Genomic DNA, 57,671 nt, shown 5'->3' on the forward strand with positions numbered 1-57,671 from the left:
CGCGCCCCGTCTGCGATCTGCACGTGCGCCTCTAACGCTAGCCGCGAAGATCGGTGGCGGAAGATTCGGGACGAGCTACGAAGCTGCATGGATCAGGATGAGCCTCCGTGCTGTGAGCGGGCAAATGCAGTCGCACGTCAGGCTCGTTCGCTGCTGACTGAGATTGCAGGAGTTGATCTGACTGTCTCGATGATACTTAAGGTGCTGACGCGATTGACCGAACCACACAACCTCGCCGGCTGGGATGCGAGCCTCATGCGATACCTCGATCTCGCCCTCGCCGCGCTGGAGGACCAGCTAGGAAAGAGTTGAGCGCACCCGTTGCCGCGCCCTGCTACTGGAATGTCTCTAAACCGAATGAGGTGTTGTTGATCCTGTCTGACCGAGGATGGTTGGTCCGTAGCAGTCGCCTCGGACGCTGCGTTCTCAGTACTTCTTTGGGTCTTTCGACTCTGTGGATCTTGGCAATCAACCTCAACGAACTCGCTTCGAAGCACTTGATCTGTACGTAGCGTCAAATTGTACCTTCTAAACGCATCGACGCAGCGGCGGAGCGACAGACAGAGCGCCGGTTAAACCGAGGGAGCCTCCAATGATCGGCATCAGTTTCGGAAGTTATCGGTGAGAGTTCTCCGCCAGAACACGTCGGTGGGTGATCGTCGGGCGCTATCCAAGCACCTCGTCGGCACACGTCTGTCGAGCACCGGAGATTGGCGAGTGTACCGGGCACCGGCAAATTGTTCCATATTGGTGGTGTCAGGCCTTAGACGACGGATTCTCCTGACCAGTCCGGCAACGTCCATTCGTCCATGCTCGCCCGAAAATGCTGGCTGAACCTGGCACAACCTGAGCCTATTCGTATCCGGCCTGAGTTCATTCAAACATCACCGCACCGGACTGCTGGTCGCCGCGTCATTCCAGGATGGCGAACCAGACCAAGTCATAGTGCGAGACAACGGGAGTTCTACATGTCGATCTTTCGCGTTCACAGGCTTGCAGCTGCTGCGCTCCTTTCGCTCGCCCTGAGCTCGAGCGCCAGGGCAAGAGATGTTTACATTGCCATAGCGGGTCCAATGACGGGAAGCACTGCGGCGCTGGGCGCGCAGATACGCGATGGAGCGGCCGCAGCTGTAGATCCGATAAATGCATCGGGTCTGCTGCCTGACACAAGGCTCATATTGAGGATCGCCGACGACGCATGCGATCCCAAGCAGGCCGTCGCTGTTGCCAATCGCCTGACAAGTGACGGGATCAAGCTCGTCGTTGGTCACTTCTGTTCATCTTCGTCGATTCCGGCTTCAGACATATACGCTGAAGCGGGGGTTGTTCAGATTTCACCTGGCTCGACCAATCCCCGTCTGACAGAGCGTGGTCTAACCACCGTGTTTCGGATTTGCGGCCGCGATGACCAACAAGGTAGGGTTGCAGCCGAATACATCGCGCGGCATCACCGAGGCGCAAAGCTCGCAGTCCTCGACGACAAGAGTACAGCAGGCAAAGGGATCGCCGATATCGTTGAATCCCAGCTTCGTGCAGCCGGCGAGCACACTTTTCGACAAAGCTATGTTGCCGGCGAGAAGGACTACACCGCTCTGGTTTCAAGACTGAAGAGAGAGGGCATCCAGCTCGTCTATGTCGGCGGCTATTACAACGAGATCGGGCTGATCGTGCGTCAAGCAGCGGAAGCGGGCGCGCGCCTGACGATGATGGCCAACGATCCGCTAATGACAAGCGACTTTTTGGCCATTGCCGGCGACGCCGCAAACGTCACGCTCTTTACCTTTATGCCGGACCCGACGACGAATGCTGCAGGGGCAGCCGCTGTCGCCAAGCTCCAGGCCGCAGGTTACACGCTCTACGCTTATGCCGCGGTTCAAGCATGGGCAGACTCGGTCAAACGGGCCGGCAGCTTCGATGCCACGCGGGTCGCTGCGGCCCTACGCTCGGACTCGATCGAAACGGCCATTGGCACGCTTCGATTCGACTCCAAGGGAGACAATGCGGCTCCTGGCTTCATTGTTTACCGCTGGCGCGACAATACCGTGGAAGCGGTCGAGCAGAACTGACCGCCCGCCCCAACACCGCACGGAGCCTTCGAATGATGAACCACCCCCGACATGCCGAATACGCGATGGTCACGTGCCTCGTAGTAGCCGCAGTCGCAGCATTTCTCGTCCTCGCAGCAGCGCTATCACAGCTATCGTGCGCGGCCGAGGAGCCGCCCGAAGAGTACGTTCCCATTCGCCTGGTGCCACTGCAGTGAGCATCAATTCCACATTCGTAAGGCCAACGAATATCGGTGCCTTCCTCCAGCTACCGAAATTGATGCGTGCCTCGCTCTCGGGAGCGAGCTGTCACGGCCCCTTTAGAAGGAACGTGCCTCGTGGAACGATGTCAGTCACGCGTGGTCTGCCTGCGGATTGCGCGAGTGCAAAACGATTGTTAGCTGCGCTGTTCGGCCCAGTGGACGTGGCGTTCCATCCCCTCCTGGAAGCAGGCATTCGCTCGGAAAATGCCGTGCGACGCCTGATCGGTGCTGATCGGTGTAGCGGACCTTGAGACGGAGTCCGATCCGGTACGGTCCTTAGATCTGAGTCTGCCCCCCAACACTCACATTCATGCACGCCTCGCGCTTCGCGGGATCCGAAGATAGCGCACGCACCACGTAGGCTCGACGAACGCCCTCAACTACTCTCGTCGACAAAAAGGGAGAACACGACTTTGGATGCAAAGCTGCAGACTATGCTTTCCTCGCTCTCGCCGGTGGCTCGCGAATTGGATGCTCTACCGTCTGGGCGGCCCGCCCCGGACAATGATTGCGTGAAACTGAACACGAATGAGAACCCGTTTCCTTTGCCGGACATCGTGATGCGAAGCGCAATTGCAGCTCTTGAGCTGCAATACCGCTACCCGGAAGACGACAATGTCAGCTTGAGGCGAGCGGCCGCTTCTGCCTATGGCATTGCAACTGATCGCGTGATCGCTGGCAACGGATCGTCTGAACTGCTCAGTCTGATTTACAGAGCCTTTCTTGCCCCGGGTGACGACGTCGCAATGATGTCGCCCGGCTTCTCATTCAATCGCAAGCTTGCCATGTTGCAAGGGGCCTGCTTCATTGAAATTCCTTGGTTTGAACCGGACTGCTTGCCGATGGACGAGCTGCTTTTCGGTCCGGCTAAACATGCCAAGTTCATTCTACTGGCCAATCCGAACAATCCGACCGGAAGCTTTGTTCCGCTCGCTGAGATCGAACGCCTCGTGACGCGATCTGACCGATTGATCGTGCTGGACGAAGCTTACGTCGATTTCGCACCTGAGGACGGCCTACGCCTCGTTGAGCGCCATTCGAATCTTTTGGTCCTGCGCACATTTTCCAAGAGTTATTCCGCCGCTGGCATTCGCATCGGCTTCGGTTTCGGCCATCCCGAGCTGATTGGGCGGCTTCGCAACATCCAGAATGTTTTCAACATGAATGTGGTCGCTCAAGCGGTGGGCATAAGCGTCCTGGCGCATCGCGACGCCTTCGAGGAGAACCATCGCCACGTCAGGCTTGAGCGGCAGCGCGTAGCGGCCGCCCTCTCAGAATTTGGATTCTCTGTAACGTCTTCCCAGGCGAATTTCCTCCTCGCCCGTGTGCCGGTAGGCCAGGGTGGCAGATGGTGGCAGGCGGCCTTGGAAGACCAGAAAGTCCTTGTTGCGTTCTTTCCGGATGGCGGCCTGGAAGAGTGCATTCGGGTTAGCATCGGCACAAAGCGCCAGATGGATGCTTTTCTGGCGGCTGTCGGCATCATTCTTAGGAAAGTGGGACGCCGTGGCTAGTGGCCCCTTCAACGCATGTCACAGATCCCGCACGTAATCGATCCTGACGAACACCTGATGCACCTTCGCGACGCGGCTGGAGTCAGTTTTGTCGAGCCGGCGCATTGCGAGCGAGCACTTTTTGCACCCCGGAACCCGGCGGGGCTACGGTCCTGTCTATATAGGAGATAACTGAGTGAGAAACGTTCTTCCCTCAAACCTGACCTGCGGGATCTTTGATCACCTTGACGAGGACGGGCGCGATATCGCACGGCAATACGCGGACCGCCTCACCCTCGCAGAGGCCTACGATCGGCTCGGTTTCTATGCCTATCATCTGGCGGAGCATCATTGCACTCCCCATGGACGGGGTCCATCGCCGAACTTGTTTCTGTCGAGCGTCATTCAACGCACACGGCGACTTCGCGTTGGTCCCTTGGTCATGCTGCTCAACCTCTACCACCCGCTGCGCGCATTCGAGGAGATCTGCATGTTGGATCACCTGAGCAGCGGCAGAGTTGAGGTCGGTCTTGGTCGCGGATCCCTACCGATCGAACTGAGCTACTTTGGGGTTGGAGCCGATGTTGCTTCGAGCCGTTACGAGGAAGCTTCCCAAATCTTCGTTGGCGCGATGAATGGCGGTCCGCTCTCATACGAAGGGCAACATTTTGCGCTGAGCGACGTTCCCTTGACATTTGCACCTCACCAGCATCCTTGTCCTCCGACATGGATTGCTACAAATCGGCCAGACTCAGCCCGTTGGGCGGCGGCAAATGGCGCCAATCTCGCGTGCATGGGCGCCTCTTCTGCCGTTCGCAAGATAACCGACGTCTATCGCGCCAATCGAAACATGAAGGGTGATGCCAATGGTGCAGCACCATTTCTGGCATTGCTCCGCATGGTTGTAATTGCCAGCTCTGATGCAGCGGCCCGCTCCCTCGCGGCGCCAGCCTACGAAACATGGCTCAAGAGCTTTAAGTTCCTGTACGAGCTCAATGACATCCCGCCTCCATCCAACCTGCCCCTGACCTTGGATGCCGCAATTGAGAGTGAACTGTGCGTTGTCGGAACCCGCGCTTCGGTGCGTCAAACTCTTCTCGATCACCTGGAAGAGGCAGGGGCCAACTATCTCCTTTGCCAGCTCGCCTTCGGATCCCTGTCACTGGATGCCTGCCTCAACACCGCAACTGCGATTCACTCCGAACTCATAGCGGCAGAGCGATGACGGTGACCCAACAGCGATTCCAAACAGTTCGCGCTTGACCCGACAAACAAATGGCAACACCGAGACCAATGAGTACCGCAGCCGAATGCATCGATCATCGATAAGGCCGCCCTCATGATTCAAATGGCTTTTACGCCTATGCGACCTTTTCGACTACATCACCAAACAGGAGGATTGACGGCAATAATTGGCCTGGCCCTCACTTTGCGTGCGTTGAGATTGCCGGAGCAGTGGTATGCTTGGACAGGTGAGTTGGCTCACGCTGATCCCGCTTTGGCGCGCCAGTTCCTCGATCTCCTTGCCCACGAATCCAACGTGTGGCTTATCGCCCGAGCGGCCCTGTCGTGACGCGGTCGCGGCAGCGCTCCGCCCAGACGGAGGAGATCGCTCGCAAGCTCGAGATCGTGCTGGCGGAGTTGGCTTCGCTGCGCATTCTGCTGGCCGCGCACGGCATTAGCAGCCCGCGACCTCTCGATGAGGACTACCTCACTGTTCAGCGATTCGCAGTGATGAACCACATAAGCCCCGAAGCCGTGCTCTCTCGGATCCGCCGCGGCAAGTTGCGCGCGGAGAAACGCGGCGGCCGCTGGTGGGTAAAATGCGCGGTTTGCACAGCATAGCCGTGCAGTGACGAGAACAGTAAGAGAGACGGGATGAATCAATCCGAGATACGGAATCCGGCACATGGAAATGATCTGTGCGTGTTAAGTTGGTATCTCTTCTGGGCTCGACCGGACGGCCGATGAAGACTCAATAGATCGATCGAGGTCAACGTAGCGCACCACCAACACACCGTCGACAGATCGGGAGGCTCGATCTCGATGCACCCATGCAATCACAAAACGCGCCGGGCCCGAGCACCGGGATATCGAATGACCACCTTTGCGTGACCGGGATTACTCAGTGGATACCGACTGGTCAACAGAGCGATGCGAGTGAACAACCGGAAGAGCGCGGTCGCGTGGCAGTAGACGTCCAGGTCCGATTTGCTGGCAATATTGTGGCAACAGAAAACGGCGCACACCCTCGGTTTTGAAGGTGAGCACGCGCCTGGCTTACGGCCTCGAGCAGAGGAGAGATAGATGCTTTGCTCGCAATCGCACTCTTTGCGAGTTCCCCTGAGGCATATCTTGAAGGTCCGGCTCACGCCCCTGTGGCGTCAGAGGAAATTGGCCCAGTCATTCGCCTGTACGCGGTCGCCTGGCGCGCCGGTGTCAAACAGGGACAGATCTGATTTCGCCGGGATGGTCGCTAGAATCTGGCTGGAGAAGGAGATGGCCAATGATGTCACCAAGACTGATGTCAGTCCTCGGGTCGATGGTAGCAGTCGAGCGTATGTTTTGGAAATTTCGAGAATTGATCGATGGCGACAGCTCGATCTCACCTGACATGCGAGATACGCTTCATGTAATACTGGACGCAAAGCTTCTTTCCGCAAAAGATAAGATTGTGACCGACGCGCGCGCTGCGATAGACGCAACTCCCGATTTGTCGCAGGCAGTCCGCGACCGAGCATTCAGGTCGCTCGATTTTGCGATGAGAATGTTTATGGCGAGCGAACGGCGCCGCACGCAGGACCCGCTTAGCCGAGTCGATACCTGCAGCGCTAATCCCAAGATGCATTGATCCATGCCGCTCACCCATCGCTCGCCGCAACACTTGGCTGTGCATGGTTGATGTTAGCCGAGGCGCTTCGATTGAGCTCCTGAGGAGCTTTGAAGCTGGTGGAATCGAACGACAGCGACCTCGCTAGTTGATGAATCTAATGTCTCCAGGGGCCGGCAGGCTTGCTTCGAACCTGCCGAAAATGCTGCAGGCTCCGGTTTGTCTCAAGCATCCGGAAGCAGGCTCTCTCTGGCCATCTTTAACGTCCTCTTCGTCGAAGCCAATATGCGATTCCCCTCAGCTCTGGCGCTTATTCATCAAAAGGGCCGGCCGCTCGTTTCATCGGGCAGCGGCGTGGGCTCAACTCTGTTCGTGGGAAGCAGGGCTTGAGTTGATTTAGCTCAAGCACCAGGATTTGCGCTTTCGTGCGATGGCTTGATGCTTGGAGATGACCTTCACCGACCGAAGGTCGCATGTTGAGCCATTCTTCGGTATGCGCCTGACCAATTGGATCACGACCACGCTTCAGAGGATGAGTGCGGCAGCCCACTGCACTGCAGTGCGACGGCCTGCGGCTGCCCGAGCTATCGCCAATTTTTGGTGACGACCGGGCCCGGTCAGGCGGCGGCGGTTATGGGCTGACGGTCAGTCGGTTTAGCGACGACCTCGATCCCGTCGTTGAATGTCACACCAAGAACGAGTTTTGGCAACTGGTTGTGGCCATCGAGACGGCGCCAGCTTTTGTGTGCGGCCTCAAGCAGTTTGAAGACCATCGCGAGCGCCGTCCTGTTGGATAGGCAGCCTTTCGATCGGATGGTGCGGTGGCGCACGGTGGCGAAGGTGCTTTCGATGGGGTTGGTAACCGGTATGAGAGTTTCTCGGTGCCGATGTTCCGCTGCGATATTCAAGATCGTAGCGTATGGTGCGACCATCGGGACAGACGCACCGGGAGCACGAAGGTGCGGGCAGGCCGATGCATTCGATGAGCCGCGAGCTCGAGTTAGTAGCTGGCCGCCTCTGCGACTCGCCCGGTTGCGCTGAGAGCGCGAATCCGTAGTTGTCGTGTCGCCCGTAGCTCCCGTCATATGGTCTGATTGGCAGGAGGTGCGAATGCGACGGGTGATTGGCATCGACGTCCACCGAACTTTCGGGGAGGTGGTGATTTGGGAGGATGGCAGGCTCCGACATGCGGGCCGCATTGATATGACGCGGACTGCGTTGGAGGGTTGGCAAGACCCTGCTGGCCAGTGATGAGGTGGTGGTCGAAGCGACCGGCAACAGCATGGCGGTATCGCGGGTTCTGGCACCGTTCGTGGCACGGGTGATTATCGCCAATCCGCTGCAGGTGAAGGCGATCGCCCAGGCTCACGTCAAGACCGACAAGATCGATGCCGGCACGCTCGCCAGTCTGCAGGCGGCTGGGTACCTGCCGCAGATCTGGACGCCTGACGCGGAGACGGAACGCAAGCGTCGGCTGGTGGCGCGGCGCTACCAGGTCGTGCGGCATCGCACGCGGCTCAAGAACGAGGTGCATTCGATCCTGCACGCGCACCTGATCCCGAAGTGCCCGCATGCCGATCTTTTCAACGGCCGCGGCCGGGCGTGGTTGGTCGCCCAACCGTTGCCGGACGATGAGCGCGCGGCGATCGATCGGCACGTCCGCGAGCTTGACCGGCTGGCGGAAGATTTGGCCCTGCTCGACCGCGAGATAGCGCAGGACGCCATCGACGATTCCGCGGTCAACAGATTGATGACGATCACCGGCGTCAACTTGGCGGTCGCTGCCGGCATCATGGCGGCGATCGGCGACATCAGCCGGTTCAACAGCCCGCAGAAGCTGGTGAGCTATTTTGGGCTGAACCCGCGGGTGCGGCAGTCCGGACTGGGCGCCGCCCATCACGGCCACATCAGCAAGATCGGCCGCAGTCACGCGCGCGCCATGCTGGTCGAGGCGGCCTGGGCAGCGGCCAAGGCGCCCGGTCCGCTGCATGCGTTTTTCGTGCGCATCCGCGCCCGGCGCGGCCATCAGATCGCCGCGGCGGCCGTGGCGCGGAAGCTCACCGTGCTTTGCTGGCATTTGTTGACGAAAGGCGAGGATTACCTGTGGGCGCGCCCGGCACTGGTCGCCATCAAGACCCCGCGATGCAGCTTCAAGCCGGACATCCGCAACAGAAAGGCAGCCGGCGTGGGCCAGCGTATGCCTACAACATCAAGGCATTGCGCGACCGCGAGATGTTGATTGCCGCACAGGCGGAGCAAAGCTACGAGCGTTTGGTGACGCAATGGAAACCACGGCGGCCAAAAACCGGCGCGCGGGCGCCTCAGCTCAGCAAGACAAAATAGGGCAGCCTGGTGGCGCTTGCAGCCGATGCGCCACGCTTCGCCACGAGGTCGCCCGCGCCCGCCAAGGATTAATCCGCCTGACGGCAAGTGCCAGCCAGGAATGCAGTCCCGTTCCACGCCAGCACGCCGCCGTGCTCGGGCCGGTCAAGGCCAAGCCTTGCGGTGGCCGCAAACGCGGCCAGCCTTGACCGCCCCTGCGCGCGGCGGCTGCGAGATCGATGGCCGGGACGGAAGAATGGCCCGCGGCGCAGCCGAACAAAAGAATAAGAATGGACGTACGCGATTTCTGCAATCGTCATCTCGGTCATGAAAAAAATCGCTTGTCCATCTCATCCGTCGTCCGCAAGTGTTTCCAGTGCTCCGCCGGGAAGTCGTAGAAAGCCAGCAGCGTGTCCCGATCCTTGTTCAGGCAGTATGCCGCCTTTTCGTATTTCAGCGCGTAGCTCTCGATGAAGGCGTCGAACGCCAGCTCGGCGGCGACCTTCGTTTCAGCCATCCAGATCTCCTGCAACGCGCGTTTGGCTTTCGGCTGCTGGCTCTTCGGCAGTTTGCCGAGCACGTTGGCGGTCTTGTGCACCCAACAGCGCTGCTCTCGCGTTTTCGGCCAGACCTCACCGGCGGCCTTCCAGAACCCGAGTGCGCCGTCGGCGATGGCGAGCCGCGGCGGCACGTCGAGCCCGCGCCGCTTCAGATCGAGCAGCAGATCGCGCCAGTCGTGCGCGCTCTCGCGGGAACCATCGGTGAAGCCGACCAGTTCCTTGCAGCCTTCCGGCGTCGCGCCGATCAGCACCAGGATGCACTGCTTTTCGTCCTCGAGGCGGGCTTCGAGATCGATGCCGTCTGCCCAGATGTAAACGTAGCGCTTCGCCGACAGATCGCGCCGCTGCCACGCGGTGTGTTCATCGAGCCAACCGTCCTTCAGGCGACCGATGGCGGAGGCCGACAACCCGGCAGCATCCTTGCCGAGCAGCGCCGCCAGCGCCTCCGAGAAGTCGCCGGTGGAGATACCCTTCAGGTAAAGGATCGGCAGCAGCGTCTCGATCGATTTCGAGCGGCGCATGTAGGGCGGTAGGATCGACGGAGAGAACCGGATGCGACCAGGATCGGTAGCGGCCGCCTCGCGATCGCGTACACGTGGCTGGCGGACGGCGACCGGACCGATGCCGGTCATCACCTCGCGTTCCGGCAGGTGACCGTGGCGCACGACGCGTTGGTGGCCGTCCGCGGTCTTCAAATCGGCATGCTGGCCGAGAAAGTCTGCGACTTCGGCCTCGACCGCCTTGGCGAGAAGGGCACGTGCCCCGTTGCGCAAGACTTCTGTGAGTTGATCGTCGAAGATTCCTGGCTGAATCAGCTGGATGACGTTATCGTTGAACACGGCATATCGCTCCTTCGGTGGAGAAGTGGAGGCGTCAAGCACCCCCACGATATGCCGCCTTTCCGATTCCCGCCGTCACCAACTTTCAGCGATAGCTCCGGCTGCCCCGACGCAAATAGTCCAGGCGTCATAATAGCACGCCGACTGCGCAATGAGATGGCTAGTCTCGTCCACGTTTCAGTTCCGAACGAAAGTCTTCTCCGTTGCCCCCGGCCGGCCCTGCAACGATCACGGCGTGGGCTGTTCCGCGCGGCAGACTCTGCCTGACCCGCGCACACTGCTGTTGCAGGCCAACTCTAGTTGAAATGCATTTTGGCTGGAGTAGCCAAAGGGACTTGAATCGGACGTAGCGTCACGTTGTAGGAACGAGGCATCCGCCGCCTCGGGCCGACCAACTAGTCAACCACCGATGGCGGGAGGTGACGTAACACATCAAAGCAATCCTCCGGATTAGACATCGAGATGGCAACAGCACTCCTTTTTCTAACTATGATCTTCTTCGGCGGCTTTGGATTAGGATATGCTGTGCGCAGCTGGCGTTCTCGCAAACGACGTGAGCACGCCCGGCTCTATGGTGCTCTCTTTCATTCCGGCACTTCCGCTCCGCCGCCGCTCCGCGTTCCCCCGCGCCCTGGTTCCTAACGCCGCATTCGGCCTTGCTCAAACAAGGAGATGGCCGATCCGCCGCGCCAGTGCGAACGCCCTCCGTCGCCAGTTCGTCGGTGCAGATTCGCAAGGCAGAGCGGAGGCGACCGCGCGCTCGCGTGGAAACAGTCTCAACGACACGATGTAACGTGAGACTGATCGCCAGTTTGACCCGCGACACTGCGCGGTGAAGACTGCGAGTCAACCGGTCTCGGATCATTGGCTCGGCGCCGGTGGATTCGCAACCGGCCCCAGCCTGACAACATACAACTGTGTGATCTTAGGATGTGCGGAAGCCAATGCCGGACCGAATTGCAATCAGCGCTGGTGCGACCCGCGGCGAAGATATGTTTGGCACGCGCGCTAGCGCTTGAACTGAATGCGACCGCGAGCAAATGCTCGGTCGCGTGGGCCCAAAGATAGCTTAGGGTGGATGAAACGCGGGCTGCTGATTTCAGCGGACTAAGCGCACCGCAAGCCAAATGATGCCCAGCCACACGGCAACTGAAAAGAGCAACGCGCTTTGCAACGTCCTTGCTCTTATCCTGTGACGCCATCGAAGGAGCTGCGATGAGCAACCGGTGAAGCGCCGACCCCGTACTACAGCTATGACTTCATCGTAATCTGTGAATCGGAAGTGAGAGCGATGGTTACGAATATATGCCAGTCGCTCGGTGGGTGAGAGGCACTGTGCCCACACCTCCCATGCCTCATCATCAAAACACGCGCTATTTTCAAGGACTTCGGCGAGGCGCTCGTCAGGCTTCATGATGCATCCGCTGTACTGACCATTGCGGACCGAGTTCTACGAAGGAAGCCTCGCGTTCGAAACTCTCAGTTTAGGTAGGCTAGCTCAGCGAATCGAACTCGGCCGGGAAGCATTGGTCACGGTCAACGCGGCGTTGATCCGTTGATCCTGACGCGAGATCGAATTCGAAGTCATGCAAGGGCTCTGGATTTCTCTTCTCGTCCAGTGCGGACCGGGACGGGCATCGAAGTGCTGTAGAAGCTGAAGGAGAGCGAAAGGGGTTCCATGTCGACGCCGTCGCAACGATCGGCGTTCAAATTTGGCTCTGACTCACTTTTGATGAAGTTTAAGCGTCGGCTCGCGTTGGTTTCACAAAGGAATCAATATGATGCAGCGAGCCCTACGTCCGTCGGCCTTGGTCCCTCGCGGATTTGACGTGGAAAGCGCCTCTACGACCGTGATCACCGTATGCGCCACGAGCGGAACGAGTCTCTGTCCCAGCTGCGGGACCAGTTCTGGGCGGATCCATTGCCGATATCAGAGGCGCCTAAATGATCTGCCGCTGGCGGGGCGGCAGGTTCGCCTGGTGGTCGTGGCGCGCCGCTTCCGCTGCGTTACTGTTCTATGCGGTCGGCGTATTTTCACCGAGCGCTTCGACGAGGGCGCTCTGGCACCGCGGGCGCGGCGAACGACCCGGCTCGATCTGATCGTCCATCACCTTGGGCTTGCCTTGAGTGGTCGCCCGGCGCCGAGTTTTGCCCGTCGATGCTGCCCGTGAGCAACGACACATTGCTTCGGGTGGTTAGAAAGCGCGGGTGTCCGCCCTTTGCTCCGCCGAGCGTGATCGGAATCGACGATTGGGCCTAGCGGCGCAATCAGAGGTACGGAACGATCATCTGCGGCCTCGAGCCGCGACGACCGATCACTCTCTTACCCGACAGAGAGCCAGCCACTGCGCAGGCCTGGCTCGCGGGCCAGCCACAGATCGCTGTGGTCGCGCGCGACCGCGGCGGTGGTTATGCCCTTGCTGTGGCCAAGGCACTCCCGCATGCCACCCAGGCCGCCGACCGTTGGCACCTCATGGAGAACGCCAGTCACGCCTTCGTGGATGTGGTTCGCAAATCCATGCGCCAGGTCCGCATCGCGGTCGGCTCCGCCACCATAAAGCCCACTTTATTGACCGCCGCCGAGCGCATTCAATATGAGGGCTATCTTCGGCGAGAAGACACGAACGCGGCAATTCTCAAACAGGCTGAGACGGGCGTCTCCATAAAGGAGATCGTACCGCTCACCGGCCATAGCCGGGGCCTCATCCGCAGGGTATTGCGAGGTCAGCGATCCGACGTGTTCAGGGTGCGCGAGAGCTCGCTCGAGCACTACCTGCCATGGCTGGATGTTCAGTGGGCCGCTGGCCATTGTAATGGCGCCGACCTTTGGCGTCGCCTCAAGGCGCAGGGATTTAGAGGCTCGGTGCGGGTCGTTGCCGAATGGGCGACATGCCGTCGGCGTGCCGAAACGCCCGATGCTCAGAACCTGCAGCGCGTACCATCCGCGAGAACGATCGCGCGCCTGATGACCAATGGCCGCGATACGTTATCAAAGTCAGAGACCGTCACCATTGCGGCGATTGAGCAAGGCGTTCCTCTCCTGGTGGAAGCTCGAGAGATCATAGCCGCTTTCCATGCGATGATCCGCAAGAAGGCCCACGGAGAGCTTGAACCATGGTTGGAACGAGCATGCGCAAGCCTCGTCATGTCTTTCGCCAACGGCGTCATCAAGGACAAGGCCGCCGTCAGCGCAGCGATCACGACGTCCTGGTCCAACGGACAGACCGAAGGCCAAATCACCAAGCTCAGACTGGTCAAGCGCCAAATGTACGGACGCGCCAAGCTCGACTTGCTGCAGGCTCGGCTAATCGGCTCCACATGACCCGTGCTGCACCAAAACGCGTCAGAGCCAATATTGCAGGCCGAATGACAAGCATTGCGGCGGTGGGAGATGATCTCGCAATGCCGGAACCTGATGTCAATCGCGTTGGACTGGGGGTCTGACTCACTTCCGATCGAAATTGCGTCAGACCCGGACTGGGACCCCGATCGGCGTCCAAAGGGCTTATTCCATGCCGAAATACAAGCCCCGGCCCATGGGCCGGTTTTTTTTGAGTGTTGGTCTGCTGTACAGGAGCCATACGCGGTTTTATGACATTCCGGCAGGCTTGGGCAGGTATGTCGTCGCGGATCCGAGCCCGAAAAGCTCACATCGCGAGAATGTCACAAATCGAGCCGAACCCGGCAGATGAGTACTGTATTCTGTGATGCTGCTGTTCGAGTTGGCACCCTGGCGCTGACGAGCCTGTTTTTGCTCTGGGGGCCTACTCAGCCTCACATTCACAGCGACTACCCCCTAGAGAGCCCGTCCGTAGAACAAGGGAATCGTGCGCTTAGGTTTCCGGCTCGATTGGCAGCCAGATTCACCGGCAAGAGGAACATCCAACTGTGCGCCCATCCTTGAGCGGGCAGCAGCACAGCCTTGAGGGGCAGGCTACGCGCCGATGACTACGCTTGCGCTGAAGATCACTCTGACCGCACGCAATCAACGATGCGGCGAATGGTCCGCCCTCATGTCCAGCCCGCGTCGGACTAACGGAGTTCGTGTGAACCTCTCCCACTTTCGACCCACGACCAACCACCATCGGCAGAATACGTTTTTCTACCGATGACGATCGGGACGACACACTTGCCAGCCTATTTATGGGAACAGCGGCTGCATCTAAGGCGATATCGGAGTGAGCGCGCCGCTCGCAGCTATTGTCAAGAAATGACATCGCTCGCTTCCCTCGGTTGCATATATGAATTCAAATAAGACCAAGGCGAATCGCCTTGACGACGCAGTGGGTACGGCTATTCGTCCCTAGCTTTCGCATTGCGTTCTTGAGGTGAAAGTTGACGGTATTCTCGCTGACCTTCAGAATCACGCCGATTTCCCAAGATGATTTTCCTTGTTCGACCCACCGGAGGCAATCCTTCTCTCGTTCGGATAGAGCCACTTGCATTTGGCATCTGCCCTCCGATGAAGGCGCGATCTCTGCAAACGCATGATGAAACTGCCAAGCCAATGCGTTGAGATGACTGAGACGATGCTCAGGGTCGGCATCGTCGAAGCTGGACGCGAACGATACGACGGATAGCCGTCCAAATGGTCCAAACAGTGGCACGGTCACGCCATGCTTCAGGCCGGCCTCTCTGGCCTCATTCAACACACGCGTTTCGCCCGGTTGCAATTGATGTTTGTCGGCGAGTTGATCCCACAGAAACGGCGCCGATAGCATCGTCGTCCGCCGAACCACGGGGTCAATGGCATTGTACCTACGTTCAGAATACCGCTCGCACCAATCGGAAGGAAAGTTCACCGTCACTGCCGCTCGGAGATACTCTGGCAGGCGAGTCGGCCCCGTGTTGGTCAGTGACCCGTAAGCCACTTGACTGAAGCCCTGATCGCTCGAACAGCTCACAAGCAAATCGAACAGCGCCTTGAGAGATCGCGTTTGTTTTGCACATTCAACGAAGCTAAATAAGTCCATTTGGCGCCTCGCGCCGCCGACTTAGGCAGGCCGGTACTGCGTGGTTTGACTGAACTTGTCTGAAGGGATTTCGGCGCCACCTCGGGCTCCTCTTGCTTGCGAAGTTCTCGACCGAACGCGACAAGCATACTTCTCGTCGCACGCTGCAGAGCGCTCTTTCTCCCGGTCGGTTACTCGCTTGATGGAGCGTCTGTGCATGTGCTTCTTTCCCGACGGACGGACGGACCTGAAGCGATCCAGCAAGTGTCGTACCAGCTCATGCGCTCGCGAAATCTCGCACAATGACAGGCAATTTGAGACACCGGCTCTAACGCCATCGCAACGATCACTGTCGCAACTGCGACATTCGTCGCGAGTGCGACGGCGTTGCTGGCGATATTGGCAGCACATTATATTCTGTACTAGCACGCTGCCGACCTAAGATGTTTAACTTTGACCAGCCTCCCGCCTTTCCTGCGACATTGCTGCTCGACGAAGGTTGCAGGGCACGGTCAAAGAGCAAAACTGCTGCGGTGTCGATCATTCCCGGGACACCAAGTCTCGAGACTGCCGCACGGGCTCGCGCGAAGGCGCCATCCGCTGCGGCTAGACAGCAATACGCAGCCGCGCCTGCGATCCAAAGTAAGCGTAGCTCTGCGGCCCTTTTGATCGGTGCTTGACGTGTTTATTTTGACCGCGTGACGCGTCGCCGCGGCTTCCATTTTTCGGATAGTGCGTTGACGGCGGGCTCAAGCACCTTCCACTCGACGAGGTCGGGATCGAACTGTTCGCCCCCCAAAGGCGCATTCGTGCTCCGGATGGGCGTGGTCGCCGATGGCATCGCGATATTCGGCATCGCGTGACGCACCGCCGACATCTTCCGGAGGAAAACGACCGGCGGCCTCGAGCAAGAATGGAAGGCCGTCCGTCGACCTGTTGTCGAACTATTTTTCAACCTCGATCACATGATCCCGGCTGTCGCCGAAGTCATGGAGATAACGGATCGTCTTGGCGCCGGTCTCATGAAGAACGATGTCGCTGAGCTGCGCCTTGCGGGCATCGATGGGCTGTGACCAAAATCCCCATGGGATCGGGGATACCCCAACGTCCTTCGCCAGCCAGGAACTCAAACAGGTGGCTACCGTCCAGCCAAACGCCGCCTGAAGCGTCAGATGCAGCCGATCAAGGCGCAGGGTAACGGGTACGACAAGGCGACGCATCACCTCCGGTTTCACGTCCTTGAAAGTCACCATGATCCGCACGGAGGTCGTGTTGAGGCTCATGCCGCCAGCCTCGGATGGTGTGCATGCATCGTGTAGGTCGACGACCACGGAAGCAGTTCGTCCAGTCGCACCGCGGGCCAGCCATTGACGAGCTTCGCGAGGACGTCGGAGAGCCAGTGCTCGGCGCTGACTCCATTGAGCTTGCACGTTTTCAATGAGCGAAGCCAGCAATGCCCAATTCTCGGCACCCTCGTCGGAAGCAGCGCCATAATGCCGGGAATCTGGCGTTCGATGTTGTTGTAGCCTATCCATTCCATCCGCTCGTTGGTCAAACCGTTCTTGTGGTCGGTGAGCAGGAACAGAACGGCATTCGCCACTTTTTAATCCGGCAGCCGCATGACGGAACGCTCCACGTTCCAGACTGGATGGTCACCCCACAAGCCGGTTCGACTGCGATTGTTGCCACACCCCCGATTCCGCTTAAGGCCCTCCTTGAGCTTCGCGCCATGCTCGATCATCTCGTAGCCTCTACCGTGGGGGATTCCACCCCCGAAGGAGGAGATGCCAATGAAGATCCCGCTGCGGACGCAATCGGATCTGTTCGCCATCGCCGTACCACCGCCCGAACTGTCGGACGAGGAGAGGCTGAAGGCAATAGTGCTGTTGCGGTGTCTGCTCGTCGAAGCGGTAATCACGCCAACGGCCGGGCAGCCGGTCCAAAGCCTCGCGGAGGTGCGCGATGAGCAAGATCAGCGCTGAGGACCTTTGCCGCGACGCCATCGTCTACATCCGCCAGTCGACATCCTACCAAGTCGCGAACAACCTGGAGAGCCAGCGGCGCCAATATGCCCTCGTCGACCGGGCTCGCCAATTGGGCTGGAGCGATGTGCAAATCGTCGATGATGATCTCGGCCGATCTGGCGCCGGCACGGCTCGACCCGGCTTCGAGAAGCTTTTGGCAGCAATTTGCGAGGGTCGGGTGGGCGCCGTTGTTTCGCTGGAGGCGTCGCGGCTCGCGCGCAATGGCCGCGACTGGCATACTTTGCTTGAGTTCTGCGGGTTAGTCGGAACACTGATTGTCGATGAAGACGGCATTTATGATCCTCGCTCGATCAACGATCGCCTCCTGCTTGGCATGAAGGGCACGATGAGCGAGATGGAGCTTTCGCTATTCCGGCAGCGCTCCCTCGAGGCGCTTAAGCAGAAGGCACGCCGTGGAGAGCTCCTAGTGACCGTGGCAGTCGGCTACGTCAAGGCCGAGGATGGCCGGATCGAGAAGGACCCGGATCGGCGCGTCCAGGACAGCATCGCCCTGGTGTTTCGCAAATTCGCCGAACTGCAGTCGATTCGGCAGGTGTTGCTTTGGTTCCGGGAGGAGCAAGTCGTCGTTCCGGCGGTCGTTCAAGGCCATGGCAAGCAAACAGCCGAGTGGAAAGCGCCAGTCTATTACACACTGCACCACGTGCTGACCAATCCGGTTTATGCCGGCGCATACGTGTTCGGCCGGCGCGGCACGCGCATTGTGATCGAAGGTGGCAGAAAGCGAGTCGTGCGCGACAGTATCCGTCGGAACTGGAAAGACTGGGAAGTTTTGATCCGCGACCATCACGAGGCATATATTTCCTGGGAGGAGTTCGGAAGGAATCAGCGTCTGATCGCCGACAATGCCAACGGAAAGAGCTATTTGGGCCGCGGGGCTATCCTGCGCGGCGAAGCTCTGCTGCCTGGTCTGTTCCGTTGCGCTCGCTGCGGCCGCCGTTTGCATGTCGCTTATACCGGCAAAGGCGGCAACACCCAACGTTATGTTTGTCGCGGGTCATTCGGTGCCAAAGCCGTCAACAACTGCATAGGCTTCGGTGGTATGCGGGTTGACCGCGCCGTTGCCCAAGACGTTCTTGACCGCCTGCAGCCGCTTGGAATCGAAGCGGCGCTGGCCGTCCTTGAGGCACAAGGCCAGGAGCACGGCGATAAACGACGGCAGGTCGAGAACGCTTGTCGGCAGGCTCGATACGAGTGGATCGGGCGCGCCGGCAGTATGATGCGGTCGATCCGGATAATCAGCTCGTCGCCGGAGAGCTCGAGCGACGCTGGAACGAGAAGCTAAGCCGCCTGCGCGAGCTCGAAGATGAGCTCGATCGCTTCGCAGCCGAGCAGATGCCGATGGTGTCTACTGAGGATCGCGCAAGACTGATGGCACTCGGGAAAGACCTCACTCGGGCATGGGATAGCCCAGGAGCCTCGGTCGAGACGCGTAAGAAGATCATTCGCTTATTGGTCAAGGAGATCGTCGTCGATATTGTGGACGACACGCTCTCTCTTGTCATCCATTGGCAAGGCGGCGATCACACCCGACGGATCGTAAAGAAGAACAAGATCGGGTTAACTCGCTGGGCGGTAGCGGCTGATACGCTCGATCTCGTCCATGTGTTGGCACGCCAGATGCCGGACCAATCGATCGCGGCCGTCTTAAATCGAGCCGGGAAATCGACCGGAAGAGGCAATAGCTGGACGCGTACCAGAGTCTGTGGCCTGCGCAAGACCCGCGGCATCGCGCCATACCGCGATGGCGAGCGCCTGGAGCGCGGCGAAGCGACGCTCGACGAAGCGGCGACGATCCTTAAGATCAGCCCGTCAACAACCCGCCGTATGATCAACCACGCAGGTTAGCAGCACATCAACTTTGCAAAGGCGCCCCTTGGATCATTCGGATCTCAGATATCGAGAACGGCCGGTCCGCATCGCACGCTCGACCGCATTCGTGTCCATCTCGATACGCCCGTCATCAAGGTAGAGCGTCAAGCCGTCCCAATGACGCGGCGCATAACGCAAAGCCTTCGCCGTGTCCCTTTTCTGCGCAAGGTGATCAAGCGTTGCCTCAAACCAAGGCCGCAGCCAAAGGCGGGGCATGCGCTTGTCGGCCCGCGCGGCGCTCGGCATCAGATCGACCGCGGAGGGCCTTCTCGACCGCATAGAGCTGGGCGATGCGCTCAAGGGCCTCGCGGGCAACCGGAGCCGGTGCGGACGAAGCCTCGCGTTCGATGTTCACAAACTGGCGCCGTAGATGCGACCAGCAGAAGGGCAGCGTGCCCCACAGCGCGTCCGCACGCGTCTCTCGGTCATGGCCCTGTAACCCTCATAGCCACCGCAGTGGATGATTGTCGGCGCGTGAGACACTGATCCTGCTGTGCGAACGTGAGATCGCGCGCAAGGATCATCGCCGCATTGATATGGCGCTGAAGCTTGCACACTTCCGGCCGTGAAGGAACTCGCAGGCTTGGACTTGGAGGCGCAGCCCTCGATCGATCCCAAGCAGATCCGCGACCTTGCCGCATCACGTTGGATCGCTGACGGAGAAAACGCGCTGTTGCTCGGGAGACGCACTTGTCGATCGCGTTGGGGCGAGAGGCGATCCTGGCCGGGTACACGGTGCAGTTCACCACGGCGACCACACTAGTCGCAGGCCTTGCCAAGGCTCAATTCCGCAGCCGATAGGTCGCTCATTCATTTAGCTATCGCATCCAAGATATCTTGATGACTGTCCAGAAAGCCCTCGAATACGTCCACAATGAACTCGGCGTCCGCGCGTGTCATTGGTGTCGAAACACACGCTGTAGCACTGTGCGGTAAGATAATGCCGTTCTCCACAAAGAAGCGCGTCAGCTGCATCATTACATTTGCTCCAGCACGCGTGGGATAGATCCCGCGATAGTCATTCGGGGTTTGCGCCTGCGGATGTATACGGAACAGTGAGGCGGCCCCAGTCACACAGACTGGCGCATGCCGGATCGAGATGGCACGGCCAATCCCCTCCCGGACAACTTTTCCAAGCGTCTCCAAATGTGCAAAAGTTCGATCATCCAAATGCCGCATCGCCGCCAGCCCCGCGGTCATGGAGAGGGGATTTGCGGAGAACGTACCGCCTTGCGGAAGCAGTGGCCGACCCGCTGAAGCATCGAAGACCTTCATCAACTCCTCGCGGCCGCCGATTGCCCCAATGGGCAAACCGCCGCCGATGATCTTACCCATGGTAATGAGATCTGGAACAAGGCCGTAACGGGCGGAGGCACCTTGGAAACCCTGCCTTAGATTGAGGACCTCATCAGCAATCACTGGAATGCTGTTCTTACGCGCCGTTTCCTGCACCGCAGCAAGGAATTCAGGCGTCGGCGCAATCAGGCCAGCTCTGCTTGGCATTGGATCCAGAATGATAGCGGCGAGATCGTGCGCATGCAGTGACATCAACCGGCGCACGTTTTCAACATCGTTGAAGCGAAGCACGACTACTTCATCGAGTACGCTCGCGGGCATCCCGCGATAGAAGGCCGTAGAGTTGGGTGCGATTGGGTCACCCCAATTGTCCGGCGTCGCGGCCTGACTAACCTCGACCCAGTCGTAAGCGCCATGATAGGCGCCCTCGAATTTGGCGATTTTCGAACGCCCGGTGAAGGCCCGCGCAGCCTTGATCGCAAACAGCACAGCCTCAGTGCCGGTGTTGACGAAGCGCACACAATCAATTCGCGGAATGCGGCCGCAAAGTAGTTCTGCGAGTTCGATCTCGCTCTGTGTCGGATTTGCGAAACAGCTTCCAAGCTGCAGTTGACGCGTAAGTGCTTCCACCACGGGCGCGAACGCATGACCATGGATCAACGTCGTGAAGTTGCAATTCAGGTCGAGAAACCGGCGACCATCGACGTCACACAGATGGCTACCAATCCCACGCTCAATGTAGAGCGGAGTCGGATCTTGCTCAATGGTTGCTCTTGAAGTTCCGCCAGGGAAAACCAGCTGAGCGCGGGCAAAGCTTTCCTCAGACCGCTGCCCAACCCGCAGAAATCCGGCCGTCGAGTTGAAAGCTTCACGCTGCCGGTTCACAGTATCCTCATCAATTTTCGTTCCTGAGTGGGCCGACACCCTATTCGTTGGGTAACCCATGTTCGCGCCTGTTCTTCAATGGTCGGTAGGACGCGCGTGCCGAGCCAGGCTACTGCCCTGAAATGAACCTGTATTGTGGCCCGTCTAATTGACGGTACACGTGAGCTTGGAGTCGGGATACTATCTACTCTAGTACTCGGAATCATAGCTGAGTGATACGGCGGCCTTTGAATCTGCGCTGCCGAACTTTTTTCTTGGTCTAGACGAAGGGCTCAGCTTTTTCGTTGTATGCGTCGACGTGCTCCTGGAGCTGCTTAAGGCTTGTGAAGGAAGCGCCGCTGAGGGACTGCCCCTGCAGGACCGAGAACCATCGCCTTTGATGTTGAGAGTTCTATCGGCCGGTATTGCGCTTCAAGTACCGCCAGACAAACGCTCAGTGGATCTTCGGGAGCCACGGTCGGCGAATTGGGGCGACCTACAACATCGTGTTCCTGAGCCTTGGCGCCGAGCCGGTTGCTCAGTTGACGCTCTTAACCTGATCCGAATGGACACACGAGATCGCAACAGGACTCTGCGCTACCCGGCAAAAAAGGTGGTACTCGTTGGCCGGCTTGATGACCGCGAACCGGTCGTTGTCAGCCGGCGGAACACCTTCGACCTTAGGAAAGCATCGCGGTACCGATGATACGCTCCTTCGTTAACCGTGCAATCTCGAGGTCGGAAAGCCCGAGAAGCCCCGATAGGATCTCCATGTTGTGTTGTCCCAGCGTCGGTGCCGCCGTGCGGATTGTATAAGGCCCTTCGCCTTCTCGAATTGGCATCGAGGGCTGCGGATGCAAGCCAACAAAGGCTCGTTCGACTTCCTGTAGATATCCTCGCGACCTGAGATGTCGATCATTGAGTAGATCAATTGGCAGGCGCGCCGCGCCGGCTGCTATTCCGGCTGCCTGCAAGTCGGACATCGCCTGATCCGCATCCCGGGTGAGCGTCCACGCTTCGATGCCTCTCTCAATCGCATCCTCGATTCCACGGCGACTCTCAGCGGAATTCAGCGACACGTCCAGAGCCCACTCTGGTCGGCCAACAAGGACGGCAAGCCTCTGCCACATACCTTCGTTCGTGGCGGCTACCACGATCCAATTATCCTCGCCGGCGCACCGAAAACAGCCATGCGGCACGAATTGTGGATGTCGATTACCATATCTTACAGGCGGCGCATTGTCGATCGAGTACACAGTGATCCAGGGCGCTGCAAAGGGCATCATGCATTCGATCTGCGCTAGATCGATGAACTGACCTTGCCCGATGGTGCGAGCGTGAACAAGCGCAACCAGGACTGCGGCGCAGCCGTTCAACCCGCCAACGGCATCCCCGAACGCGATGTGGCTCATCGCGGGTGGCCCATTAGCGTTTCCGACCACGTTCGGCAGGCCCGAGCCCTGTTCAAGGGTCGAGCCATAGGCTCGGCAATTGCGATGCACGCTGTTCGTGCCAAAGGCCGACATCGACATCATGATAAGCCGAGGGTTGAGGGTTCTGAGCACGTCGTAACCAAGCTCCAGCTTCGGCAGCACATCGGCTGAATAATTGTCAACGACAATGTCGGCTTCCGCTACGAGCCGTTTGGCCAGACTGCGGCCCTGCGGCCGCGTTAGATCGAGAGTGATGCCGCGCTTGTTGCGGTTCATCATGCAGAAGCGCGCCGTCTTCTCATACATCTGCTGGTTGATGTAAGCAGACCGCCGGTCAAGGCCGCGCCACCAGTCCGGATACTGTATCGCCTCTATCTTGATGACGTCGGCACCAAGATCAGCCAGTGTGCGCGTACACAACGGGCCCGCCCAGCCCATCGAAAAGTCGATAACGCGAATTCCCTGTAACGGCAATCCGCCAGCATCAATGCGGCCGGACGGCGCCGGCGAATCAGCAGAGAGACGTCTTCGCACGTTCGCGCTACTCTGCTGTTCCCCCGGAGCCGGAACTTTGCCGCCGCGGCGCGGCGGCGTTAATGTCAGCTTCTGCACCGACCCAACCGTCGAGCCCTTTTCTTCGCCAAGCACGAGCGGCACTATTGCGCCGCGCCCCTTCTTCTCTCCGTCCCGCAGCAGATCGGATGTTTCCGGTACCACGACGATCGGAATCTTGCGCTTCAATCCCTCGGCAAACCACTCCGGCGCTGTCCGCGTTTTCAGCCTACGCGTGAACTGTCGTTCAATCTGCTTAACGTGCTGTAGACGATCGGCGCCGAGGACGAGAGACGGATCGTCCCGCAACTGCGAGAGGTCTAACATGTCGCAGAACGCGCGCCATTGTGCCGGAGTAATCGTTGTGACACCGAGCCAGCCCTTCCTGGTTTTGTAAATGCCGATGGGAAAATTCGGCCAAAAGCGATTAATGCCAATCCGGCGCATGACGTCGCCATGCTCATACGCCTGGAATATCTGATACTCGCAAAGAGCGAGGCTCGATTCGAAGACACTGAGCGACCACGACCGCTTTCTCCTGGCACCCTGTACCCCTGCAACTATCGAAGAGACGGCGGCGATGAAGCCCCACAGACCGGCTACGATACCAGTCTGGAAATCCGGTGCGTGCAACGGCGGGCCCTCGACGGGTCCAGCCAGTTTGATGAGACCAGCGAGCGCGCGGACTGTCGAATCCGTTGCTGCGTATCCTGCATAGGGCCCTTGGTGCCCAAACCAGCTTGCTTCGAGGTAAATCATCCCCGAGCATCGCTGCCGGATCGCTGCGATATCAATGGATGGCCAATCTGCGACATCGATATCGCGGCCATCGACCAAAATGTCGCAATCCTCAATCAAGGCCGTCAGCCGTGTGATTGCGCCCGGGTCGGCTGCGTCGAGGATCAAGCTTGACTTGTTGAAGTTCAAGAATGCAAACCACCCGCTCTGGCCGCCGGGTGTGAACGGAGCGCTCCGGCGGAGCGGATCTCCCTCTGGCGGCTCGATCTTCTGAACGTCAGCACCGAAATCTGCAAACAACCGGGCGCAATAGCTGCTCGCGGCCGAGCTCCCGATTTCGACGACCCGCAGATGCGATAACGCCCCCATCAATATCGCTCCAATTTGCCTTTGGTCTGAGGCTCCGTTGCCCTAACAGCCGGCACAATCTGTCCACACCGGGAGCCGACGCTTCTTACAGCCCACAGATACACACTACTCGCGATCGGTGGAGCGGCCCTTGATCGAGGCATATACGTTTCCTGGTGTCTGTTTGCGAATGGTCGACGCTAATGATTTTGAATGCCGAGACAAACGAAGCGGCGTTGCTCGAATGGCTCCTCCGACGTTTTCCGGCGATCGCCTACGCAGCCAAAGCGCGAGTTCCTCCATACAGTTGCGAACACCGGGCAGCACGCAATCATCCAACCACACGCCACGGAACTCGTGCGTCCGCAACCTAGAAAAGCCGAACAGCAAAATGTGCGGCCGGGCTGGCGTAGCCGCTCCGGCGCATCGATCTTCCCCAAGCGCACGCGCAGCCGTACAATGAATATGCGCTTGAAATCTAACCATTTCACGAGCTTTGGCGAGATAAGGGCGGTGCCTCAGAGCAAATGTGCTTTGCATTCGGCTAGGCGGCGAACTCGCCACCGGTGATATCGATGGTTGCACCGGTGATAAAGCCCGTCATTGGCGAGGCCAGAAAGCTTGCGACGTGCGCCACCTCTTCAGCAGCTCCAAAACGGCCGACCGGGATCCTAGTGAGAGCGGACCGGTTTACTGCGGCCTCGGGCGGTCCAGTCAGACCGCTGAGAATCCGCCCGGGAGCGATACAATTGACAGTGACACCGTGTGGAGCGAGATCCCGTGCCGCAGCGCGAGTCAATCCGACCAATCCCGCCTTCGAAGCGGCATAATGCGGCCCGGCGATCATTGGCATCGCACGCCCCGCAAGTGATCCGATATTGATGATGCGTCCATATCCCTGCGCGATCATTGCTGGCGCCACGAGCCGTATGAGATTAAAGGCGCCGTTAAGATTGACGTCGATTACCCGCGCCCATTCGTCGAAAGACGTCTGCGAAAGCCAGGATGCATCCTGGACCGCGCGCTGCGGGGAAATCCCAGCATTGTTCACCAAAATCCCTATCTCGCCCAAACGTGCTCGGATGCGGTTGACAAAGACGTCCACCTCGTTGTGACAAGTTATGTCAATCTGGTCAGCATAGAGCCGATCTTCGGGACAGCCGAAAAGATCTAGCGCTCGCTTCACATGCTCTGCTCTTGTCGCAACAAAAGCTACGAGGTAGCCATCGGCCAGGAAACGACGGACGATCTCGAGTCCAATCCCGCGTGCTCCTCCGGTCACGAGAGCGACGCAGCGGCCGCTGTGCTTCTCTGATTCCAGCATACTGTTCAACCATCGCCAATGACATCACGAATGATTCGGAAACCTGAGAAGTGCATATTGTTGCTGCCTCACCCTGACGAGCAGAACTGGATATTGGCGCAGTACCCAAAACTCTTCGAAGTGAGACGCTCTTTTCGTTTCTGGTACTCTACACGAATGAAGACGCGGGCATCGAAAACGCCAAACGTTCAGGCGCGAGGGCACACTTACGCATTTCTTTGAACTCGCATACAGCTTCTGTAGACGCTGCTCACGCCCGGGCCAGCTACATGAACGATTTTCGGAACCGAATCGAGCAGGGGTGTGATATTGCGTTCCAGGGATCGCGCCACTGGCCTGAAGACGGAATTCTCCCGCAGATTTCAGTCCGACATAGGTACGCTCGGCGTAAGCCTTCGTGCTCGGGTATGGACGCGCCGAGGACGTCGGTTTCAATCGTCGAGGATTTCCCTCGAAGTCGAGCAATGGATCGGACGTCGACGAGCTTCCGTTGTCTTCGTCTAAACAATGTCGCAACGTTGTGGCTCCAATTTTCATATGTCCACCGTCTGAGTTGTCGTCTAGCACCTCACGGAACGCCCATAGACGGCTTCACCACTGTGTTTGAGATCTTTCCAATGACAACGCCGCATAGCCGTTCTATGTCGCGCTCTGTATGGTCCGCGGTAATGCACACCCGAATCCCTGCTTTCCCTTGCGCAACTGTCGGAAAGAACGTGACTGAAGTATAGAAGCCTGCATCGAGAAGCTCTCTTGCGATTGCAATCGCCTTATATTCTGATCCCATCTGAATCATTCGGATCGGAAATGATTTGCCTTGCTCGGCGGTTATAAGATGACGGTCGAAGATTTTGATTCGTTCCGCTAACCGCGTCTGCCGTTCGCCGAGCTCTGCGGAGCGATGAATCTTGCACGAGCCAAGCGCCGCTCCGACGGCCGCTAGATTGGGTTGCACTGAGAACGCGTATGGAATGGAGTACCGGCGAAACAGCGCTTCCTGGTCGGCCGTTCCAAGCATCACCATGCCGCCCGACGCCCCGAAGCCCTTCGCTAGCGAAGCAATTATGATAGTACGGTCACCTAGTACTTGCGGAAACTGAGAGCGAGCAAATCCCTCGCCTTTCTGTCCAAAGATCGATATACCATGAGCATCGTCGATATAGAGAAATAGACCATAGTGTTCCTGCAGTCGGCGCAGCTCCTTGACGGGGGCATTCCCACCCATCGAGTAAACACCATCGCATACGTAGGCGACTTGGGGATTTTCGCGGCACAGCCTTTCAAGAGCATCGAGGTCGTTGTGCTCAATGGTTTCCACGCGTGTTTCATCAGCCACTACTGGCTTGTGATACGCAAGCGATATGTGTGCAATGCGATCAAAGACTACGACCGGCTTTCTTCCGCCCGTCAACTGCCCCGAAGCAAGAAGGGGCATCACACCTAGATTGGCGAGCATAACGCTAGAGCTCGCGATCACGCGTGAAGAGAACATCTCCGACAAGGTCGTTTCAAGTTCCCCCATGAGATCGAAGTTGAGTCGCGTTCGCGCGCATGACCAATGCACCGATTGGTGTGCCTCTATCGCGTCGATCGCGCCAGCGATGACAGTCGGATGGTTGTCCAGACCTAGATATGAACATCGCACGAAATCGACTATTTCAGGTCGACCGTCGAGCCGATCCCTGCCTAAAGCGAAGGTTCGCCCGCTCATAGAGCGTCCCTGGAGGGCCATAAGGCCAGCCTCGTGGGCTGCATCGAAATACGGTCGGCTCGTGTTGATCATGTAAGCAGTATTACGAAAATGACCGTTTTGACGACCAGCATCTAAGAGCGGATTCTGCTGCTTCATTTCATTTCTCCGTTCCAGCCGCCAAGCTTGCGCTGCTTAGCTCTGTGGCGCGTCAATTGACGGCGTCGTCCGAATTGGAACTCTGTTACATAGGGCAGCTTGAGCCGCCCCTTTTTTATTTCAGACGGACTTAACCACTCGCGAGGTGGCGTGAGGAGCTACCAGCTTGGATAGCTCGGTGAGCAGACAAGGGCCTACAGGCGTTCCTATTAGCCTCGTCCCGTCCTGATGTAACCCTGGGCGAGCGGCCTTGGCGATGCACAGCATAACCCCTGTAACGCGCGGTGGAAGACTCCGCCCCCTAGACGTCATGAGGAATCGCCCTCCTCGTTCGATAGCCGACGAGAGAGCGAGTGAACGAGGAACGAACCACGGAAGACTCGCCGTCGATTGATCCAGGGGGAAGGTGATCAAAACACCGGATACGTGGCGGACATGTTGCGCCTGAGGCGCGCGGGTGGGATCAAAGCGAATTGCGCGGCAGCTAGGCTGGAGCCATCAGACGGTGACGGACTAGGTGGCGACGGGCGGGCTGAACCTTTCAAATCGCGTTAGCGCCCGAAGCAATCCGATGGCCTTGAACGTTCGCCGCGCGAGAGCTTCATTCGGCATTGCGGATGTGGTGCGCCAGGAGCTGTTGGCCGAAAAAGGCGTGGCAGTCAGCCGGCGAACGCTGTGATGTGGCGTGCAGCCCCATCCCGACGCGCTGAGGGCCGAAGCCTGACGACGACGCAGTTCGAGAGCTCGAGATCCCCGGCCTCCAGCTCCAGCTCGACTTCAGCGAGCGTCTAATCGAGATCGGAGAGGTGAGCAAGGCATTTGCTCATGGCTACGTTCGGGATCGCGGCCGCGACATGTGCGTGCGTTCGGGCCGACAAGCAAGAGTACTAGTTCGCCGAACTCGAGAACTCTTTCACGACCCTCGGCTGCGTGCCCGAGAAAGCCCTCATGAGAGGCATCCGAGGCGCATCGCGCCCAGTGGGAACGCGAGGTGGCGAACGTGCGCGTACGGTACGACCGGCGAGGGCGCGATCGCTCGCTTTGCGTGTGACGAGGCACACCGGTGCAAGCCGCTCCCCTTGCAGCCGTCGTTCGGGTCGTTGCACGGACTGGCCCGCGTGGTCGGCAAGGATGGTGCCGAGATCGAACGAACAGCTGCACGGTGCGAGGGTGCCAGCTCCTGCTCTGCTGTCCTGCTATTGCGTGCTCTTGCCAACTACGAAGCAGTTAACGAAAGGAGCTTCTGATGTGCGCAGAAGGCGTACGCGTACGACGAAGCTTTCAATTACCCACATTTCCGGCCGCTCCGATTTCGGCGCCGACTTCGATATCAGTGAGTCTGGAGAGTCCGCGCCAGATGACAACATTTCCGGCGGGCGGATCGCTGCCCTGGCCAGGTAGCCACCCAATCGTGCAAGTTTGGTCAAGTAGAATGCAAGGGTCCCAGAGCGACATCGTCGATGGCTGGCGCCACTGATGAGTCGATCAAGCAACGCGATCTCGGTGTCCGTCAACGCGAGTTTCGGTGACGCGTCTGGAGCGATGCGATTGAGCATGGTGAGCCAGAGGACGCGCCAGCTAAGAATACAGAAGACCGCCATTAGATTGGCAAGTCGCTCCGCCGTCCTGAGTTTTGAGTCTTCCGCCTTGCAACCCGATTTCAGTATCTTATGGAACACCTCGATTTTCCATCGCATGGCGTACCAGTTGATCTTCTCGATTACTTCGGAGCGACTGCGGACGGCTAGGTCCGTGATGAGCTTCCATTCAATTGGTTTACGGCCCTGTGGCGTACCGCGCTCGTTGGCATGGATTATCGTCAGGTCGAGGGCTGGATAACGTTTCTGCTTCCCGATGGGAGGCAAGACTGCGATCCGCTTGAACTTGATTTCCAGCGCGGCCTTCGTCGTCTCACCCTTGTGTTGCGCACGTCTATGTAATGCAAGTCTTTGACGCTGGTTTCTTCCATCTCGGTCGCAAATCGTATGACCGCCGTCGCCTGCCAGCCGATCGACGCAGGCGCGGACAAGGAAGTGAGCGCCAAGCTCTTGCGTCAGGCAATACAATTCGTAGATGTCGCTTTCGCGGTCGCCAATGTGAATGCAAGGCGCCGGCTGTCCGAGCCGCTCGATCGATTGCCTGAGATTGTCGAGCCTGCGAACGCTTTCCTTCTTCTCGATAGGAACGCGAGTCGGGTTAATCTTTTTCTTGAGCTGCGCGGTGCCTTTGAACTTTTTCCGTGTCCAGAACTTCACCGCCGCCAATCCCAGCGGTAGGCCCTCGACAGTTACGGCGAGACTGGAATGCATCAGCATTCCGCAGACCGTGTGATGACGCCAACGGCCATCCTTGTCCCGGCCGCTATTGACGCTCTTGGTCAGGCCGATGGCGCTCGTATTCGCACGTTGGTAGGAGAATTCCGTCGTGTCCTGAATGAGGAGAATTGGGCCCGTACAATCGTCGTAGCGCGTGCGTGTGGCGGCGAAGTGGCCGCTGAGGATGTCAGCTTCCTCCACGCGTTCGTTGGCGAAGAAGCGGTAGGCCGCCTTCGTGCTCGCCGAATCTTGGCATGCGAGCGGTATGCTTCCGCCCATGCCGTCACCAATTTGCTTCAACAGCTCCCCAAATCGCTGACCCAGACGGGCATCGTTGAAAGCTGCTTTGTCGATCTCCCGCTCCGTCCAATGTTCGACGGCGCTTTCAGCACCACATCCGGGCTGGCCGACGAACGACACGTCGTTCCGCTTGAACGCATCAAGGCACCTCTGCCGCGATTCAGGTGCTCGACAATGAATCACAAGCGATTCATCCGATTCAAGATTTTTCGATCGGGGCTATCGCAATAGAATCAAGCATTTGTGGGTAATTGAAAGACGACGAAGGCCGCCAGATTGACGCAAGCGCGCGAGCACGACGAGCTCTATGAAGGGCGTTGCGTGAAGATCAGGCAGCCTGCTGATCGGCGGGAGTGTCGCCTTGGCGGAGGAGCTTCCATTCCGTGCAGACTCGATACGGGAAGATCGGCGATACGGGCGACGATATCGGCGAGCCAGGCCTTGGGATCGACATCGTTAAGACGACAGGTGGTGATCATCGTCAGCATGATGGCGGCGCGGTCGGCACCGCGCAGGCTGCCGGCGAAGGTCCAATTGCGCCTTCCCAGGGCGATGCCTCTCAATGCGCGCTCAGCACAATTGTTGGTCAAGCAGATCCTGCCATCGTCGAGGAATCGGGCGAAGTCGTCCCAGCGCCTGAGCATGTAATTCATGGGCTTCAGGACCTCGGAGGAGCGCGAGAGGGGTTCGCGCTCGAGGAGCAGCCAGGCATGCATGTCCTCGAGAAGCGGCTTGCTCTTTTCCTGGCGCACGGCGCGCCGCTCGTCGGCGCCGCGGCCGTTGATGGCGCGCTCGATCTCGAACAAAGCGTCGAGGCGTCTGACCGCCTCCAACGCGATCGGCGAGACCGGTTTGCCCCTGTGGCCTTCCCGGGCGTTCTTCTCGATGTCGGCCAGCTCGAAGAAGCCCCGCCGCGCATGCGCGAAGCAAAACGCCGGCGTAATCGGCAGCACCTTCTTCTGCGGATCGAACAACGGCTCGAAGCCGTTGTAGCAATCAGCTTGCAGGATACCGGCGAAGGCGGCCAGATGCTTCTGTGGATGCTCGCCTCGACGGTCGCTCGAGGCGTAATAGACCGCCGCCGGTGGCGCTGGCCCGGCGAAGGGCCGGTCATCCCGCACATATGTCCAGATCCTGCAGTCCAGAGACATGGAAGTAGAACTTGGCTTGGCGTCTGCAAGCGGACTGCCGCATTCCGACGCCTTCGATGCCGTCACGCCTGCGAGCTCAACGGGCATCTACGGCGGCGCGTGGGAAGCGTTTACGCTCGATCCCTCCTCTTCGCTGTCAAAACTCTGGCGCATACTCGCCCGCTGCGCCGGGTGCAACGCTGGTTCAACTTTCTTGCTCATCATCTCCAACAGCAATCATTCAGCGAGCGTGCAAAGCGATAACAACCTGGCGCTTACTTCCAAAACTGGTAGTGGGAAACGCTTCGCTTTGCCTGTACTCTTCGCGCTCCAGAGCACGTCGGGTCGCGATTTAGTTCCGCAGGTTTGGAGGCGATCGAGGGTCCGGAACACTAGGAGCTCGAGAAGGACATCCTATTCCGAACGGCAAATCGGATCTGGGCCGTGTACACCTTCCGCGGGTGGCCGACTTTTCCACCCCGGCGCACAGCTTGCGGTGCTTCTCTGCGCCAATGGCCGCGGTTCGAAGAAAGCTGATCAAATACGGCATCAACGTTCTCGTAGTCTGATGGGTACGCTGAAGTTGCACACGAATCCGAACTTTCGTGAACGGCGCGTTGTAAATTGAGGATCATGTATTGAAGATTGGAGAAGTCGCTTGGATACCCCCCTTCGCGTAGGGCTACAGCGTCGACCGTCGTCTTCGTTGGCAGGAACCGTCGTGGTAACTGGGTTGCGGTCGAACAAAATGGCATTTTTGGCGGCTTGTTCATTAACCGCGCCCATGCTTTCAAATACGCGCGGTTTAAGAATGACAATCATCCGGAAGCGATCATGGAGGTATCGTGCGAAATCGAACTAAGATTTTCACCACGTCCAAATCACCGAAAGGAGGCGCGCGCACCTGACATCTCGGCGGCCCAGGTGCGCTCAAGTCGCTGACTTTGCTGCGCGTTCGCGAGCCGATCATCTATAATGTGTTCGCGCTGACTCCACTATCGAGCTTGGATGCGTAATCGGCACGTGCAGAGCACAATGACCGATCACTTGCTGACGGATTTCGTCCGGGGGGACCTCCGCTACAGACGAACGCCGCTAAGCGGCAAGCACGCGAGAAGAGTATCCTGAACAGCCGACCTCCCCCAAACATGCGGCGCACAGGACTAACACTACTTTGCAGATTTTGGCGACTGATTGGCGAAACTGGATCCCCAATCGGATTTTCGATCACATGGGCGGTCGGCTTTTGGAAGGTAGACCATGGTGGACACGAATCGAAGTGAAAGACGAGCTTGGGCGCTGGCTCAAGCCATTCCTGGAGCGTTTAGGTCACAAGGCGCGGCGGCGGATGTGTCCGCCTTATATCTCGCGATTGATTTGACCGGGCGATCGCAAAGCGTTCAACCGATGGCGGCGCGACTGGGACCGCGCGAGTATGACCAGTTGCACCATTTCATCGCGATGGCCTCGGATGCGGCGCCGGTAGAGCGGAATTGCTCATTCAGGCCGATCTCCTGGTCGGCGGCAAAGATGCGGTGCTGAACGACATGGCGATGCCGAAGAAAGGGCGATCGATCGGTCGGCGTCGCTCCAAAATATGCCTCGTCTCTCGGCAAGACGGCCAATTGCCAAGCATTCGTGTCGCTGACGCTTGCGTAGGGTGAAGTGCCGGTCATGGTGGCATTACGTATCTTCGTGCCCGAGACCTGGACGAGTAATCCGGTGCGCGTTAAGCGTGCGGGCGTTCCAGTCGACCACCGCGCAGCGCGGACCAAGCCCGAGATCGCCTTTGCGGAAATCGATCGCTTGATGGCAGCGGTATGCGCTTTCGGCTGTGTGTTGGCGGATGCCGGATACGCCCCCCAGCGCGCCATTCCGTCAGGGGCTCACGACACGCGGCCTGCCTGGGCGTTCGGTTTCCCCCGTCACCAGACGGATTATCCGGTGAACGGTAAATTCATCTGGCCGGTCGCCGCTCGAGGTCGTCCTCGCAATCGGCATATTTCGGATGTATTGTCGACGCCGGCAGAAGACATGCTGGCCAATGCCAAGTGGCGAAACGGGACCAAAGCCGGCTGGAAGCTCGCTTTGCCGCGGTTCGCGTGCGGACCGCTGATGGACTTGGGCAGCGGAAAGGACATGGGCCAGCAGCATCTTCCGGGAGACGAAGCCTGGCTCATCGGCGAACATGGGACGTCGGGAGAGAAGAAATACTATCTCGCCAATATGCCTTCCAAGCCGAATCTGCGCACGTTAGCTGCTACGATCAAAGCTCGATGGATTTGCGAACAGGCCCATCAGCAGTTGAAGGAGGGACTCGGGCTTGATCACTTCGAGGGACGATCCTAGCAGGCTTTCATCGTCATGCGCTCATGACTATGATCCCTTGCGCATTCCTCTAGCATCGCCGTCTTGCACAAGCGGGGCGGAAAAAACGAATCAACGGTCCACGCATCAGCCGAGCCTGCCGGCCGTACGCCAAGCCATCGTCGATCTCATGTTCAACACGACCTCAGCGAGGCCGTACTGCAGAGACAAAGCGGCGGAAAGCAGAGGCGTGAATAAATGGTGCCAAAGTAGTGCTGGCGGCCGGGTGGTTTGACTCATGATTGCCCCCTCTCCTACGGGACTGCCGTCAGCTTGCACGCGAGGCGCTCACGACTACCGAAAAAGGACTCTGCACCGTTTATCAACACGGCTTGCTGTAGCACAATCCCATATTCCTCCTACAATGGGTAGTGCCTCGGTCCATCGTTAATGCAGTAGCATGGCTAATGTCTCGCCCAGCGTGGACGCAGCTCATCAGCATGTGGACGGAGGTCCAGCAATGACCAACGTGTTTAATCCATTGCAAGTCTCACGGTTTCTTAGACAATATGACGACGCTGCCGCGCAAAAGGGCCTCAAGCTTGCGCTGGGATTTGATTTTCATGAGTATGTCTCGATCACACGCGCTCTTCCAACAAAGAGGCCGACGTATCCAAATTTCCGGCCAGATCGCTCACCGATTAAAGCGGGCGAGGGATATTGGATGGTAGGCCTTGACAAGAATAGCGAAGTCGCCCTCGTACAGGCTGCTCGACTGTATGACCTTTCACAGACCAACCTTGCAGAACATCTGGAGTCTCTAAACGCGTTCTATGCTGATCCGGGCCTGCATGCACATCCTCAAGACCGTTGTACTTGCGTGGCGCCAAGCGCGAGGACGATTACTGGCAATGTGGCTTACCATGGAGATTTTTGGCTGCGCAGCGACTTTAGAGCACGGGGCCTGCCCAAGATCATGGCGGCAATGCTGCGGGGCATATCGTTTGCGCTGTGGGTTCCTGACTTCGTATGTGGTCTCGCAGGGCGGTGGATCCTGGATAAGGGCGTTCTTGCGCAATACGGAGATGCGCATTATGAACCAGGCGGGTCCATATTGCGGCTCGTAGAAGAGGACATCGTGGACGACGATTTGCTCGTTTGGCTTACCGGCGAAGAGTTGAGGGGCCTTGTTGATCGTCACGACAAAAGTGAGCTGGCGTTGCCCAGGTGATGCGACTATCGCAGCCTACGCCGCTGGGTACGCGAGCGACGTCGGTATGATGGCTTCCGACAATGCACATAGGTCTCGTCCTAGGCTTCACGATGTATGGTTTCAATTGAGCACGAGTAAGAATGTCGTCCGACAGATAACCGGTCGAGAAGCTGCGTGGTTGGCATTGAACCCGGCGCGACCAGTCGCGATGAGCACCCCAGACAATCGCGAGCCGTCCACTTTTTGCTGTCGAATCCCATCCCAAACCTCCGTCCAAGCCGGAGGCTTCTTTCGCAGAGCTATACCGCTTCATCAACGGCGGGCACTTCGTCTCAGCCATCGTCAGGATCCGAGCCAACCACGAACGTGCCGCCATAACAGCGCGGCCGCGGGCATGCGGTGCGTCGTTGCGCCATGCGGTGGGGCAAGAAACGTGTGCCGTCGATAGCGGCGGCCTTCTCCCGTTGAGCATTGCGCGCGGTAAGCCGGTCAGTTGGACTGAGCCGGAGGGGGCCAAGCTGGTAGTGAAGCTCGCCCATGTCCCGGCCCTGCCAGCGAGGCTGTTCGTCCGGGACTTGCGCGGAAGACGCAGGAGATGGTGTTCGATGTCGAGGACCGGGCGTTCGCGCCCTTGTGAGATCGAGGTCCGCGCCCCATTGTTAGGGAGCACAATACATGAGGCAATGAGTTTTGGTGTGTGCACGTCAGGCCAGAAGCGGCGGTGAAACCCGCGTATCAGCCATTGAGCCGATCATAGCCCATCTCAAATCCAAAACATCGCGACGCTCGGAGCTCGGCAGCCCAATGCCGACCACGGCTCCGCCGCCGGACAACTTCTGTCGCCTCATCCCCTGCCTGTCGTTTTGCCAAATCGACGTCCAGCTCGTCCTGCCGACTTTAGCCTGTCCTGAGCTGAAGTCCGGGTTCTCAAAAATAAACGATTCCGATCGTTACCGCGAGCAGGATTGTTGACGAGTGTTACTTACGGCGCGAGACAGCTTTCCTTTTCAAACGCGGCTGAGTTTTCAAAGGCCGACCAGACCAAAGATGAGCTATGCGGGAAGGCGGGTGATGACGGAATGAGATAGGCGGCGTATCGAGGCGGGTGTCGAGCCTGCCAGAACCTCTCAAGGAAAGCGATACGCCATGAACGCAAGACTAGCAATATTGTTGCCCTTCGTCCGCTTGATGATCTCGACGATCCACTGACCAATATTCTGTGCGCTGGTGCGCGGCAACGTCTGGCGCAGGTCGTGGAGATCGAAGTCGAGACGTTTCTTACCACGGTGAAGGATTTGAAGCTTGACGACGGGGCGCCCGTCTCCTGCGGCATGATTAAGGCCCGACCCGAACGATTGCTACCGGCATCGGACCGGTCGAGGTCGCGCGCGCCAAGATTCGGGACGGCGGAGCGGCCGGTGACGGCGAACGGATCCGCTTCAGCTCGGCCATTCTGCCACTGTGGGCGCGGCGGACCCGGAGTCTGGATGCGCTGTTGTCGGTGTTGTACCTGCGCGGCATCTCGAGCGGCGATTTTCCAGGACATGCTGACAGCGCTACTGGGCAAGCACGCGCCGAACCTGTCGCCTTCGGTCATCTCCCGGCTGATTGCCGAGTGGCAGGGGGACTATGAGAGCTGGCGAAAGCGCGATCTGTCGGCGCGATGCTACGTGTATGCATGGGCCGATGGCGTCTTCCTGCAGGCACGCATGGAAGACCACGGCGAGTGCATGCTGGTGCTGATCGGCGCGACGCCCGAAGGCAAAAAGGACCTGATTGGCTTTCAGGTCGGCGTCCGGGAGAGCACGGAGAGCTGGCGTGAGCTCCTGATCGACGGGAAGCAACGCGGGTTGCAAGTCGCCCCGGAAATTGGCGTTGGTGACGGCTCGCTCGGCTTCCGGAAGGCGTTTGATCGAGTCTTTTCCGGCGCGCGGCACCAGCGCTGCTGGGTGCATAAGACCGTGAACGTCCTGGACAAGGTCCCGCTCTCGGTGCAGGCCAACATGAAAAAGGACCTGCGCTAGGTCTACCTGGGCGGCGAACGGGGCGGCCGCCGAAGCGGCAATCGACGTCTCCGCGGAGAAATAGCGCCCGCCGGGCGGTCGAATTCCTCGATAAGGACCGCGACGCGCTGCTGGCCTACTACGACTTCCCGGCCGAGCATGTGGAGCACTTGCGCACGACCAACCCCATCGAAAGCGTGTTCGCGACCGTGCGGCACAGAACCGTGCGGACGAAAGTATCGTTGTCGTTATTCAAGCTGGTTATCGCCGCATCAAAAACCTGGCGGCTCAAAGGCACAAATCAGTTACCGAAGGTGATCGCAGGTGTCAGATTCAACGACGGCATCGAGGTCAGGAACATGCCGGCAAACCACGCCGCCTTCGCCTCGTCCACCCAAATTTCCGCATAGCTCACCAAGCATCGGCCGCGACGAAAATACAGTCTGAGCTTGATAAGTCCTCTGAAATATGGTCTTGCCCCGCTCGAGTCAACTCGAGGCCCGTCATGTCATCCAGACTGTGCGGATTTATCGCCGCCGCAAGGCTGCTCTAGCTTTTTGCCTCCCAATTCACTTCCATTGTATAAGAGACATTATAAGCCGTCCCGAAATCCGGCTTTAGTCCATCTCGACGATGCAAATGCAAGCTTTCTTGTGTAGCTTCCGGACACCGAGAGATTGCAACTGAGGGTCACGTTCGTGCCAAGCCCATATTTCTTTTGCAGACGTGACATTCTTCACGAGCGATGGCTTACAGCCTTATGCGAACCGATTGAGTGGCCGCTTGAGGCCAAGGTTCTCTCTCAGTGTCTGTCCGGAGTATCCGGACCTGAACTTGCCTCGTCGGCGCAATTCGGGAATTACGAGCTCGACAAAATCCTTGAGGCCGGCAGGGACGGTCGGCGGCAAAATGTTGAATCCATCAGCCCCACGTTGGTCAAATGTATCCACCATAACGTTTGCAATGTCATCCGGTGTCCCAACAACCATCAGATGGCCATGGCTGTCCGATATCAAGCGCATCAATTCTCTCCAGGTACATTTCTGGCGTACAGCGAGATCGAGGAGCACTTTTTGGCGGCTTTGCATGAAATTCGTCTGCGGTAAGGACTTAGGTACTAAAGAATCGAGATCCATCGACCGCAGGTCCGTAACATGCCCGAGCCAATGGTCGGCTATCCCTATCAGAACGTCGGTGTGGGTATACGATTGTAGTCTGCGAAGCTTGTCGGACGCTTCTTGCATGGTCCTCCCAACGATGGGGATAATGCCCGGCATGACGAGCATCTGATGATCCTCTCGCCCAAGTGCACGCGCTTTCTTCTTGAGCGTTGCGTAATATTGTTTGCCGTTTTCCAAACAGGGTTCAGCGGTGAACACCACCTCGCCGACTTCTGCGGCGAACCTCATTCCGGCATCGGACGTGCCCGCTTGGACCAACACTGGATGCCCTTGCGGCGGCCTCGCGATGTTCAGTGGGCCTCCGACTGAGAAGTAGGTGCCTCGGTGGTCGAGGAGATGCAGTTTCGTGACGTCAGCGAAAATACCAGTTTCCTTATTGCGGACAAATGCGTCGTCTTGCCATGAGTCCCAAAGACCCTGGACAACTTCCACGAACTCTCTGGCTCGACCATACCGCACGTCATGATCTGGAAGTTCTCTTTCACCAAAATTGGGGGCTTCGAGTTTACCCGACGAGGTGACAATGTTCCAGGCTGCACGTCCTCGCGATAGGTGATCCAGCGACGCAAACATGCGTGCAAGATGATAAGGTTGGTGATAGGTAGTGGTCGCTGTCGCGACGAGGCCGATCTGTTCCGTTTTGGATGAAAGCGCCGACAGCAGCGTGATCGGCTCAAATCCGTCATTTCGACCTACACGAGCTAAAGTTGCGTGATCTTCTTCTGCTACGCATGGCCCATCGGCCAGAAAGACGAAGTGAAATGCCGCACCTTCAGCAAGTCGCGCCAAATAGGCAAAATGGTCAATATCGATTCCGCCATTCGCAGGTACGCTTGGATCCCGCCATGCCCCTTCGTTATATCCGGCTTGAACGAGGAAAAGCCCGAGCTTCATTTCATCATTGCGCTGCATGCAGCTCTCCTTTTAATTGCTTCTTCCGAGCACCAAATTCAGCTCGTGTCGGGTTCAGTCCGCGTTACAAAAAAATCGTGCTTCAACGCTCGACTTTTCGTTACCCAAAAGATCCCGGGGAGTGTGCCTTCCGCTTCTTCCGGGACACACATCGCCTGAGCTGAATTTTGAGCGAGTCTCCGACCGCAGCCTTACTCGCAATCTCAAAGCTCGCCCATCGCGGAACATTTGAGACCGTTGCAGATGTCAAATCTGCTTGCGAATCGATGTTTGCGCGAGCATCGGGTCGTCTGCGGGGAAGCGCGTTCCCGTATTCAGCGAGCGCGAATGACACACTTTGTGTGCCAAGACGCGCCAATTCTCGAACTTCTAGAACCCGGCTCTTGGTCGAAAAAACGGAAGCGTTCGGATCTACGGCGCGCTTATCAATGAGGTTGCGTGAGGGTTCCTTCCAATCAAGATACCGCAGAGAGCGTGCGACTGATCTGCGCAAGGGCCGCAGCCCTTTACAACCGAACGGCTCGGCGATCGCGCCGCAGAACGGAGTAACCGTTTCCGTACGAACGCACACGTTACAATTCGAGCAGTCCTGACGGCACAACATTTCTGCACTACTCCAGCGACCGCATCGGTCGGACCCGTTATCGAGTATACATTGACCTTGCATGCCGTACTCCTTCAGAGCTGCTGTTTCTGTGGCTCCGAGATGCGATGGGAAACTGCCATGCTTCCGTTCTCCAGATCAATCACCACTGCTGATAGTTGACCACCAGCGCAAGGATACACGCGACACTGACGGACTACAGTCGCTCAGCCAAAACGGTTTGGATCGCCGAATCGTTGTCGCCGAAGCATCGGCTTCCACCAAGCGTCGTTTGGCATCGGTAACGGTTCGGTCGTTCAAGTCGAGTGTGATTGCGGCGCGGCAATCAGGATGGAAGTGCAGCGTCAATCAGGATGAGAGAGCTTCGCCGGGCTCGTGACGTAGGGAGGGCGTAGCCCGACCGAAGTTACGAGCCCGGCGACGGCGCGATCCGAGCGGACCGCGTCGTCTGGTGATCGCGGCTGGCCGGTGATGGATGGTTCTTCTCGCCAAAGAGGAATCACCCGTTGCCAGGCTGCCATCTCACCGATCACCAGATGAGGCTCTACATGAAGTTCCGTCAAACCAATTCGCCGCCAGTGGCGGCCGCGAAGGTGTCGTTCAGTTCGTCGACCGCTTATCGGCTCGAGAAAGATCTGCGTCTTCCGTCGCAAAAGAAGTCACCGCGGCAAAGGCGCCGGCCGGATCCCTTGGCCAACGTCTTCGACCTGGAGGTCGTGCCGATGCTGAAGGGGGCTCCCGGCGTGCGGCCCGTGGCTATCTTCGAGGAGATACTCCGACGCCATCCTGAGCTGGGGGCCGGAATCCGCCGCACCCTGGAGCGCCGGATCCGCGCCTGGCGAGCAATCCATGGCGGGGAGCAGGAGGTCATCTTCCGCCAGACCCACGACGTGGGCCAGGTCGGCCTCTCCGACTTCACCGATATGGGCGAGCTTGGGGTCACCATCGCGGGCGTGGCGCTCGATCATCGCCTCTATCACTTCCGGTTGGCCTATTGCGGGTTTGAACACGCCCATGTCGTGCTCGGTGGCGAGAGCTTCGTCGCATTGGCCGAAGGGCTGCAGAATGCTCTGTGGTCGCTCGGTGGGGCACCGCGGGAGCATCGGACCGACAGCCTGTCGGCCGCCTTCTGCAATCTCGACCGTAATGCGAGGGACGATCTGACCCGGCGGTACGAGGACCTCTGCGCCCATTACGGCATGCGGCCTTCCCGCAACAATCGCGGCATCGCCCACGAGAACGGGGCGATCGAGAGCTCGCATGGTCATCTCAAGCGCACGATCGCCGATGCGCTGCTGTTGCGCGGCACTGCCGACTTCGATGATCTCGCCGGCTATCGCGGCTTCATCGACGACATCGTCAGCCGCCGCAATGCCCGGAACACCAAGCGCATCGACCACGAGCGCGCCATCCTGCAGGCGCTGCCAGATCGCCGCACCTCGGACTACGAGGAGGTGATTGTCCGCGTGACGTCAAGCGGCGGCTTCACCTTGCGCAAGGTGTTCTACACCGTGCCGTCGCGTTTGATCGGGCACCAACTGCGGGTACGCCTTTACGACGATCGTCTCGACGTGTTCGTCGGCGGCACCCCTCTCGTCACCCTGCCGCGTGGGCGGCCTCATCCCAACGGCAAGCACGACCAGGTCGTCGATTATCGGCACGTGATCCTTCCTTGCGGCGCAAGCCCATGGCGCTGCTCAATCTCGTCTACCGTGATCGGCTGTTCCCGCGTGATGCCTATCGCCGAACCTTCGATTCCTTGCGCGAACGGCTGCCGGACAAGAAAGCCTGCCGGATCATGGTCGATCTGCTCGCACTTGCCCATGAGCGCGGCTGCGAGGCCGAACTCGCCGATCAGCTCGCGGCTGACCTTAACGCTGGCCAACTACCCGACCTCGGACGGCTGCGCGCTTACTTCGCGCCCGATCCGGCCTGCGTGCCGCAGGTCCTGGTGCAGCTCGCGCCGCTCGCCAGCTATGAGTGCCTCATCGGTGCCGGCGAGATCGGAGGGGCCGCATGAGCACGGCCAACACAATCGACACCGCGCGCCTCAATCTGTTGCTCAATGAGTTGCGGCTGCCCGCCATCAAGGTGCTGTGGCCGCAATTTGCCGAGCAGTCCGACAAGGAAGGCTGGCCGGCGGCCCGCTTCCTCGCCAGCATTGCCGAACACGAGATCGCCGAACGCGGCCGCCGCCGGGTCGAGCGCCATCTCCTCGAGGCTCGGCTGCCCGCTGGAAAGACCTTCGACAACTTCGACTTTGAGGCTGTGCCGATGATCTCCAAGGCGCAGGTGACCGCGCTCGCCGCTGGCGACGGTTGGCTCGGCAAGGGCGCCAATCTGCTGCTGTTCGGGCCGCCCGGCGGTGGCAAGAGTCACTTGGCGGCAGCGATCGGCCTGGCCCTTATCGAGAACGGATGGCGCATCCTCTTCACCCGCACCACCGATCTCGTGCAAAAGCTCCAGCTGGCGCGCCGCGAGCTTAACCTCGAGGCCGCCATCAACCGCCTCGATCGCTTCGACCTCCTGATCTGCGATGATCTTGCCTACGTCACTAAGGACCAGGCCGAGACCAGCGTGCTGTTCGAGCTCATCAGTTCACGCTACGAGCGGCGTTCCATGCTGATCACCGCCAATCAGCCCTTCGGAGAGTGGAACAGGGTCTTCCCGGACCCTGCTATGACGCTCGCCGCCATCGATCGCCTCGTTCACCACGCCACCATCGTCGAGATGAACGTCAAAAGCTATCGCAGGCGCACCGCGCTCGAACGGAAGCGTGGTCCAGGGTGACCCCCCTCGCACGCGACACCAAAAACGCTCGCTGATTGACGCTCCGCGACAATCAGAGCGAACAAAACTCTTGCGCGCGACAATCATCGCGGCAATCATCACTTCGCCGCGACACAGACTCGCCATCCTGATTGTCGCGCGCTTCCCATCCAGATTGTCGCGCTCGAAGTGTGATGATGCCAGCCCCCTTCGTAGCTCAAGAAGCTGGCACAATTTCGTAGGTTTTACCGTCCATGTAACCCGCAGGCGATCGAGTCTTGCCTTGATCTTGATCAGCCAGCGCGGAGATGAACCAGTGGGCGGGGCGGGTACACAATGGGGCCGCACACTCGTTCGAAGTCGGTGACGTGAGTTCGCCGAAGCGCCTGCCATTTGCCTGATGGCGCTAAAGCATTTTTCCGACCCCGCGGAATCGGTAGGGATTCCCTTACGCGGCAAATAGTGATTCAGCTTGGGCTAGTGATGGAGCGCTCTCGTCGGACCTTCGTCTTCGCATTATTCGGGCCGTGGAAGATGAAGGAATGAGCTGTCGGGGCGCCGCAGGCCGGTTCGGCGTGGCGCCATCGAGAGCGATCGAGCCGGTCAGCGAGTGGCGAAGCACCGGCACCTGTCAGGCGGGAGCGCAGGGCGGAGACCGGAGTTCAGCTCGGACCGAGGGACATGCTGCGGAAATCCTCTCCCTGGTCAAGCCACGCCTGACATGACGCTAGCCGAGATTGGCGACCATCTCTTCAAAGTCCACGGAGAGCGTTTCGTGTCGACCGTGCTCTGGCGATTCTTCGAACGCCGCAACATCACGTTCAAAAAAGACATCGCAGGCCAGCGAGCAGGATCGGCCGGACGTGGCCGCCGAACGCGCGGCGTGGAAGGCATCTCAGCCTGAGACCGGCATCCAGGTTGGTGTTCATCGACGAGACGGGAGCCTCCACCAAAATGGCGCGGCACTATGGTCGTTCGCCTTATGGCCAGCGCTGTGTCGCAGCGATCCCACATGGCCATTCGAAGACGACAACCTTTGTCGGCGCGCTCAGGGCGACCGGCATGACTGCGCCGATGGTCCTCGACGGTCCCATGGATGGCTTGGCGTTCGAGGCTTACGTGACGCGAGTTCTCGTGCCGACGCTCAAGCCGCGCGACGTCCTGGTGATGGAAATCTCGCAGCACACAAGTGGGCCGAGGTCGGCCTCGCAATCGCGGCGGCGGGAGCCCGGCTACCCTATCTGCCGCCCTATTCGCCCGACCTCAATCCGATCGAAATGGCCTTCGCGAAGCTCAAAGCTGCCCTTCGAAAGGCCGCCGCCAGATCAATCGAGCCTTTGGACGACGCTATCGCCCGCGCCCTGGCCGCCTTCACCGCCCAAGACTGTCTGAACTTCTTTGCCGCAGCCGGCGATGATCGTGTCTGATCAGAATCTGCTCTACAAGCGCCTTCCGGCCGGCTTTATTAGGCAGTGGCGAAGGGTGCTCCTTCGCCGGCAGCCGGAAGCTCCAATCCCCACGAGGCGGGGTCAGGGTCAGCCTTGCAGTGAGCGAACGGCCACATCCTTTTTCGTCGTCAGTCAACACCTAGGCAAGCGGCGCGGGAGCGAGATCGGTATCCATTCGGCGTAGGCCGCGGAGTTGCCGCCCGAGCAGCCCAGCGTCTCTCCGTACAACCCGATCTGCTCAATGAGGGTTTCGATGCCAAACTCGGTCAACGCTTGGACGCGGTTTTCTGCAACGCGGTTTTCTGCGACGCCATAGACTCAGCCGACGCCGTCCTCGCTTTCCATTTGTTCGCGATAGCCATTCCTCATCTCGACGGAGGTTCTCGCCGACGTGAGCCAAAACGAGAGCTGAACGGAAAATCCGGCTAGCCACCTGGCGCGCTTGTCACGCGAAGTGAACAGCAGGCTGTCAGCCCTCCTGCCGGCGGCGTGGGCCGTGCTGCGCGTTCGTCGGGACGAATGCATCACTACTTGTACTCCCGATCAGTCCACCATGGAAAACTATCCGGCATGTCGGCAGAGACCTTGTTCCTGAACACCGCGGCCCGCTTCTCCAGGAAGGCCATTACTCCTTCCTTGGCATCGGCGGAACGGCCTAGCGTATAGCTCAATCGGCTATCGACTTTGTGTGCTTCCATCGGATCATCGGCGCCCAGCATGCGCCACATCATCTGCCGAGTCAGAGCGATGGATACGGGCGCGGTCCTATCAGCAATTTTGCGAGCGATCGCACGCGCGGTGGGCAGTAGCTGTTCGGGCGCCACTACCAGGCTCACTAATCGGCTGGTGAGCGCTTCCTGCGCTGAAAAGATCCGTGCGCTGTAAGACCATTCCAGCGCTTGCGCGATCCCGACTATGCGCGGCAAGAACCAGCTGCCCGCCCCCTCCGGCACTATCCCAAGTTGTGAGAACACAAACCCAAATCGCGCGGCGTCAGATGCGATGCGGATGTCCATCGCAAGCTGCATGTTTGCACCGATCCCCACTGCCGCCCCGTTGACCGCCGCTATTACAGGCTTCAAGCACTTGAAGATCCGCAAGGTGAGTTGACCGCCGCTGTCGCGAATGCTCGGATCGCTGTAGTCTACCGCGCCATTCGGTAGCCGTTTGACCGGGGCACGCTGCGCGTCGATGTCAAATGCGTCGGCGCCCGGCGAAAGGTCAGCGCCCGCGCAAAAAGCGCGGCCTTCGCCTGTTACTATAACTGAACGGACGTCGTCGTCCTGGTCGGCGCGGTCGAACGCATCGATCAGCTCCCCACACATTGTGAAAGTCCAGGCATTCAGCTTCTCTGGCCTATTTAGAGTTATGGTGAGGATCCTCTCGGCGGTCTCATACTTGATCGTATCGTATGCCATGACGCTTCTTTCACTTGCTTCTGGATGAACATTGGATCAACTTAATCGGACCCTGAGCTCCTTCAGAGCCTCCAGGGACGATCGCTCGAATAAGTCAACACCTTGATCCGGCGTCTCAGAATGGATTGAGAGTGGGGACAGCAATTTCCTGAGACCTGATCAACTGGTCAGCGGATTGGTAGTGCTCTGCAGGGAAGCTCACCCTTCGTAAGCCAGAGTTCGATAGCATCCGTAATGAACCGAACAGTTGCGGCTTACGCGTTAGTCTTTGACTGGCATACTCGGGACTCTTTTGTTGCTTTTGCGAATTTTCCGCCGGAGAGCATCTTGGTGCCGATGATGCTCTCCCGTGACAATTGCGCGATCTCGGCGTCGGAGAGCCCGAGAAGCCCTGATAGGACCTCTTCGTTATGCTCTCCGAGCGTCGGTCCCGCGGACCCGATCGCATATGGGGCCCTCCCTTCGCGAATGGGCATCGATGGCTGAGGATGCACGCCAACGAAAGCGCGGTCTACTTCCTGAAAAAAGGCGCGCGAGCCAAGATGCCGATCCTTGAGCAGATCAATTGGAAGGCGGGCCACACCGGCAGCAATCTTGACGACCTGAAACTCCGACATAGCCTGATCAGCATCGCGGGTGAGCGTCCAAGCTTCGATGGCTCTCTCGATCTCGTCCTCGATACCGCGGCGAGCTTCTGGAGATCTCAGCGATGCGTCCGCAGCCCAGTCTGGCCGGCCAAGAAGAGTGGCAAGCCTTTGCCACATATCCCCGTCAGTCGCGGCGACTATGATCCAATTGTCCTGGCCCGCACACCGGAAGCAGCCATGTGGCACAAACTGCGGATGCCGATTACCATACCTGATCGGCGGCGCAACGCCAAGCGAGTGGAGTGTGATCCATGGCGCCGCAAAGGGCATCATACATTCAATCTGCGCAAGATCAATGAACTGCCCCTGCCCGGTTCTGCGTGCGTGAATCAGGGCAACTAGAACTGCAGCGCAACCGTTCAACCCACCTACGGGATCGCCGAAAGCACCGTGGCTCATGACCGGTGGCCCGTCGGCGCGTCCGACCACGCTCGGCAGCCCCGACCCGTGCTCGAGAGTCGAGCCGTAAGCCCGGCAACCACGATGACGACTGTCCGCACCAAAGGCTGACATCGACATCATGACGAGCCGAGGGTTAAGCATTCTGAGCACGTCATACCCGAGCCCGAGCCGTGGCAGCACATCGACAGAATAGTTGTCGACGACAACATCGGCTCCCACCGCAAGTCGTTTAGCAAGTGCCAACCCTTCCGGTCGCTTCAAGTCAAGTGTGACGCCACGCTTGTTGCGATTCATGATGCTGAAGCATGGCATCCTTTCGTACACCTGGCAGTCCACGTACCCGGGTGGCCGATCAATACCGCGCAACCAGTCGGGGTACTGGATGGCCTCGATCTTAATGACTTCCGCGCCGAGATCGGCAAGTGTGCGCGTACACAAGGGACCTGCCCAACCCATCGTGAAGTCGATGACGCGAATTCCTTCCAGCGGCCGCCGTGTCGCCTCGACGGCGCCGGATGACGCCGACGCCGTTCCGGGCAGGTGTGTTCGGGTGCTGGCGAAGCCCTGCTGTTCCCCGCGCGCCGGAACCTTTCCGCCTCGACGTGGTGGCGTCGATATCAGCCGTTGCATCGAGCCGACCGTCAAGCCCTTTTCTCCGCCCATAACGACCGGCACGATCGCACCGCGCGCCTTCTTCTCCGGATCCTCAAGCAGATCGGATATCTGGGGTACCGGAACGATTGGGATTTTGCGTTTCAGCCCCTCCACGAACCACTCTTGAGCTGTCCGCATCTTCAGCCGCGGCAGAAACAGTCGTTCAATCTGCTTTGCGCGTAGCAGACGATCTTCATTGAGGGTCATAGCGGCGTTATCATGCAATTCGCACAGGCCCAGCATATCGCAAAATGCACGCCACTGTGCTGGCGTCACGGCTGTGACACCGAGCCAACCTTTTTTGTTTCGTAGATGCCGGCCGGAAAATTCGGCCAAAACCGGTTAGTTCCGATCCGGCGCATTACATCGCCGCGCGCAAACGCCTCGAATATGAGATACTCGGAGAGAGTGACGCTCGATTCCAAAATATTGAGCGACCACGACCGGCCTGTGCCGCTCTGCGCTCGCGAAACCACCGACGAAGCTGCGGCGACGAAGCCCCACAAGCCCGCCAGGATTCCTGTCTGGAAATCGGGCCCGTGCAACGGCCGCCCGTCGGCAGGCCCGACTAGCTTGATGAGGCCGGCGAGGGCGCGCACGGTGCAATCGGTTGCGGCAAATCCCGCGTACGGCCCCTCGCAGCCGAACCAGCTCGCTTCCACGTATATCAACCATGGACGGCGCTCGCGAATCGCGGCGATATCAATGGAAGGGCAATCCGCGGAAGCAACGTCGCGACCATCGACCAAAATGTCGCAACCTTCGATTAGCGTCGTCAACCGTGTGACGGCGTCCGCATCGGCGCTATCCATTATGATGCTTGACTTATTGAAGTTTAGGAATGCGAACCACACACTCTGATCGTTACGCGTGAGCGGCGCGCCGCGGCGAAGTGGATCACCTGCCGGCGGCTCGACTTTCTGAACATCCGCGCCGAAATCGGCAAACAGACGCGCGCAATAGCTGCTGGCGGCCGAGCTACCGATCTCGACAACCCGCAAATGTGACATGACTTCCATAGAGGGCTCCATTTCCAATGCGCCCGGGGACGCTCTGTGCTAGCCGATAACTGACCGTCGGTCTCCGAAAGCGTTGCTGCTTACCAGGGGCCCACGCGGTGCTTGAGATCAGGTGAACTGGGCGGTCGGCCCATTGCAAAGTAGAAACCGGCGTCTCTGAGAGGTCGGTGATGCTGTTCGAGCTTTGAATGACGCCAACCCACGCCATAGTGGTCGCCCCCGCATACAGGTTCTTGCGGGCATAGGGACGTTGACGGGCCAGAAAGCCTCCGTCTGCTGGTTTGATCGCGCTGAGCAGCTGACGCCCCCCTGCGGCGTCCAAAACGGTGTAATTTTCGAGGAATAAAGACGGATCGGCGAACTGTGCGATTTTTCCACACGCGATCTACGATTTAGGCTCCTGCTGCCGCCCGAGCACCTCTGGAAGGCTCTTGTCAGAACATTGATCACTCGAACGAATACCTCGCGAACACCGAAGCAGAGGCCTTCGAACTGTGTCTTGTTATTGCGGAGGTATCCCGTCGGTTGGCGTCTAGGAGCGCGCCAGATCCGCTGTTGCATTCTGTTCTCCCTTCTGTTCTGGCAACCTACGCTTCTTCTTCCGGCGGATCGACCGGCATCAAGGAACAGCTTGGTTGTCAGGTGAAGCTAAGCGTTCACTGCAGGCTTGTGAAATTCCGCCGTGGTTCGACGAACTAAAGCACCTCTCCTTCGCGCGGGCAGCTATCAACTCAGGTAGCCCACGGGTATGACCCACGCGCGCGCTGACCCGCCTGTCTGAAACCCGTAATTGGCCCTACGTCGCAGCCAGCCAGACGCGGGCAAGTAAAATACAACCCTGCCGCAGCGCCGTAAGTTCGATCTGCTTGCTCAAACAAAGACGGACGGTCGAAGAAGAGCGGGCGCTTTGCAGAATGGGGTTCAAAAACATCCTGACCGAAGCACCATCAACGACCCCTGCTTTTCGTGCTTACCGCGTCCAGTTCGAGACATCCCCGTCCGGAGCGCGACATAGATTATCGGCCGGCGCAGTATGAAGGACATCGAGTTGCTTCTGTCCAAACGGCGTTCGCAGGGCCATTTGTCGGCACGTCCTTTGCTTGGAGCAGAATGATCCGGCAGAACGCTGCTGTCTGTCCCGGCCCGGGAGTTCCCATGAAAGTTCTCGATTGCTCCAAGTCAGTGCCCCAAGCGAGCCTCCTTGGCGCGGTGCGTCAATGCTGCGAAACTGCTAAACAACAATCGAAGGCACGCAAATGTCTAGGAGCCTGATTGACCTACTCGCGATCCTCGATATCGAAGCCATCGACCTGAATCTCTTCCGCGGCAATAGCCCAAAAACCAGTTGGCAACACGTCTTCGGCGGCCAGGTGCTCGGACAGGCGATGGTGGCGGCCTGCCGCTCCGTAGAGGGCCGGCTGCCACATTCGTTGCACTGCTATTTTCTGCTGCCCGGCGACCCCGACGCGCCGATCATCTATCAGGTCGAGCGTTTGCGCGACGGCAAGAGCTATTCGACCCGTCGTGTCACTGCCATGCAGCTCGGCAATGTCATCTTCTCTATCATGGTATCTTTCCATGCAGAGGAGCTGGGCGCCTTCGATCATCAGGACAAAAAGCCGGACGTGCCGCCACCGGAACAACTCACCGCGGAGGCATGGTCCAAGCAGACGAAATTTCCAGAAATGCCAAGGTTCCTTCGCCACTATTTTGAATCCGATCGACCGATCGAGTTGCGCCCCGTCGAAATCCGCCGCTATTTTGGCCAGACGATCGATGATGGCCGCATTCACATGTGGTTTAAGACAGCCGCCACACTGCCGGATGATCAGGCGCTGCACATCTCCGCGCTGGCTTATGCCTCGGATTTCTCCCTTCGAGATCCCGTTGTGGCGCGCCATGGACGGACCCTGTTCGACAGGCGCATAACGCCGATAAGCGTTGACCACGCGATGTGGTTTCACCGTCGGTTCCGAGCCGACGAATGGCTGCTTTACGCCCAGGACTCGCCGAGCGCGCAAGGAGGGCGAGGCCTCACGCGCGGATCGATTTTCAAGGCGGACGGCACGCTGGTCGCCTCCGTCGCTCAGGAAAGCTCGGTGCGGGAGCGACCGTGAGCCTTCATTCCGCAGACACCTGCGAGCCACCACCGGCCCGTCTCCAGGGAATGCTGTGCCGAATCCAGCGCAGACGATCATGGTCAGCAGTATTCGAGGGCCAGCCCGTAAAAAGCGGCCTGCGGCGGCTTGCACCCGATCTTGTGGCAGAGCTGACGACCGACCTTCGTGGTATAGCGGGAGCTATGACGTGAAGAAAGCAAGGACATCGAATTCGCCCATTGCGATACCTTGCCTCAACTGATCCCTGGGGCAGCGGCTTAGCAGATGGGGGAAGCTGAACGAGTTTGAACCTTGTTGGCACGGCTATTGCTGTTGAGAGGCAGCAACACTGGTTCGAGCGAAGTTCGTCAACAGCGAAAAACCCGCTCGCGTTACGCTTGCCGACGCCTAAGCCGCAACGGTAACATGGGAGGGCCCCGATGCCAATTGACTATCCCGCGCTGCTCAATCTCAAAACCGAAGCCGCTCCCTATTCGTGGAGCGACCGTGAGGTGATGCTCTACGCGCTTGGCATCGGTATGGGCTCCGATCCTCTAGACCAGAATGAGCTGCAATTTGTTAACGACGCATTTGCAACACCCAAACGGCTGAAGGTGGTTCCGACCTTTGCTTCGGTCTGCGTTTGGGGAGCGCGCCCCGGAATGATCGACCTCAACCGTGTCATGGTCGTTGATGGGGAGCGCGACATCACATTTCACAGGCCATTGCCTATCGAGGCCAGCGTTACCGCGGATGCGCGCGTGTGCGGCGTATACGACAAGGGCAAGGATAAGGGCGCGATTGTTCAAAGTGAGGTCGTCGTTAGAGATGACACGGGTGATAAGATCGTGACGATCATCTCGTCGACGTTTGCGAGGGGCGATGGCGGCTTTGGCGGACCATCGGACGGACCGCCAGAACCGCACCAAATACCACGGCGACCGCCGGACAGATCAATCGATATCCGGACGCGGCCTGATCAAGCACTGCTCTATCGTCTCTCAGGTGACCGAAATCCGTTGCACAGCGATCTTGAATTCGCCCGATTGGCTGGCTTTCCCAAGCCCATTCTCCATGGGATGTTCACCTATGGAGTTACCTGCAGGGCCGTCTTGCAAACGTATGCCGACTACGATCCATCTGCCTTCCGTCGTCATCGCGTCCGCTTTTCGGCCCCGGTGTTCCCTGGCGAGATTATTACGATCCATCTGTGGAGGGATGGCACATCGATTTCGTTCGAAGCTCATGTACGGGAACGCCAAGTCACAGTCGCCAAAAATGGGCAGACGGTACTGCGCTGATTCCTCTGGCGGCCACGCGGAATGGTCCTGAAACGCAACCGGAACACGACGCGATGACACTTAGGGCCGCAGCTTCCGGACAACATTACATACAGCTGGGCGCAATGATTATGACGGGTGATTTCGAGGCAATCTAGTTCCCGGTATCATAGCTGAGTGATACGGCGGACTTTGAATCGGCGCTGCCGAACTTTTTTCTTGGTCCAGACGAAGGGCTCAGCTTTTTTCGTTGTATGCGTCGACCGTCGTGTGTCGAACCAGGCTCTGGTTTCTCTCGATACGTGGGCGGAATGATTATCGAGGATCTACTTGACCGCGGACCTGACCGGATAGGCGGCATCGAGGAGCTTGAGGAATTCTATGAACGCTTGGCTGCGGTGGCGATGTTTGACGAGCGCGGGACCTTCCTGGTGAGCAGGTCAATCCCCGCCAACAGGCTGAGCGTGCCCTTACGTTTGTACTCATGATCGCGGGCGAAGGCCGCATACACGCCGGCACTGGCGGCAGATCCGGCGCTGTCGTTGCGATAGCCACTGCGCCAACATTACCGCCGATGCCGAGGCCGCCGAACGTCTGAGAAACTGCGAAGCGGAGTTGCTGGCGATGACAGCGTTGAACGAATGCGCAAACGCGGTGACGTGCAACAGTCCGCCAGCCACCGTCTCGAGCTCCGTGTCTCTCGCAATGCCCGCGGCGCGACAGGGACTGAGCGTAGCTTCCGGCGGACAGGGCGGTCTTGGGAATGATCCGGGATCAGCTTGACGTCTCAGCTTGACGTCCGAGAGCCGCTGTAGGGCCCCCGTGATCTCTCTCAAAGATAAACAATCCGTCCTCAGGCATCAACATGGGTCCCCGGCTTCTCATCGTAGGAGACGGTCGCTACCGGTTTATCCGACTTCTTCGACGGGGGCGGCCTTTTTCAGGACCTGGACCTCGCGATAGACATACAGAACCTCCGCCATCTTCTGCTCGAACTCGGCGTCGCGGTTTTCAAGATAGTAGCGCACCTTGTGCGGTTTGATTTCCTCCTGCCCGAGAAGCGTGCACACCGTGCCCTGAACCAGACGGGCGAGACATTCATGTCCGGCCTCTGGTCCGTGCTCGCGGGCATGGCGGGCCAACAGCCGCGTCGTCCACAACTCGTGCGGATAACCATGCTCCTTGGCCTTGTCGCACGCCAGAGACACCAGCCAGGGCTTGGCCGTCGGCGTGATCACCGGCTGCTTGCCCGGGCGCGGGCGCTCCTCGAGCGCTGCCAGCGCGCCATCGGCCGCCGCCCGCTCGGCGCAGCGCTGGACCGTCTGTGATGGGCGCCAAGTCTCTGTCCCACCGCAAAGAACGACGGGGTTTCGCGGTAGGCAAGCAGCATCGCGGCCCGCGACACTCGGCGCGCCGGTTCGGTCCTCGACCGCGAAAGAGCCGTCAACGTTTCAATCTCTTCGTCGGTCATCGCCAACTCGACCGCTTGCCGCCATGGTAAAATTCCTCGTTCAGTCAATCCCAAAACCAGGAATCTACAATCAAACGTCTCGTTCGACGACTGCCAAGTTTAGGAAATCGATCGTCTAGGTGAGTGCCGAGGTTCATCCGGAAAGCCCAAGGATCTCTGCCGATCTGCCTCAGACGGGGGAGCGGCCGGAAGGCTTGCCGCCGCCGGTAGTTGCTGCCCCAACATTTGCGATCCGAAAGCAAGCTGTCGCCGCGTTCAGTCTCGAGAATTACGTCGCAGCTGGTATCATGACGGCGGACCGGGCTGGTGCATTGAGCGATGCAGTTCGCGCGCAAGAACCATCTGGTCACCGGCGGCAGCTCGAGCGGCAAGACGACGTTGCCCAAGGCCTTTCTCGGCGAGGTCGCTAGAACGAGTGACCGCGTCGTTCTCAGCGAAAATGCGCGCGAGCTTCAGTGCTTGGCGCCAAACTTGGTGGCGCTGCGCACGAAGGGCAGCTGATCTGACCTGGTCCGTTCACCGCTTCGCATGAGCGTCCAGGTCGCCCGGAGCGGCTGATCAAGCCGCGGCCGTGGCTCTAGGTCAATGTAGCTGGACTGCTCGCTCGCTCTATGCTGCGACGCAGTGACGATGTTACCATCTTCCGTATTGCATTAAGGAGCTTCTGCCAAAGCGCCTCCGATCGCGGGACATAGAGCTATCGATCCTACTTTCGAGTCTGGTCAAGATTGTCGATACGAAAAGCAGGGTTGCGGTGAACCCTTTACCTACCAGTATTCGCAGCTCGTAACTTTCCTCCGTTAGGCCAGACTGCTGTCGCCTGAAGAGAGAAGATTTTTGAGGAAGAGAGCAAAATATGCATAACGAGACCTCCCGCGAATGGGACATCCGCTGTGACCTGGCTGCAGCTTACCGCCTGATCGCCCATTTTGGCATGGACGACTTGATCTACACTCATCTGTCAGCACGATTGCCTGGCAACGAGCGCCATTTCCTCATCAATCGATACGGCATGATGTTCGACGAAGTGACGGCGTCTAGCCTCATTGTCATCGATCCGAATAAACACGTCATTGACGAGCAGGAACGATCTAAGATCAACAACGCAGGCTTCACAATTCATTCCGCCGTGCACATGAACCGTGACAACGCCCAGTGCGTTATACATACGCATACGTTGGCCGGCATGGCAGTGGCCGCGCAGGAGCACGGCCTGCTTCCATTGAACCAGATGTCAATCGAATTTTATGGTGGAATTGCTTATCACGATTATGAAGGCGTCGCGTTCGATCTCGATGAGCGCGAGCGGCTCGCACATGATCTTGGCGACAAAGACCTAATGATACTGAAGCACCACGGCTTGCTCACGGTCGGGTGCACCGTTGCCGAAGCATTCCTTAATATGTACTACATGGAGCAATCCTGTCGCATTCAGGTTGCGGCTGGCCAAAGTGGACAAAAGATCGCTCTACCGTCTAACGATGTGATTGCTCACACGGTGGCGCAGATCAAACGCACCCCCTTCAACAAGAGCCCGCGCCCTTGGGCCGCCCTCAAACGCCGACTTGATCGCATCAGTCCGGAGTACGCAACCTGATGCGCCCGTGAAACACAAGCTCAAGTTAACGAAAACTTAGAGTCCTTCAACATAGGTTGAGTCGTAGACCGTAAGAGTGTGGGCTTTCTTGCGCCCTATCGCGTGCTGGATCTTACCGACGAGCGGGGCCTCATAGCGGGCGCGATGTTCGGTCGTCTCGGCGCCGACGTCATCCAGGTTGAGCCGCCGCGGGGTTCGCCGGGCCGAAATGTCCCGCCATTCGCGCAAGATGCGCCGGTGGGCGAGAATTCTCTCTACTGGTCTGCCTATGCGTCTGGAAAGCGTGGCGTGACGTGTGCGCTCGATCGCGCCGAAGGACGCTCGCTTTTGCATCAGCTTGTTGCCACGGCCGATGTGCTATTCGAAAGCCAAGGCGCGGCGCTACACCCAGAGCTCCGCTTCGATGCGCTAAAAGAGATCAATCCGCGCCTCGTGCACGTCACCATCACACCCTTCGGATCGAATGGTCCCAAGGCAAGATATTTGGATAGCGACTTGATCGTCTGGGCGGCGGCCGGACCGCTTGGGCCCAATTGCGACGATCGCGGCAAACCCCTCAGGATCAGCGTGCCTCAATCTTATTTACACGCTGGCGCCGATGCGGCCTCGGGCGCGCTTCTTGCCCTTTTTGCTCGCAACAAAACGGGAGAAGGCCAGCATGTGGACATCTCAATACAGCAAAGCGTTGCAATGACTACGTGTTCGGCCAACTTGGCGGCTGCCGTTGGCCATGAGAATTACTCGATCGACATTCCCTTGGAGGCGGTGGAACCGCATCTGAGCGGCTTGCGCAGACGGCGAGTCATCTGGCAGGTGAAAGACGGAGTTGTGCATATGTATCTCCGCGATGGATCCGAGGGCCGCTTCACGAACAATCTTTTCAAATGGATGCGCGGCAACGGGGTGGTTCCTTCAGGGGTGGCTGAATGGGATTGGATCGAATTGCCGCAGCTAATTGAAACCGGAAAAGTAAGCAAGCGACAGGTCGAGCAGGCGCGCGCGGCGATCGTAGCCTGCTTCGCCTGTTATACCAAACGCGAACTTATGGAGGTTGCCTCGGGTGAGGGAATCTTGATGTCGCCGGCCTTCACAGTTGCCGAGGTGAGCGAAAACCCGCATCTGATCGCACGAGGCTTTTTTGACACCCTCAACGAGAGTGGCCGACAACGCACGCTGCCAGGTCGTTTTGCCCTGACCTCAATTCCGAGTCACGTACGGACGAGCCCGGCGCCTCGTTTGGGCGAGCACAATGACGAAGTTTACGAGGGATTCCTCGGACTCGCGCCGGAGCGCATTGCGCAACTGAGACGCGATGGGGTCGTCTGATGCGCGCACTTGAGGGTTTGAGGGTACTCGATTTTGCCTGGGTCGTAGCGGGACCCATGATCGGACGAGCGCTCGCCGATTTCGGCGCGACCGTCGTTCGGGTCGAGTCGGCCAAGCGATTGGACTTCTCACGCTACTACGGCCCATACCCGAACGGCAAGTTCGACGCGCGACAATCCACCAGCTTTGAAAATTACAACGCTGGAAAATTGGGCCTTGCTCTCGATCTTTCGCGCGACGAGGGGCGCGCCGTCGCGCGCGAGCTCGCAACATGGGCCGATGTGGTCGTCGAAAACTTTTCACCAGGAACGATGACCCGCTTGGGCCTGGATTATGAAGCCCTGCGAGCGCTCAACCCGCGCGTCATCATGCTTAGCACGTCGCTGATGGGACAAAGCGGGCCGTTAGGCAAGACCGCGGGGTTCGGCAGCGCCGGCGCAGCCTTTACGGGCTTTTTGTCGTTGACCGGAAATCCGGGCGAGCCTCCCATCGGACAATTTGGACCTTATACCGATTTGGTCGCGCCCCGCTTTTCGATCTTCATGTTACTGGCGGCCCTCGATCATAGAAGACGCGCCGGGGAGGGGATGCTGATCGACATCGCACAAACCGAAGCGACCATCGAATTCCTTGCACCCCAGATCGCGCATTACTGCGAAAGTGGACACGTTGCCGGGGCAATTGGGAATCGCGATCCCGCCTTTGCGCCACATGGCGTGTTCCCAGCCCGCGGCAATCATCGCTGGGTGGCGATCGTCGCGCGCAACGATGTAGAATGGAACCGGTTGGCTGCCCTCATGGGGCAGGCCCATCTGGCGCAGGACCCTCGCTTTAATACACTAGCCGCGCGCAAAGCGAATGAAGATGCACTAGAAGCTGTCATCTCGGATTGGTCCCGACACCACCACGCAGAAGTCATCGAAGAGCAGTTGCAGGGACACGGCATTCCCGCACATGTCGTAGCCTCGAGTCCTGAGATTGTATCCGATCTCCAGCTGAAGGCCCGGGGCTATCTCGTCCGCCTACCGCACCCGGTTATGGGCGAGGCAGTAATCGAATCCGCGCCTTACCAGCTTTCGGATACGCCCGCCCGCTATGATCTCTGCGCTCCCACTGTTGGCCGCGATAATGATTATGTTCTGCGTGAGCTTCTGGGTTATTCGTCGGATCGGATCGCGGCATTGAAAGAAACCGGCGCACTAACGTGAACGATAATAGCGCTTGAAATTGCATCCGAGGCACGTGAAAGGATGATTAGATGCCGATTGATGTCGCGGTCGAAAAGGGTATTTGCACCATCGTGATCAACCGCCCAGAGCGGTTGAACGCTCTGGACGCCGAGCATTACCATGCGCTGGCAGAGGCATGGTGCCGCGTGCGGGACGATGCGGAAATCCGCGTTGCCGTCGTTACTGGTGCGGGCGACCGCTCGTTCACTGCGGGCGCCGACATCAAGAGCGTGCTCACGGACCCACCGGGCTATGATGAGATGTGGTTGACGCAACGTGATCAGCGGCTTGATCATGGGATCGAGGTCTGGAAGCCCATCATCGCTGCAATCAACGGCTATTGTTTGGGGGGCGGCATGACGCTGATGCTCGCGACCGACATACGCATTGCATCGGAGAACGCAACTTTCAGCTTCGCGGAGGTCAAGCGTGGCCTAATTGGGGTCACGTCGCACGCGTATCGTCAATTGCCGCATGCGATTGCCATGGAAATGTTCCTGACGGGGGATTCGATAGATGCAAGGAGCGCGGCGCATTGGGGACTTGTAAACAAGGTGGTCCCGCAATCGCAGCTGATGGAGGCTGCGATCGACTACGCGCGCCACATCTCCCTCAACGCACCGCTGGCGGTGCAGGCGGCGAAGGAGCTCGCGCTGCGCAGCCGCGACGCCGATCTGGCGACGGCTCTGCGCATGGAACAGATGTTCAACCGTGTGCTGATGGCGACT

The 57,671-nt window shown here is 58.9% G+C and carries 28 protein-coding genes and 17 pseudogenes (2 of these 45 cut by a window edge); 26 read left to right on the top strand and 19 right to left on the bottom strand.

Features of this window, described 5'->3' with window-relative positions; translation table 11 throughout:
* The 6 genes from AB8Z38_RS17190 to AB8Z38_RS17215 all read left to right on the top strand — a co-directional run.
* A protein-coding gene (locus AB8Z38_RS17190; protein ID WP_369726226.1) for a MerR family transcriptional regulator crosses the window boundary here: on the top strand, positions 1 to 312 show its end. 408 nt of this gene lie to the left of the window's left edge; the window shows 312 of its 720 coding nt (coding positions 409-720); its start codon lies beyond the left edge, outside the window; the stop codon is at positions 310 to 312.
* A 656-nt stretch (positions 313 to 968) separates the two neighbouring features.
* On the top strand, positions 969 to 2,066 hold the full coding sequence (locus AB8Z38_RS17195) for a branched-chain amino acid ABC transporter substrate-binding protein (RefSeq protein ID WP_369726227.1): 1,098 nt from the start codon (positions 969 to 971) through the stop codon (positions 2,064 to 2,066).
* A 676-nt stretch (positions 2,067 to 2,742) separates the two neighbouring features.
* Positions 2,743 to 3,819, top strand: coding sequence for a histidinol-phosphate transaminase (gene hisC / locus AB8Z38_RS17200; RefSeq protein ID WP_369726516.1), 1,077 nt, complete (start codon positions 2,743 to 2,745; stop codon positions 3,817 to 3,819).
* 175 nt (positions 3,820 to 3,994) lie between these two features.
* On the top strand, positions 3,995 to 5,023 hold the full coding sequence (locus tag AB8Z38_RS17205; protein WP_369726228.1) for an LLM class flavin-dependent oxidoreductase: 1,029 nt from the start codon (positions 3,995 to 3,997) through the stop codon (positions 5,021 to 5,023).
* Between the two features lie 317 nt (positions 5,024 to 5,340).
* On the top strand, positions 5,341 to 5,643 hold the full coding sequence (locus AB8Z38_RS17210) for a hypothetical protein (RefSeq protein ID WP_369726229.1): 303 nt from the start codon (positions 5,341 to 5,343) through the stop codon (positions 5,641 to 5,643).
* 661 nt (positions 5,644 to 6,304) lie between these two features.
* Positions 6,305 to 6,649 carry a hypothetical protein gene (locus AB8Z38_RS17215; RefSeq protein ID WP_369726230.1) on the top strand — a complete coding sequence of 115 codons (345 nt, stop codon included), beginning with the start codon at positions 6,305 to 6,307 and terminating at the stop codon, positions 6,647 to 6,649.
* A gap of 596 nt (positions 6,650 to 7,245) precedes the next feature.
* Here AB8Z38_RS17215 and AB8Z38_RS17220 read toward each other — a convergent pair.
* Positions 7,246 to 7,488 (bottom strand): annotated as a pseudogene (locus tag AB8Z38_RS17220) (IS256 family transposase); the annotation flags it as partial.
* Positions 7,489 to 7,756: 268 nt separating this feature from the next.
* On the opposite strand from AB8Z38_RS17220, the pseudogene AB8Z38_RS17225 reads away from it, so the two are divergent.
* Positions 7,757 to 8,971: pseudogene (locus tag AB8Z38_RS17225) on the top strand (IS110 family transposase).
* A 68-nt stretch (positions 8,972 to 9,039) separates the two neighbouring features.
* On the opposite strand, the gene AB8Z38_RS17230 reads toward AB8Z38_RS17225, so the two are convergent.
* Together AB8Z38_RS17230 and AB8Z38_RS17235 are read right to left on the bottom strand one after the other, a co-directional pair.
* The gene (locus tag AB8Z38_RS17230; RefSeq protein ID WP_369726231.1) at positions 9,040 to 9,279 is read right to left on the bottom strand and encodes a hypothetical protein; all 240 of its coding nucleotides are present in this window, start codon (positions 9,277 to 9,279) and stop codon (positions 9,040 to 9,042) included.
* Between the two features lie 5 nt (positions 9,280 to 9,284).
* A pseudogene (locus tag AB8Z38_RS17235) lies at positions 9,285 to 10,349 on the bottom strand (IS256 family transposase); the annotation flags it as partial.
* A 1,781-nt stretch (positions 10,350 to 12,130) separates the two neighbouring features.
* Between AB8Z38_RS17235 and AB8Z38_RS17240 the strand changes: the two are divergent.
* Positions 12,131 to 13,671: pseudogene (locus AB8Z38_RS17240) on the top strand (ISL3 family transposase).
* 925 nt (positions 13,672 to 14,596) lie between these two features.
* Here AB8Z38_RS17240 and AB8Z38_RS17245 read toward each other — a convergent pair.
* The 3 genes and pseudogenes from AB8Z38_RS17245 to AB8Z38_RS17255 all read right to left on the bottom strand — a co-directional run.
* Entirely contained in the window at positions 14,597 to 15,322 is a 726-nt protein-coding gene (locus AB8Z38_RS17245; protein WP_369726232.1) for a LuxR family transcriptional regulator, read from the bottom strand.
* A 728-nt stretch (positions 15,323 to 16,050) separates the two neighbouring features.
* A pseudogene (locus tag AB8Z38_RS17250) lies at positions 16,051 to 16,584 on the bottom strand (plasmid pRiA4b ORF-3 family protein).
* Positions 16,581 to 16,788: pseudogene (locus AB8Z38_RS17255) on the bottom strand (transposase domain-containing protein); the annotation flags it as partial. The pseudogenes AB8Z38_RS17255 and AB8Z38_RS17250, both read right to left, overlap by 4 nt.
* Between AB8Z38_RS17255 and AB8Z38_RS17260 the strand changes: the two are divergent.
* The 4 genes and pseudogenes from AB8Z38_RS17260 to AB8Z38_RS17275 form a co-directional block, all read left to right on the top strand.
* A pseudogene (locus AB8Z38_RS17260) lies at positions 16,755 to 16,985 on the top strand (hypothetical protein); the annotation flags it as partial. The pseudogenes AB8Z38_RS17255 and AB8Z38_RS17260 sit on opposite strands and share 34 nt — an antisense overlap.
* A 106-nt stretch (positions 16,986 to 17,091) precedes the next feature.
* On the top strand, positions 17,092 to 17,283 hold the full coding sequence (locus tag AB8Z38_RS17265) for a hypothetical protein (protein WP_369726823.1): 192 nt from the start codon (positions 17,092 to 17,094) through the stop codon (positions 17,281 to 17,283).
* Positions 17,264 to 18,628, top strand: a complete 1,365-nt coding sequence (locus AB8Z38_RS17270) for a recombinase family protein (RefSeq protein ID WP_369726233.1) — start codon at positions 17,264 to 17,266, stop codon at positions 18,626 to 18,628. Before AB8Z38_RS17265 ends, AB8Z38_RS17270 begins: the two co-directional genes overlap by 20 nt.
* Complete coding sequence (locus tag AB8Z38_RS17275) at positions 18,538 to 19,191, top strand: hypothetical protein (protein ID WP_369726234.1); 654 nt, start codon at positions 18,538 to 18,540, stop codon at positions 19,189 to 19,191. Before AB8Z38_RS17270 ends, AB8Z38_RS17275 begins: the two co-directional genes overlap by 91 nt.
* 66 nt (positions 19,192 to 19,257) lie before the next feature.
* Here AB8Z38_RS17275 and AB8Z38_RS17280 read toward each other — a convergent pair.
* A pseudogene (locus AB8Z38_RS17280) lies at positions 19,258 to 19,680 on the bottom strand (transposase); the annotation flags it as partial.
* A 100-nt stretch (positions 19,681 to 19,780) separates the two neighbouring features.
* On the opposite strand from AB8Z38_RS17280, the pseudogene AB8Z38_RS17285 reads away from it, so the two are divergent.
* Positions 19,781 to 20,016, top strand: a pseudogene (locus AB8Z38_RS17285) (ATP-binding protein).
* Positions 20,017 to 20,025: 9 nt separating this feature from the next.
* On the opposite strand, the gene AB8Z38_RS17290 reads toward AB8Z38_RS17285, so the two are convergent.
* From AB8Z38_RS17290 to AB8Z38_RS17320, 7 genes and pseudogenes are all read right to left on the bottom strand, one after another.
* Positions 20,026 to 21,456: an aspartate aminotransferase family protein gene (locus tag AB8Z38_RS17290; protein ID WP_369726235.1), complete on the bottom strand. Its 1,431-nt coding sequence runs from the start codon at positions 21,454 to 21,456 to the stop codon at positions 20,026 to 20,028.
* Positions 21,457 to 21,655: 199 nt separating this feature from the next.
* Positions 21,656 to 21,766, bottom strand: a pseudogene (locus AB8Z38_RS17295) (IS630 family transposase); the annotation flags it as partial.
* A gap of 289 nt (positions 21,767 to 22,055) precedes the next feature.
* Complete coding sequence (locus tag AB8Z38_RS17300) at positions 22,056 to 24,467, bottom strand: CoA transferase (RefSeq protein ID WP_369726236.1); 2,412 nt, start codon at positions 24,465 to 24,467, stop codon at positions 22,056 to 22,058.
* 523 nt (positions 24,468 to 24,990) lie between these two features.
* A complete protein-coding gene (locus AB8Z38_RS17305; protein WP_369726237.1) occupies positions 24,991 to 25,770 on the bottom strand; it encodes an SDR family oxidoreductase in 780 nt (259 codons plus the stop codon).
* A 568-nt stretch (positions 25,771 to 26,338) separates the two neighbouring features.
* Complete coding sequence (locus AB8Z38_RS17310; RefSeq protein ID WP_369726238.1) at positions 26,339 to 27,619, bottom strand: aminotransferase class I/II-fold pyridoxal phosphate-dependent enzyme; 1,281 nt, start codon at positions 27,617 to 27,619, stop codon at positions 26,339 to 26,341.
* Between the two features lie 1,196 nt (positions 27,620 to 28,815).
* A complete protein-coding gene (locus AB8Z38_RS17315) occupies positions 28,816 to 30,354 on the bottom strand; it encodes an IS4 family transposase (RefSeq protein WP_369726239.1) in 1,539 nt (512 codons plus the stop codon).
* A 208-nt stretch (positions 30,355 to 30,562) separates the two neighbouring features.
* A pseudogene (locus AB8Z38_RS17320) lies at positions 30,563 to 31,370 on the bottom strand (IS66 family transposase); the annotation flags it as partial.
* A 1,240-nt stretch (positions 31,371 to 32,610) separates the two neighbouring features.
* Between AB8Z38_RS17320 and AB8Z38_RS17325 the strand changes: the two are divergent.
* The 3 genes and pseudogenes from AB8Z38_RS17325 to AB8Z38_RS17335 all read left to right on the top strand — a co-directional run bounded on the left by AB8Z38_RS17325 (position 32,611) and on the right by AB8Z38_RS17335 (position 37,297).
* Positions 32,611 to 33,929: pseudogene (locus tag AB8Z38_RS17325) on the top strand (IS701 family transposase).
* Positions 33,930 to 34,191: 262 nt separating this feature from the next.
* The gene (locus AB8Z38_RS17330; protein ID WP_369726240.1) at positions 34,192 to 34,902 is read left to right on the top strand and encodes a hypothetical protein; all 711 of its coding nucleotides are present in this window, start codon (positions 34,192 to 34,194) and stop codon (positions 34,900 to 34,902) included.
* A gap of 1,121 nt (positions 34,903 to 36,023) precedes the next feature.
* Positions 36,024 to 37,297 (top strand): annotated as a pseudogene (locus AB8Z38_RS17335) (IS256 family transposase).
* A 348-nt stretch (positions 37,298 to 37,645) separates the two neighbouring features.
* Here the strand turns inward: AB8Z38_RS17335 and AB8Z38_RS17340 are convergent.
* Positions 37,646 to 38,980 carry an LLM class flavin-dependent oxidoreductase gene (locus AB8Z38_RS17340; RefSeq protein WP_369726241.1) on the bottom strand — a complete coding sequence of 445 codons (1,335 nt, stop codon included), beginning with the start codon at positions 38,978 to 38,980 and terminating at the stop codon, positions 37,646 to 37,648.
* A 1,075-nt stretch (positions 38,981 to 40,055) separates the two neighbouring features.
* Between AB8Z38_RS17340 and istA the strand changes: the two are divergent.
* From istA to AB8Z38_RS17355, 3 genes and pseudogenes are all read left to right on the top strand, one after another.
* Positions 40,056 to 41,604: pseudogene (istA, locus tag AB8Z38_RS17345) on the top strand (IS21 family transposase).
* Positions 41,601 to 42,374, top strand: a complete 774-nt coding sequence (gene istB / locus AB8Z38_RS17350) for an IS21-like element helper ATPase IstB (RefSeq protein ID WP_369726242.1) — start codon at positions 41,601 to 41,603, stop codon at positions 42,372 to 42,374. The pseudogene istA and the gene istB overlap by 4 nt, the downstream one beginning before the upstream one ends.
* A gap of 494 nt (positions 42,375 to 42,868) precedes the next feature.
* A pseudogene (locus AB8Z38_RS17355) lies at positions 42,869 to 43,780 on the top strand (IS630 family transposase).
* A gap of 548 nt (positions 43,781 to 44,328) precedes the next feature.
* Here the strand turns inward: AB8Z38_RS17355 and AB8Z38_RS17360 are convergent.
* The 3 genes and pseudogenes from AB8Z38_RS17360 to AB8Z38_RS17370 form a co-directional block, all read right to left on the bottom strand.
* Positions 44,329 to 45,219: a crotonase/enoyl-CoA hydratase family protein gene (locus AB8Z38_RS17360; RefSeq protein ID WP_369726243.1), complete on the bottom strand. Its 891-nt coding sequence runs from the start codon at positions 45,217 to 45,219 to the stop codon at positions 44,329 to 44,331.
* Between the two features lie 254 nt (positions 45,220 to 45,473).
* The gene (locus AB8Z38_RS17365) at positions 45,474 to 46,898 is read right to left on the bottom strand and encodes a CaiB/BaiF CoA transferase family protein (protein ID WP_369726517.1); all 1,425 of its coding nucleotides are present in this window, start codon (positions 46,896 to 46,898) and stop codon (positions 45,474 to 45,476) included.
* A pseudogene (locus AB8Z38_RS17370) lies at positions 46,896 to 47,953 on the bottom strand (CoA transferase); the annotation flags it as partial. The pseudogene AB8Z38_RS17370 and the gene AB8Z38_RS17365, both read right to left, overlap by 3 nt.
* 1,244 nt (positions 47,954 to 49,197) lie before the next feature.
* On the opposite strand from AB8Z38_RS17370, the gene AB8Z38_RS17375 reads away from it, so the two are divergent.
* The gene (locus AB8Z38_RS17375; protein WP_369726244.1) at positions 49,198 to 50,058 is read left to right on the top strand and encodes an acyl-CoA thioesterase; all 861 of its coding nucleotides are present in this window, start codon (positions 49,198 to 49,200) and stop codon (positions 50,056 to 50,058) included.
* 422 nt (positions 50,059 to 50,480) lie between these two features.
* A complete protein-coding gene (locus tag AB8Z38_RS17380; protein WP_369726245.1) occupies positions 50,481 to 51,341 on the top strand; it encodes a MaoC/PaaZ C-terminal domain-containing protein in 861 nt (286 codons plus the stop codon).
* 887 nt (positions 51,342 to 52,228) lie between these two features.
* Here AB8Z38_RS17380 and AB8Z38_RS17385 read toward each other — a convergent pair.
* Complete coding sequence (locus AB8Z38_RS17385; RefSeq protein ID WP_369726519.1) at positions 52,229 to 52,600, bottom strand: hypothetical protein; 372 nt, start codon at positions 52,598 to 52,600, stop codon at positions 52,229 to 52,231.
* Between the two features lie 310 nt (positions 52,601 to 52,910).
* Here AB8Z38_RS17385 and AB8Z38_RS17390 point away from each other — a divergent pair.
* From AB8Z38_RS17390 to AB8Z38_RS17410, 5 genes and pseudogenes are all read left to right on the top strand, one after another.
* Positions 52,911 to 53,289, top strand: a pseudogene (locus AB8Z38_RS17390) (ATPase, T2SS/T4P/T4SS family); the annotation flags it as partial.
* 358 nt (positions 53,290 to 53,647) lie between these two features.
* Positions 53,648 to 54,388 carry a class II aldolase/adducin family protein gene (locus tag AB8Z38_RS17395; RefSeq protein ID WP_369726246.1) on the top strand — a complete coding sequence of 247 codons (741 nt, stop codon included), beginning with the start codon at positions 53,648 to 53,650 and terminating at the stop codon, positions 54,386 to 54,388.
* Between the two features lie 78 nt (positions 54,389 to 54,466).
* The gene (locus AB8Z38_RS17400; RefSeq protein WP_369726247.1) at positions 54,467 to 55,714 is read left to right on the top strand and encodes a CoA transferase; all 1,248 of its coding nucleotides are present in this window, start codon (positions 54,467 to 54,469) and stop codon (positions 55,712 to 55,714) included.
* A complete protein-coding gene (locus tag AB8Z38_RS17405; RefSeq protein ID WP_369726248.1) occupies positions 55,714 to 56,922 on the top strand; it encodes a CaiB/BaiF CoA transferase family protein in 1,209 nt (402 codons plus the stop codon). The genes AB8Z38_RS17400 and AB8Z38_RS17405 overlap by 1 nt, the downstream gene beginning before the upstream one ends.
* A gap of 50 nt (positions 56,923 to 56,972) precedes the next feature.
* Positions 56,973 to 57,671, top strand: the 5' portion of a protein-coding gene (locus AB8Z38_RS17410) for an enoyl-CoA hydratase/isomerase family protein (protein WP_369726249.1). Its footprint extends 66 nt past the window's final position; the window shows 699 of its 765 coding nt (coding positions 1-699); its start codon is at positions 56,973 to 56,975; the stop codon falls past the right edge of the window.

The sequence above is a fragment of the Bradyrhizobium sp. LLZ17 genome (assembly GCF_041200145.1).
In the GTDB taxonomy this organism is placed as follows: domain Bacteria; phylum Pseudomonadota; class Alphaproteobacteria; order Rhizobiales; family Xanthobacteraceae; genus Bradyrhizobium.

Coding starts and splice junctions, on each gene's coding strand:
- AB8Z38_RS17195 (WP_369726227.1), top strand. CDS start 969: ATGTCGATCTTTCGCGTTCACAGGCTTGCAGCTGCTGCGCTCCTTTCG.
- hisC (WP_369726516.1), top strand. CDS start 2,743: ATGCTTTCCTCGCTCTCGCCGGTGGCTCGCGAATTGGATGCTCTACCG.
- AB8Z38_RS17215 (WP_369726230.1), top strand. CDS start 6,305: ATGATGTCACCAAGACTGATGTCAGTCCTCGGGTCGATGGTAGCAGTC.
- AB8Z38_RS17230 (WP_369726231.1), bottom strand. CDS start 9,279: ATGACCGAGATGACGATTGCAGAAATCGCGTACGTCCATTCTTATTCT.
- AB8Z38_RS17245 (WP_369726232.1), bottom strand. CDS start 15,322: ATGGACTTATTTAGCTTCGTTGAATGTGCAAAACAAACGCGATCTCTC.
- AB8Z38_RS17265 (WP_369726823.1), top strand. CDS start 17,092: ATGAAGATCCCGCTGCGGACGCAATCGGATCTGTTCGCCATCGCCGTA.
- AB8Z38_RS17270 (WP_369726233.1), top strand. CDS start 17,264: ATGAGCAAGATCAGCGCTGAGGACCTTTGCCGCGACGCCATCGTCTAC.
- AB8Z38_RS17290 (WP_369726235.1), bottom strand. CDS start 21,456: ATGGGTTACCCAACGAATAGGGTGTCGGCCCACTCAGGAACGAAAATT.
- AB8Z38_RS17300 (WP_369726236.1), bottom strand. CDS start 24,467: ATGGGGGCGTTATCGCATCTGCGGGTCGTCGAAATCGGGAGCTCGGCC.
- AB8Z38_RS17305 (WP_369726237.1), bottom strand. CDS start 25,770: ATGCTGGAATCAGAGAAGCACAGCGGCCGCTGCGTCGCTCTCGTGACC.
- AB8Z38_RS17310 (WP_369726238.1), bottom strand. CDS start 27,619: ATGAAGCAGCAGAATCCGCTCTTAGATGCTGGTCGTCAAAACGGTCAT.
- AB8Z38_RS17330 (WP_369726240.1), top strand. CDS start 34,192: ATGACCAACGTGTTTAATCCATTGCAAGTCTCACGGTTTCTTAGACAA.
- AB8Z38_RS17340 (WP_369726241.1), bottom strand. CDS start 38,980: ATGCAGCGCAATGATGAAATGAAGCTCGGGCTTTTCCTCGTTCAAGCC.
- istB (WP_369726242.1), top strand. CDS start 41,601: ATGAGCACGGCCAACACAATCGACACCGCGCGCCTCAATCTGTTGCTC.
- AB8Z38_RS17360 (WP_369726243.1), bottom strand. CDS start 45,219: ATGGCATACGATACGATCAAGTATGAGACCGCCGAGAGGATCCTCACC.
- AB8Z38_RS17365 (WP_369726517.1), bottom strand. CDS start 46,898: ATGCAACGGCTGATATCGACGCCACCACGTCGAGGCGGAAAGGTTCCG.
- AB8Z38_RS17375 (WP_369726244.1), top strand. CDS start 49,198: ATGTCTAGGAGCCTGATTGACCTACTCGCGATCCTCGATATCGAAGCC.
- AB8Z38_RS17380 (WP_369726245.1), top strand. CDS start 50,481: ATGCCAATTGACTATCCCGCGCTGCTCAATCTCAAAACCGAAGCCGCT.
- AB8Z38_RS17395 (WP_369726246.1), top strand. CDS start 53,648: ATGCATAACGAGACCTCCCGCGAATGGGACATCCGCTGTGACCTGGCT.
- AB8Z38_RS17405 (WP_369726248.1), top strand. CDS start 55,714: ATGCGCGCACTTGAGGGTTTGAGGGTACTCGATTTTGCCTGGGTCGTA.